The organism is Limosilactobacillus avistercoris, assembly GCF_014836425.1.
GTDB classification, from domain to species: Bacteria; Bacillota; Bacilli; order Lactobacillales; family Lactobacillaceae; genus Limosilactobacillus; species Limosilactobacillus agrestimuris.
This window is the reverse complement of the sequence record NZ_JACSQW010000001.1, coordinates 1-57671: the sequence shown is the minus strand read 5'-3', so window position 1 is coordinate 57671 and position 57671 is coordinate 1. Positions and strand designations below refer to the sequence as shown.

The window sequence follows — 57671 nt, the reverse complement described above, 5'->3', positions numbered from 1 at the left end:
CCGAATCTCTGAAATGTTATTATTATTAACTTCAGCTAGGATCTGTTTGATCTTCTGGTTAGCCTTTTTATGATTAGGATTTACTAACTGTTCACTTAATGAATTATCAACATAGGATGGTAATTCAATTGTTTGTTTAAATGTATTTAAGTTTTGATGTTCCAATTGACGCACAAAAACCGCCCCAACGCATTCCAGCGTTAACATGAGCATTAACGCGAAAACGAGAGCGATTTTAAAACGAATCGATTGGTAAAATTTTAATTTGCTGTTCACAACTGGCTAGCCTCTAATTTTGATCAGGATTTGCTAAGTAGTAACCAACACCACGGCGAGTAATTAACCATTGGGGGTGACTTGGATTATCTTCAATCTTTTCCCGTAACCGTCGAACCGTAACATCAACAGTTCGAACATCACCGAAATAGTCATAACCCCAAACTGTTTGTAATAAGTGTTCACGGTTAATTACTTGTCCAATATGTTCAGCCAAGTAATGGAGAAGCTCAAATTCACGATGAGTTAGATTGATGTTCTCCCCACGCTTAGAAACGGTATATGCTTCTGGATGAATTATTAAGTCACCAACTTGGATGTCTGTATTGTTGTCCTCTTCAGCAGGAGCTTTAACCGCTGCTTGTCGACGAAGGTTAGCCTTTACCCGGGCTACTAATTCACGATTAGAGAAGGGCTTCGTAACATAGTCATCAGCACCCAGTTCAAGACCAAGAACCTTATCTAGTTCTGAATCCTTGGCAGTAACCATAATAATTGGGGTGGTGTGTTTTGCTCGTACCCGTTTAGCAACTTCAAGGCCATCAATCTTAGGGAGCATTAAATCCAAAATAATTAAATCAGGATTTTCACTTTCAACTTTTTCTAAGGCTTCTTCACCATCAAAAGCGACAGCAACTTCATAGCCTTCTTTTTCAAGATTAAATTTGATGATATCAGAAATTGGTTTTTCATCATCAACAACTAAAACTTTCTTTGCCATATCAATACTTACCTCCACGTAGGTATAATTGATTCTTTAATCATTGGTTTACGATTCAAATTAATGCGCTATCAAAGACGGAAATCAGCTATAGAATCGCCTTTTTATTCTTTTAACATTATACCACATCAGTAATAGATCAATTTAATTTCAAATATTTGGTTGACAATGTAAATAAATGATGATATCTTTATATATGTTCTGACTGAACAGGTTATATGGGCAGTTAGCTCAGCTGGCAGAGCAACGGACTCTTAATCCGTGGGTCCAGGGTTCGATCCCCTGACTGCCCATCAGAGGTTTACAAGATCACCATTTTGGTGGTCTTTTTCTTTTTTTAAATTAAAAAAACTGGGAATAATGTTTTCCTAGTTTCAATCATTCACTACTCATCTAGCTCATTATCTTCCCATACCTTTCGAATCATTGGATACTTAAGATCACCAATCTGGCTAACTTGGTACTTCGCTTCCTTAAGTTCTTCAGCATCCCCAACGCCAATTGAAATTACTCCAGTTTCATTCATTAATTTAATTTCATTAGTCTGGGACCCAATTCCAACACAGGCAGCTGGTTGAACATCTAATTCTTGACTCGCTTTTAAATAGGGATTTTCCTCATCCAAAGGTGAAACAAAGGCATCCACAAAATCATCTACTTTTAGTTTCTGTAAGATCTTCTTTGCATGTCCATCAATATCATTAACTGCAATATCTACGTAATGGTCATAAAAGTTATTCAGCAATTGTTTGGCCCGTGGATAGAGCTTATCTTCACTAATTCCTGATATTACTTTACTGTACATCTCGTATTGTTCATTTAATAATTCATCCTCATTTACACCTGTTACATTAAAATGCTTTAAAATCAGGTCCAATGCTTGGTGTCGATCTACTCCTGCCAATTGATTTGCCATTTTTCCTGGTAATCCCATTCCAAATTCGTACATTGCTAAATCTCGCCAAGCTTGAAATTGAAGCTCATCAGTATCCAAAATAATATGGTTTAAACTGAGAATTGCGCCTTTCATTACCGTCATCCCTTCACTTTATTCTTTATCCTTACTTTACAGATCCTGGTAACGATATTCAATCATTTATTCACCTATTTTAACCAACTAATTTCAATTTATTTAAAAAAGGTCTTGCAAAATCAATTAAAGATTGATAATATAATACCTGTTGTCAATGACATGGGCAGTTAGCTCAGCTGGCAGAGCAACGGACTCTTAATCCGTGGGTCCAGGGTTCGATCCCCTGACTGCCCATCTTTTATAAAGTCACCTTTTTAGGTGGCTTTTTTATTTTTAAAAATTTAAAAGACAAGAAACAAGGAAGCGATTTCCTTCTTCTTGCCTTTTTGCATTAGCAAAGTTATTTTCTATTAAAGGCTAACCTCGCCAACAACATTGTGCTCAAAGAAATCTGCAACTTGATGGACGTTCATTTTCTGTCCCAAGGCCCACATGAGTTTAGTGATTGTGCTTTCTGAAGTCATATCATGAGCACTAATTGCTCCTTTTAGCAAGGCTTCACGACCAACCTCATACTTAGTTAAATCACTCCGTTCATACAGACACTGACTTGTCGCAATTACTGGAATGCCATTTTTTATTAGTTCACCGATTGTGCCGACCATATTTCGCCGAATGTAGTTCATTCCACCAAGTCCATATCCCTCAATCACAATCCCTTTACAGCCATTTTCAACCATCGCAAACAGCAGCTTCGGATCAAATCCTGGAAATAGCTTAACTAGAGATACGTGAGGATCAATTTCTGTATTTAATGTGCACTGGTTGGCATGAGGAAAATTAACCTGTTGCGAGTCAAATACTAAGCCATCTGAGGTGACTGTCGCTACGGGTGGAACATTAACACTTTCAAATGCATCGAAGTTTGTTGTCCGCACCTTGACGCTTCGACATCCTAACATAACCTTTTCACTAAAAGCCAAATAGATTCCCGGACGACAAGTAGCAGCAGCGGCAAATGCTAGACGTAAATTATCAGGTGCGTCACTAAGGATGACATTAATCGGCACCTGGCTTCCTGTAAGAACCACGGGTAAATCAATCCCTTGGAGCATAAAAGACAGTATCGAAGCTGTATACGCCATTGTATCGGTCCCGTGTGAAACAACAATCCCGTCATAGTCCTTTCGCAAATCATAGATCTGTTTAGCAATAAACTTCCACTCTTCTGGTTGTATATTTGATGAATCCAACTGGAGAATATCACGAACTTCAATTTCGTACGGAAGCTGACCAAGCATTTTAATTAATCCTTCTCCTGACTCCCGAGGTACTAATCCTGAATCTGAAGCAACTGAGGCGATTGTTCCACCAGTTGAAAGTAGTAATAATTTCTTCATTGCGATTACTCCCATAATTGTTAACCATGATTATACAACAAATAGAATATCCTTAAAAATAAATGGGGAATATGGCGGAAATCAGTTGCGATTTCTGTACACATTCCCCATTTATGTATTTCCCAGGTAATAATTTAATAACGGATTGTTCGTGATTGGTTAGCCTTAACTACAATGAAGACCACTACCAAAGTAGCAAAAACAGCTACCGCACAAACAACAAACAAAATCCGGTAACTAGAAAGCTCAATCAAAATTCCACCAAATAATGGTCCAATTGCCTTTCCAAGTGATGAAAAGGCATTAAGGATTCCCTGGTACTTTCCCTTAATATTAACCGGTGATAGCTCATTAACAATTGCCGGCATCGTCGGAAAGGCTGTTGCCTCCCCAATCGTTAGTACAGTCATTGCCAAAACAAACCAAATGTAAGACTTGGCAAATAGAAGCAAAACAAAGGAAAAACCAACGGTAAAAATTCCCAGGAATACTTGCAGGTAAAGGTTCGAGTGATAGCGGTTGATCCAGGTAATAATCAACTGAATAATGACAATCAACACTCCATTAAGTGTCCATAACAAACTATACTTGGTCATTGAAATTCCTTGATCAGTCATGAAAACTGAGAGGTTACTTGCCCATTGTTCGTACATTGTCCAAATGATCATCAATGCTGCAAAGAAGGTCCAACTAATTAATAAGTTACTAATTGGCATCTTAACCTTTTGACTATCATCAGCCGTTTCAACATCAACTTCACGATTACTCTTTCCGGTGTTCTTTTCGTCTTTAAAGAAGAAAAAGACAACTGCACTAAAAAGGACGTAGAGAATCGTAGTAATCGAGAACATTGGCGAAATATTACCATGTGCATATTGATAAAGTGGGCCAACAATCGTTGTTCCAATCACCATTCCCAAATTATTCGCAAAGTATAACATATTAAACACATACCGGCCATCATGTCCTGATTGTGTCCCATAAGAGTTAACCATGGTGATAATCCACCCATTCATAAAGCCAACTCCGGTTAGTAAAATCCCATAAACCGGCCAACCATTAAATACAATCAGCAAGGCCATAATTACGGTAGCCGTAACTGTTCCGCCAAGCATCAATTGTCGTGGATTTTTCTTATCAAACAATGTCCCGGCGATATAACTCCCCACAACATTAGCACCGGAATACAGCAGCAGGACAATCCCTGAAACAGTTAATGATTCGTGAAGTTGCTGGTGCATATAAATAGTAGTTAACGGCCAAACAAAACTGTTACCGATACTTCCTAAAAACATCCCTAGCAGCAACCACTTTAATTCAATTCCGTGACGGTTCATCTTACGCCTCCTCTTTTATCATCCGTTTTACTAAGCCTACCACTTTGACTATAACCTTTTTCCAGTTAAATAGGTGGATAGACGCTTCATTCTTTTATAAACACACAAAAGGGCCCCTACGATTTCTCTTAGTTGCCCTTGTTATTCGACTAATTATTATCTTCTGGAATATAAGAAACGGAAGCAAACTTATTATATGACTTGGCAAATAATAGCTTAACCGTTCCCCGCGGACCACTACGGTTCTTTTCAATAATGACTTCAACTTCACTTACATTTGAACCATCGTCGTCATTATTTTGCTGGCCACCATTTTGGTTATCCTCGTCTTCACCGTCTTCTTCGTGATCATAGTAATCATCACGGTACAAGAAACTAACAATATCAGCATCCTGCTCAATTGAGCCTGATTCACGAATATCAGAAAGGACCGGTCGTTTATCTTGTCGCTGTTCAACACCACGAGAAAGCTGGGATAAAGCAATCACCGGTACTTCTAGTTCCTTAGCAAGCTTTTTTAATTGACGAGAAATTTCGGAAACTTCTTGCTGTCGGTTATCAGGATTGGTACCTTCAATTAATTGAAGGTAGTCAATTACAATCAATCCAAGGTTACCCTTTTCTTTTGCTAAACGACGACACCGTGCACGGATTTCTGCAACCTTAATTCCAGCAGTATCATCAATATAAATATTAGCTTTAGAAAGAGAACCAGTAGCAATAAAGAGACTATTCCACTCATCCTGGGTTAATTGCCCAGTCCGTAAGTGGTTAGCATTAATATTTCCTTCAGCGCAAATCATCCGGTTAACGAGGGATTCCGCCCCCATTTCAAGACTAAAGATTGCCACCGCAGTGTCTGAGCTTGTTGCAACATTTTGCGCGATATTTAACGCAAAGGCCGTTTTCCCGACAGCAGGTCGCGCAGCAATAATCACTAATTCATCCTTATGCAACCCTGTCGTCATTTCATCCAATTGCTGGTAACCGGTCGATAATCCAGTAACTTCACTTTCATTTTTGGATAAATCATTAACGTGCTTTAACGACTCTTCAAGGACATCCTTAATGTTCTGGAAGCCATTCTGGGTATTATCTTGTGAAACCTGCATGATCTGCTGCTCAGCATTATCAAGCAAGTCAGAAATACTATCATTGTCAGCATAACTATTATTGATAATCTTGGTTGCAGTATTGATTAACCGCCGCCGCGTTGCCTTATCATGGACAATCTTTGCATAGTAAGCAACATTGGCTGCTGTCGGGACCGCTGTTGCAAGTTCAGCAATGTAGGCAACCCCGCCAATATTTTCAGTTTGATTGTCCTTGTCCAACGCACTTCGCATCGTTACCACATCAATTGGCTGATCTTCTTCATTAAGATCGACCATCTTCTGGAAAATTACTTGATGAGCCTTCCGATAAAAATCGCGTGGTTCCAAATATTCCATTGCATCAGCCAGGGCATCCTTACTTAAAAAGACAGCTCCAAGAACTGCCTTTTCCGCATCGATGTCACGTGGCTCTTCTTGCACTGGTGCATTATCCATGACGATACGCTCCTTTAATTAGTGAGCCTACTTTTCAGCAATGTGAACCCGAATTTCAGCTGTTACCTGTGGGTGCAATTTGATTGGCACGTTAACATAACCTAATGCTTTGATCGGTGCTGCAAGTTCAATCTTCCGCTTATCAATCTTAACGTTAAATTGCTTTTGGAGTGCAGTTGCAATTTGCTTAGTTGAAACTGAACCAAACATCCGGCCATCAGTTCCGGCCTTCCCAGTTAATTCAACAACAGTCTTGTCGTCTTCCAAAACCTTCTTTAATTCTTTAGCTTCAGCTAATTCTTCAGCAGCGTGCTTCTTTTCAGCACGTTGTTGACCAGCTAACTGGCTCATAGCGGCATTAGTTGCTTGTTTAGCTAAGCCCCGCTTAATCAGGTAGTTTTGTGCATAGCCATCGGGAACTTCTTTTACTTGTCCACGCTTTCCACGACCGCGAACATCTTGAACAAAAATAACTTTCATCCTAGTCACTCCTCAGTTGTTTCTTCACTACTATCATCCTCTGTTTTGTTCAATTGGTCAATTAGTGTTTGCTTAACCTCAGGAATTGTTGCTCCCTTAATTTGGGTTGCAGCATTGGCAAGGTGGCCACCACCACCCATTTTTTCCATAATCAATTGAACATTGACATCACCCATCGAACGTGCCGAGATGCAAACCATCCCGTCAGCTCGCTTTGTAATGACAAACGAGGCTTCTATTCCATTAACCTGTAAAAGCATATCAGCGGCTTGTGCGGCAGTAACCGGATCATAGATCTGATTGTCCTCTCCCGCACAGATCGCAATTGAATCATTTAACTCTGCCCGTGAGATCAGGTGATTTCGCTTCATAAAGCTATCAGCGTTTTCTTTCATGAACATTTGGATCATCATCCCGTCAGCACCTGCAGACCGCAAATAACTCGCTGCATCAAATGTCCGTGTCCCGGCACTCTTGGTAAAGGACTTAGTATCAATCTGAATTCCCGTCAGCATGGCAGTTGTTTCCAGTTTATTCAAGCCCTTCCCTTCTCGTGGCTGGTATTCAAACATTTCTGTAATCAGTTCACAAGTCGAAGAAGCATATGGCTCAATATAAACGAGTAACGGATTTTCGGGGAATTCTTCACCGCGGCGGTGGTGATCAATAATTACAAGCCGGTTCTGCAATCGCTCATAAAGTTCAGGAGCAATTGTAATTCCCTTCTTCGCATGATCAACCATCACTAAAAGACTATTTGGCGTAACTTTCTCGAGTGCTTCTTCAGGCGTAATGACGTGCTCTTTAATCTCTTGGTAATTATCCATCTGCTTCAACAGACGCTGAATATCTGAATGAGTCTGTTCATCATCAACGACAATCCAACATTCACGGTTATTCATTGCCGCAATCCGGCGAATACCTAAACAAGCACCCAAAGAGTCCATATCCGGGTTCTTGTGTCCCATTACAAAAAGTTGATCCGCTTGAGCCATTAATTCCTGCAGGGCCTGACTAATCATTCGTGCCCGAACACGGGTTCGCTTCTCCATTGGGTTAGTTTTTCCACCGTAGAACCGTGTTTCAGAACCATGACCACGAACAACAACCTGATCACCACCCCGTCCTAAAGCAAGGTCGAGGTTATTTTGAGCAGTATCCGCTAATTTTATTAGATCATTTTCACCATAGGCAATCCCTACGCTTAATGTTACTGGCGAGTTTTGCTTTGACGTATTTTCCCGAATAATATCAAGAATCTTAAACTTCTTTTCTTCCAGTCGTTTCAATGAAATTTGGTGACCGATAATCAAGTAGTTATCATCATCAATCACTTTCATCAGTAAGTGGTTTTCTACAGCCCATTTACTGATTTCCGACGTTACGTAATTATGAAGGTTAGAAACATCCGAATCACTCATCCCCTGGGTCAATTCAACATAATTGTCTAAGTAAATGTTTCCCAAGAAAATTTGCTGCTGTTTATAACGTTTACTAATTTCCTCATAATTTGTCACGTCCATCATATAGATAACGTGATTATCTTTTTGAACAAGAAATTCAAATTGGCGATCCTGCCAGGTAACGATCGCTGGTGCTTTATCATTCCGGTGCTCGTTCTCTAACTTAGCAAGTTCACTATCAACATCCTTGAGCTTTTTCCCAACAACAATCTTAAGATCGAAGTATTTTGCCATATAAGGATTTATCCACTGAATTTCACCCTGCTTATTCATTAAGATCATTCCCAGTGGCATTTCTAATAACGCTTCTTGTTGTCCTTGTTCAATCTGGTAAGTAAGATCTGCTAAATATTCATGGGCATCTACTACAATTGTTCGTAGACGATTTATACTAAGTTGGCTTCCCAGGAGTGTAACAAGCAAAATCATAGCTCCAAGAAGCCAATTAATATAAAACCCTAATACTAGACTAAGAATCGTCAAAATTAAAATGTAAATGAAATTCCATCGAACTGCTGGCTGTTTAAACAGCTCCCGCCAGTATTCTCGACTAAAAAAATCTCTCATACTGGTCCTCCCGATTTTAACATTTTCGTTAATTTATAATTTTGTTAAACAAATCAGTATCTATCATATCACATTGGCCCATTTGACTACATCTTGATAACTAGTAAACAGAAAATATTTTAAAATAAGTGGGAAATAACCATGAGTCAACCTCAAAAGGTACTGGTTATTTCCCATAATTGTTTTTTATTCAAAGTAAGAGGCTGGTGAAGAAGTAAAGCTTCTCCCCAGCCTCTTAATAATATTGGATTAGTCTTCAGCAACGAATGGCAAAAGACCCATAATCCGTGCTCGCTTGATAGCGATAGTTAACTTACGTTGGTTCTTGGCGCTAGTACCAGTAACCCGACGTGGTAAAATCTTACCCCGTTCAGAAATAAACCGACGTAATAAATCAGTGTCTTTGTAATCGATGTAGTCGATGTGGTTTGCGGCGATAAAGTCGACTTTACGACGACGACGGCCGCCACGACGTTGTTGTGCCATGAAATTACCCTCCTATCTGGTTAAAGAATTCTTTAGAATGGTAATTCGTCATCAGATAAGTCAATGGATTGACCATCGTCCCCACTACTTGGGAATTGGTTATCTGGTTGACTTGGTTGGTTATTGTTACCACCAAAGCCATTATTTGACGAATTAGCTTGAGGAGCATTATTTCCAGGTTGTGGCTGATTATTATTGTACTGTGGTTGACCACCAAATGGTTGCTGGTTACCGTATTGTTGTTGGTTACCACCATTTTGTCGTGGTTCAAGTAGTGCAAAATTATCGACAACAACTTCAGTTACGTAAACTCGGTTACCCTGTTGATTTTCGTAATTCCGGGTTTGAATCCGGCCTTCGATTCCAACTAGTGATCCCTTATGAGTAAAGTTACTAAAGTTTTCAGCGGATTTACGCCAAATAACGCAATTGATAAAATCGGCATCCCGATCACCATTTTGGTTTCGGAATTGACGATCAACAGCTAATGTAAAAGATACAACCGCTGTTCCACTGGTTGTGTACCGCAACTCAGGATCTCTTGTTAAGCGTCCAGTAAGTACTGCACGATTAATCATTAGATCTCGTCTCCTCTCTATTAATTGAAGATCAAATTAAGCTTCACGCTTGATGATCATGTGACGTAGGATATCATCGCTGAACTTAGCTAAACGATCGAATTCGTTTAAGGCTTCGTCAGTGTCGGTAGTAAGGTTTACCACGTGGTAAGTACCTTCAGTGTACTTGTCAATTGGGTAAGCAAACCGGCGTGTTGACCAATCCTTGGAATCAGCGACAGTTGCACCATTGTCTTCAAGAATCTTGTCAAAACGAGCTACAAGGTCGCTCTTTGCAGATTCTTCCATGTCAGGACGAATGATGTAAGTAATTTCATATTTACGTGTTTCCATGAATGTTACACCTCCTTATGGACTCTGGCTCTTCCCGTAAAGATTAAGAAGAACAAGGAGAGTAGACGTCTGTTACGTATACTCACAAGAATAAAATATACCACAGACATTGATTTAAAACAAGGAACAGGTAACAAGAAAATCCTGAATTTACGGTCTAATTAATTAAGACGGAATAAATCAGGATTTCTATTTTATTTATTCACTTTTTTCTTCGGTGGTTACTTCTGCGCTAGATTTCTCTTCGGTTGAATTTTCATCTGATGAAGAATCGGCTTCGTTATCTTCATCGTTTTCCTTTTCAACCTTAGCGATTGTAGCAACATGGGTTCCCTTATCCATCTTGATTAGGTGAACACCTAGTGCAGAGCGACCAGTTTGTGAGACAGATTCAACACCGAAACGAATGATAACACCATGGTCCGTAACGAGCATGATATCTTCATCACCCTTAACAGTCGTCAGACCTACCAATGGTCCGTTCTTCTCTGTTACATTGACGGTCTTAACACCTAAGCCACCACGACCCTTAATTGGGTATTCACTAGCAGGTGTTTGCTTACCGTAACCTAACTCACTAATAACCAAGACGTTACTATCGTCATCAAGTGGGGCAGTCCCAATAACATAATCTTCATCCCGGAGACGAATTCCTCGAACCCCAGCTGCAGAACGACCCATTGACCGAACAACAGAAGAGTTAAAGCTAAGTGCGTATCCACGGTGAGTACCGATAATCATATTTTGTTGATCCTTAACAATATCAACATGAATCAGTTCATCATTATCGTGAAGGTTAATCGCCTTCAACCCATTGCTCCGGATATTCTTAAATTCTGTAACCGGTGTCCGTTTTACAGTTCCGTGCTTGGTAGTGAAGAAGAGGAACTTGTCGTCATCATTGGTTTCGTGGGAAACGTTAATCACAGCACTAATCTTTTCTTCGTTATCAATTCCTAACAAATTAATGATCGGAATTCCTTGTGCAGAGCGACCATATTCTGGAATTTCGTACCCCTTCATCGAGTAAACTTTTCCAGAATTGGTAAAGAAGAGGAGCAGATCGTGAGTATCACTGGAAATCAATTGTTCAATGAAGTCATCCTTATGGACTCCCATCCCCTTAACACCACGACCACCACGGTGTTGAGACTTAAATTCATCAACTGGCAACCGCTTGATGTAGCCGTTATGAGTCAAGGTAACGATAATTGATTCTTCCTCAATCAAATCTTCGTCTTCAATGTTAGTAATGTCACCAACTTGAAGTTCAGTCCGCCGCTTATCACCAAACTTCTTTTGGATTTCCAATAATTCATCATAAATGATTTGGTTAATCCGTTCTTGGTGAGCAAGGATATCCTTGTAATCAGCAATGGCGGCCATTAACTTCTTATATTCAGCTTCAATCTTTTCGCGTTCCAAACCGGTCAACCGCACTAACCGCATGTCAAGGATTGCTTGAGCTTGACGATCAGATAACCCATAATTTTCCATTAACTGGTTCTTAGCGATTTCACTCGTTTGTGAATTACGAATGATCTTAATAATTCCATCAATATGATCCAAAGCAATCCGCAATCCAGCAACGATATGAGCACGGTTTTCGGCCTTCTTCAAGTCAAATTCAGTCCGCCGACGAACAACGTCTTCTTGGTGTTCCAAGTAGTACTGAAGGATTTCCTTCAAACTAAGAATCTTTGGAGCACCCTTTACAATCGCCAACATATTGAAGTTAAACGTGGTCTGCATCAAGGTCATCTTGTAAAGGTTGTTTAAGATGACTTCAGCACTAGCATCGCGCCGAACGTCAATTACGATCCGCATCCCTTCACGGTCAGTTTCATCATTAACGTCGGTAATCCCTTCGATTTCCTTATTCCGTGCTAAGTCTGCAATCCGTTCAATTAACTTAGCCTTGTTAACCATATATGGAATTTCATGAACAACAATTTGTTGTCGACCATTCTTCCGCTCTTCAATGTCAACTTTAGCCCGAACAATGATAGTTCCTCGGCCAGTTTCATAAGCTTTGCGAATGCCAGACTTTCCCATAACAACTCCCCCGGTTGGGAAATCTGGACCTGGGAGAACCTTCATCAGGTCTTCAGTCGTTGCATCAGGATTATCCATTAGCACATGAATTGCACTAATTACTTCCCCTAAGTTATGCGTTGGAATGTTAGTAGCCATCCCAACAGCAATCCCTGAAGCACCGTTAACCAGTAAGTTAGGGAAACGAGCTGGTAAAACAGTCGGTTCCTTTTCCGTTCCATCGTAATTATCTTGGAAATCAACAGTATTCTTGTTGATATCCCGTAACATTTCAACGGCAATCTTACTCATTTTAGCTTCGGTATACCGCATGGCGGCAGCACTATCACCATCGATTGAACCAAAGTTACCGTGACCATCAACTAGCATGTACCGGTAACTAAAGTCTTGTGCCATCCGGACTAAACCTTCGTAAATTGAAGAGTCACCATGAGGGTGGAACTTCCCCATAACATCCCCAACAATCCGGGCAGACTTCTTGTACGGCTTGTCAGGGGTAACCCCTAATTCGTTCATTCCATATAGGATTCGCCGCTGTACTGGTTTTAACCCGTCCCGCACATCAGGCAATGCCCGAGAGACGATAACACTCATAGCATAGTCCAAGAATGAGTTTTTCATTTGGCTAGTTAGGTTAACGTCAGTAATCCGGTTGTTTGATAGATCGTTCTCAGCCACTATCGTTGTTCCTCCTTTTATCTTTGAATGTGAGCCAGAGCTAATTCTCGTATGTCTCTACGCTTCAAGCTGTTCACATTACAAGTCAAGATTTTCTACAAATTTAGCGTTCTTCTCGATAAATTCTCGACGTGGAGTAACCTTGTTCCCCATAAGCATTGGGAAGATTTCTTCTGCTGCCTTAGCATCATCAAGATTTACCCGTAACAAATGCCGCTTTTCAGGAGCCATTGTTGTTTCCCAAAGCTGTTCGGCATCCATTTCACCAAGCCCCTTGTACCGTTGAATAACAGGCTTAGGACTTGGTTGCAGAGAGTTAACAACCCTATCGAGTTCTTCATCTGATTCAATGTATTTTACAAATTTTCCTTGCCGAACCTGATATAGAGGTGGCTGGGCAATGTAAACATAACCATGAGTAATCATTGGCTTCATGAAACGATAGAAGAGGGTCAATAATAGTGTCCGAATGTGAGCCCCATCGACATCCGCATCGGTCATGATGATTAATTTATGGTAATTAGCCTTGGTAATATCAAAGTCTTCACCAAAGCCAGTTCCCAAGGCAGTAAATAGTGAACGAATTTCATCGTTGGCTAGGATCCGGTCAAGGGTGGCCTTTTCAACGTTTAAAATCTTCCCCCGAATTGGCAGAATTGCTTGTGTCAGCCGTGAACGTCCTTGCTTTGCAGAACCACCGGCTGAGTCCCCTTCGACAATGAATAGTTCAGAAATATCGGGATCTTTACTGGTATTATCAGCCAACTTTCCTGGCAAATTACTAATTTCCAGGCCACTCTTCTTCCGCGTAACTTCACGTGCTCGCTTAGCAGCTACCCGTGCCTTAGAAGCCAATTGTCCCTTTTCGATAATCTGCCGTGCTTCATCAGGGTGTTCAAGTAAGAACCTGTTAAAAGCTGCAGCAAATACGTGATCAGTCGCAGTCCGTGCATCAGAGTTCCCAAGCTTAGTCTTGGTCTGTCCTTCAAATTGTGGATCAGGGTGCTTAATCGAAACAACAGCGGTTACCCCTTCACGCACATCATCCCCTGAAAGGGTCTCATTACTCTTCAAAGCTCCTGACTTGTGCCCATAGTCATTTATTACCCGGGTTAAGGCCATCTTAAATCCAGTTTCGTGAGTCCCACCTTCATAGGTATGGATGTTATTTGTAAAAGTTAATAGATCGCTTCTGTAGGAATCCGTATATTGAAGAGAAACTTCTACCGTAATCCCATTTTCTTTTCCTTCAACATAGATTGGTGGTTCAAATAGGGTCTTCTTCCCCTCATTCAAGAAGTCAACATAGTGGCGAATTCCACCCTCATAATGAAATTCTTGCTTTTCTGGATTCTCATCCCGCTTATCTTCAATCGTGATCTTTAGTCCCTTATTTAGGAATGCCAATTCACGAAGACGGTTAGTTAACGTTTTGATGTTATACGTAGTCGTTTCACGGAAAATTTCCGGATCTGGCTTAAAGTGAACCGTTGTCCCATGAACATCTTCTGGAACATTATCGTCGATCACTTTCATTGAAGTCTTAACATGACCGTGATCAAAGTCCATGTAGTAACGTTTACCTTGACGGGCAACTTTAACATCAAGTTCCGTAGAAAGGGCGTTTACAACGGATGCACCAACACCGTGTAGCCCACCAGAAACCTTGTATCCGCCGCCACCGAACTTACCACCGGCATGGAGAACAGTAAATACAGTTTCAAGGGCTGGCTTACCAGTCTCTTTTTGTGTATCAACTGGGATCCCCCGACCATTATCAGTAACTGAAATACTATTATCTGGTTCAACAACCACGTTAATTTCATCACAGAAACCAGCTAAAGCTTCATCAATCCCGTTATCAACGATTTCCCAAACTAGATGGTGGAGTCCTTGAGCCGAGGTCGAACCAATATACATCCCCGGCCGCTTACGTACCGCATCAAGTCCCTTAAGAACTTGAATTTGACTGGCATCATACTCGCTCGCTAACTCAGCTTTTCTTTCTTTTTGCTCGTCGCTCACTGTGTTTCCCCCTTGCTCAAAGTACCATGTTCAATTTCAAAGATTTTCGGTTGATGAATTAACTGTCGAGCAACATCATTAAGACTTGTTGTCGTCAGGAAGGTTTGCACCTTATCCTGAAAGGCAGTCAATAAGTGTGTCTGACGAATTGTATCTAATTCAGATAAGACATCATCAAGAAGCAGTAACGGATATTCCCCAGTCTGTTCTTTCATCAGATCAATTTCTGCTAATTTAACAGACAATGCCGTTGTTCGCTGCTGCCCCTGCGAACCAAACGACTGTACATTCTTCCCGTTGACCATAAAATGAATATCATCGCGTTGTGGCCCATACATTGTTGTCCCCTTATCAATCTCCCACTCTACATTGGACTGATAAAGGCTAAGCAATTCTTGATAAGCCTGTTCAACAGTCGCTTTTTCGTTTAGTTTCAATTGAGTAACGTAATCTAGCCTTAATTCTTCAGCATTTAGCGAAATCTTTTTATGAAGCTGTGAAGCCCATTTTTCCAAATGCTTCAGGAATTGGTAACGGGCAATAATAACCTCTGCGCCATAAGCAGCTAGTTGATCTGAAAGCACCCCAAGTAAAACCTTGTCATGCTGTTGACCATATTTTAACTGCTTTAAATACTTATTTCTCTGACGTAATAGGGTTCGATATTGACCGGCATTATAGAGATACTTACTACTCATCTGACTAAATTCCATATCCATAAAATGGCGCCGCAGTGCTGGTGCCCCCTTAACGAGGGATAAGTCCTCCGGCGCAAATAGAATGGCATTTAGTTGGCCAACATATGTTGATAGACGAGCTTGTTCAAGATGATTGACCTTGGCCCGCTTTCCCTTAGAAGTAAATTCCAGTTCTAACGGTACTCGGCCACTTATTTTTTGAACAATCCCGCTAATTGTTGCAGATTTATGCTGCCAATTAATTAGTTCCCGGTTGTTATTAGTCCGGTGACTTCGCGTTAATGACAAAGCATAAATTGCTTCTAACATGTTCGTTTTTCCTTGGGCATTATGACCAATTAGGACGTTAACTCCCGGTGCAAAATGAACTGTTAAATCCTCATAATTACGAAAATTATGTAAGTGCAATTCTGAAAGAATCATGTAATTTCCTACTTACTCTTAATCATAATTGGCTCATGTTCAGGGATGATAACAACATCTTCTGGATACAACTTCCGGCCCCGACGATCCTCAAGCTCATCATTAATCCGGACATCATGTTCCTTTAAAAACCACTTGGCCGCACCACCGGTCGGGATGATTCCTTCTTCCTTAAGCAATTGTCCCAAGGTAATGAAAGGCCGATCAATTTTTATGGTCTTTGTTTCCACACTTAATCACCTACTTTTCACAAATACTATTATACCACATTCTAAGATATAAAACGCGTTGATAGCCTTTTTTGGGCTTCTTAGAGGTAATTAGTCTTTTTTGTCAAAATTAAGTTAAAAACGCTTAATTTGCTTAAAAACCGATTTCAGCAAATTTTTAAAAATAAAAAGGGAGTGAGACAGGGAGCTGTGAATTAACCTTCTCGAGAGCCTGGTTACGACGCAAAGCTAGTCTCTAGGAACCCCCGCAAACACACAAAGGGGCTCTAGTATTCGAAAAATCCGAACGCTAGAGCCCCTTTGTGTACTGCGCTGCAGTCTTCTATGTAGGGGACATTGCATCCCCCTTACATACTATTAAAAAGTTCGAACTGGTGTAATCAAGTGAACAAAGTTTTCTGTATCTTCCGTTGGTACCAATGTGAATGGCCGAAGTGGTGAAGTAAACGAAACCTTAACGGTTGATTGTCCAAATGACCGTAATGCATCCTTCATGTAGTTTGGATTGAAGGAAATTTCCAAATCATTTCCTTCTACCGAAGAAGTAGCCACATTTTCTTCTACCATCCCAATATCTGGTGAATCCCCACTAATCCGAACAAGGTTTTCCCCAGGTTTGATTGTTAGTTTAACAACGTCATTACGACTCTCATGAGAAAGTAATGAGGCCCGATCAATTGATGATAAGAATGCTCCTGCATCTAACTCAATTGTTGTATCAGCACTATCAGGAATTAATTGACTTGTTTCAGGATAATTTCCTTCTAGCAATCTGGAATAAAAATGTGTGTTCCCGAAAATAAATAGTACTTGATTATCAGTGACCTGCATTTTTACGTCATCTTTGACATCACTAATCATCCCTGAAAGTTCATCTAGGCTTTTCCCTGGAATAATAACATCATAATTAACGTCGCCAATCCCTTCTAAGTTCACTTTCCGTTGTGCTAGTCGGTGACTATCAGTGGCAACGGCAGTTAATAATCCATCACGTAACGTTACGTGGATCCCAGCGAGGATTGGGCGACTTTCCTGTTTTGAAACAGCGATAACAGTTTGGCGAATAACTTCCTTGAGAATGTCATTGGCAAGTACAACTGGATTATCTGCTTCAACCTCTGGTAAGTGAGGGAAGTTTTCGGCATCTTGTCCATTAATTTGGAATTTGGCATTCCCAGACGTAATATCAGCTTGGAATCCGCTAGTAACTTCAATAGTTACATGCTTATCTGGCAGTTTTTTAACAATTTCACTAAAGAACCGGGCTGGTAAAACAATTGACCCAGGTTCATCAATTTTTAATTCATAGTTTTCATCATTAGCTGACATTACGCTTTCAATAGTAATATCAGAGTTGCTACCTGTTAACGTGATGCTATCATTAGCAACTACCATTTTTAATCCAGTTAAAATTGGAATAGTAGTCTTAGATGAAATAGCACGAAGAACATTATTTAATTGACTAATAAATGCTGAACGGTTGATGGTAAATTTCATTCTGTATACCCCTTTTGGTAGTTTATATATATTTATATTAATATTTTAAATAATAGTCGAAGTAGTAGATACTGTTAATATTGTGGATAACTTAGATCGATTAAGATAAATCAACTTATTCACTTGTGGACAACTTGTGGATAAGTTTGCGGATAACTTTAGACTTTTCCACAGCTATGATTTTAGTTTGGCCTTTAACGTATTTAGTTGATTTTGTAAATTACTATCAGTTTGTAGCTCTTCTTCAATTTTATCGATTGCGTGAAGAACTGTAGTGTGATCCTTACCACCGAATTCCTTACCAATTTTTGGTAAAGAAAAATCAGTTAATTCGCGGGAAAGGTACATTGCGATTTGACGCGGAACAACGATTTGCTTAACCCGCTTTTTTCCAATAATGTCGCTTTGGGTAATATTGTAGAAATCAGCAACATTTTTCTGAATCTCCGCGATGGTAATTGTGGTTTTAGTATTGCTTTGTAGACCGCGAAGTGCTTGGGACGCAAGGTGCGGAGTAATTGGCTCTTTACTTAGGTTAGAGAATGCTTGAACCTTCGTTAATGCTCCTTCAAGTTCCCGAATATTAGTATCAATTTGGCCCGCAATATAGTTTAAAGTATCATTTCCAATATTAATATGGTCTTCTTCGACCTTACTTCGTAAAATAGCAATTCGGGTTTCTAGATCAGGCGGTGTAATTTCAACCGTTAACCCCCATCTGAACCGTGAAACAAGACGATCCTGAAGTTCAGGAATTTCGTTTGGAATTCGGTCGGAAGTCATAACGATTTGCTTCTTATTATCGTGAAGAGCGTTAAAAGTATTAAAGAATTCTAGTTGGGTACCTTCCTTATTAGCAAGAAATTGAATATCGTCAATTAACAATAAGTCAAGGTTGCGGTATTCCTCCCGAAACTTTTCTGTAGAATTACTTTGAATAGAATGGATAAAGTCATTTGTAAATTCTTCACTAGTTACATATTTAACCTTTGCTGCAGGATTAAGTTGCAACATATGGTTACCAATTGCTTCCATTAGGTGGGTTTTCCCCAAACCAACACCACCATAAATGAAAAGTGGGTTATAAAGGCCACCTGGACTTTCAGCAACGGCAAAGGCTGCAGCATGAGCCATCTTATTTCCTTCACCAACAACGAACGTTTTGAAGTTGTAATGTGGATTAAGTGGCGTATCCATTTCAAAATTGGATGATTCAGCTGGTCGATCATTTTGATAAGGATCGAATTCTCCCTCAAGGACAAAATGCGGCTCAATGTCTTGATTGGTAACCGCTTGAGCGTACTTTTTAAGTTCGTCCTTTAAATTTTTTTCCCAGAAGTCACGATGTACTTTTGTGGGTACTTCAACTTCTAACTGGTTTTGAGAAAGAGAGAGTGGTTTTGCCGGAGCAATTAGTGTGTCAAAGGTAACTTGACTTTTACTTTGACGAAATGAATTTTGGATCGCTTCCCATAGAGAATCGAGCTCAGTCAAAATAGTTCCCCTCCTAAGCTTATTAAATTACAAACGACATTTTATCATTATGAAAAAAAGTTTTCCACAGGTAAGTAAGTATAAGTGGATAATTCAAAAAAATTTACACAACACTGTGTGTAAATCAAAAACCAGGATGGGGAAAAGGGGGATAAAATAGAAAAATAAAAAATTTCCACTATGCTTGTGGATAACTAAATACTGATATATTAGCGTTTATAAGAGTTATGAACAGTTTTTAACAGGGCTGTGGATAACTTTGATAACAAGTTGTGAATTGTTGAAAAGTCCTGTGAAATCACGGTTGATAACTTATCCACAGGAAAGAGAAATACACAACATTGTGGATTGTTTTAGCCATTCTGTGGATAAATAAAAAATTCTAAAAAAATTTCACGTTTAATATTTTGAAAAAGTATGGTATACTTCCAGAGTATGTTTGAAGAGATCGTCTTTTTAGACTATAAAAACCAAACCATTCAGATTGAATAGGAGGTGCAATCGTATGAAGCGCACGTTTCAACCAAAGAAGCGTCACCGTGCACGTGTCCATGGCTTCCGTAAGCGTATGAGCACCAGTAACGGCCGTAAGGTATTAGCACGTCGGCGTCAAAAGGGCAGAAAAGTATTATCTGCATAATTACGGCCACTTTTATAGTGGCTTTTTTTATTGTTAGGGCAGGGCAGTCAGCTTGACGAGCTATCGTTTCGTTGAAGTTGCGATGTCCGGCCCTTTTTATATTTATTAAGGCTGGAGATTTATATTATTATGAGAAAATCATACCGGGTAAAAAAGGAAAGTGAGTTTCAAAGAGTCTTTGAAACTCATAATTCCGTCGCCAACCATAAATTTGTCATTTACCAGATGGCAAAACCAGGTCAAAAGCATTTTCGGGTCGGTATTTCTGTAGGAAAGAAGATTGGAAATGCCGTTCACCGAAACTGGGTTAAACGCCGTATTCGGCAAACTCTCCTTGAAGTAAAGCCTTATCTACGGCAAGACGTGGATTTCTTAGTAATTGCTCGTCCAGCTGCGGATGGCCTGGAAATGGCGGAAACAAAAAAGAATCTTGTGCATGTTCTTAAACGGGCACATTTACTAGAAGAAAAAAGTGAGGATCGTTAATCAATGAAAAAGACAAAGCGGGTCCTAAGCCTTGCTGCGATAGGAAGTCTAACGCTCTTCCTGGCAGCCTGTTCAAATAAACCAGTTACGAGCCACAGTACTGGTTTATGGGATCACTACATAGTTTATAATTTCTCGCAGTTCATCATTTGGCTATCAAACAATTGTGGTGGCTATGGTATGGGGATTATTATCTTCACGATTATTATCCGTGTCCTTTTGTTGCCATTGATGTTCTACCAGACAAAGTCAATGTTAAAGACTCAGGAGTTAGCTCCTAAGCTAAAGGCAATTCAAAAGAAATACTCATCACGGGATCGCGAATCCATGGTGAAGATGCAGGAAGAAACCAGCAAGCTTTACAAGGAAGCGGGGGTTAATCCTTGGGCTTCAATGTTGCCATTGATTATTCAGTTGCCAATTATGTGGGCACTTTACCAGGCAATTTGGCGAACCCCACAATTACGGCATGGGACATTCTTGTGGCTTCAATTAGGACATACTGATCCTTACTATATTTTGCCAGTTCTGGCAGCCCTCTTTACTTTCTTGAGTTCATGGCTTTCAATGGCTTCAATGCCTGAACGAAATGCGATGACTTCTGCAATGACATGGTTTATGCCGATCATGGTATTTTTCATGGCATTAGGATTCTCCTCAGCAATTACCCTGTATTGGGTAGTTTCCAATGCATTCCAGGTAGTTCAAACACTCTTATTACAAAATCCATTTAAGATTCGTCGTGAACGGGAAGCTAAGCAAAAACAAGCGAAGGCAAGAAAGCGGAAACTTGAAAAAGCTAAACGGCGGGCATATAGTAGCCGGAGAAAATAATTTAAAAATAAAAGATCAGGGAAAACTGTTTGTTTTTCCTGATCTTTTATTTTTTAAAATTAGTTTGATAGCCAAAATAAATTTAGGGAGCTACTTCAAAAGAAAGGCAATCAAATTAATAAATGATCAATGTTGATATATCAACGATTAAAGACTATGTAGATGCATTGAGAATTGGGGAATTATTAAGTAGACACTAACTGATAATTTAAATTTAGTTTGACAATCAAAATAAATCTAAATATAATTTGAACATCGAATATTTTGATATTCGAAATACTTTCTTTAAGGAGGGTAACTGCTTTGGCTATAATGACCGCTCAGGAAATTATGGATTTGATTCCTAACCGGTACCCAATTTGCTATATCGACTATGTTGATGAATTGGATCCTGGAAAAGAGATTACGGCAACTAAAAATGTCACGATCAACGAATCATTTTTCCAGGGACACTTCCCTGGTAACCCAGTAATGCCTGGAGTATTGATTATTGAAACGTTGGCACAGGCTGCTTCAATCTTAATTCTTAAGTCTCCTGAGTTTTATAAAAAAACAGCTTATCTTGGAGCAATTCATAAAGGAAAATTCCGTCAGGTAGTTCGTCCTGGTGACGTTCTTAAATTGCACATCACCATCACTAAGAAGCGCAGTCGAATGGGAATTGTCGATGCGGTCGCAACGGTAGATGGGAAAAAAGCATGTAGTGCAGAATTGGTATTTATTGTTGCTGATCGAGATGAAAAAATTTAAAGGTAAGTTTCGACTATAATGTATTTTGATGAGTAAAATTAATTATTTTTAGCAACTACAACAATAAGGAGTCAATGCATTATGGCTGATGAATACCAAAAAATTAATGAGTCTTTAATTAGAATTTATAACGGAATTTTATGGATTGAAGAAAAAAAGTTACGAGAAAGTACTTTTAATGATTTAACAATTAAGGAAATGCATGCAATTGATGCGATTTCAATGTATGACCATCAAACTAGTTCTCAAGTAGCTAAGAAACTTCACCTTTCACCAGGAACAATGACCGCAACGGCTAACCGTTTGATTGCAAAGGGGTATGCTGAACGGTTCCATGATGAAGAGGATCGCCGAATAATCAGGTTAGGATTAACCCACAAAGGACGGGTCCTTTATCGTGCACACCGGGCCTTCCACAACATGATGGTAAAAAGTTTCCTAAAAGATATGGATGAAAATGAGCAAAAAGTAATTCATAAGGCTCTCCGGAATCTGGAGGACTTTGTGGAGGATCATTCTTAGTGAGTAGGGGAAAGAGAAGTAATGGATAATTGGAAAATTGTATCAACCGCAGGTTACGTACCGCCATTAGTAAAAACTAATGATCAGTTAAGTGAACTGATGGATACAAGCGATGAATGGATCAAAACGCGGACGGGAATTTCTGAACGACACATAAGTCTGAAGGAAAATACTTCAGACCTAGCCGTTAAGGTTGGGCAAAAGTTGCTTAAGCAAACTAACTGGGAACCAGAATCGGTTGACCTAGTTATTGTAGCAACGATGTCTCCCGATTCGTATACTCCTTCAACGGCTGCAATTGTCCAAGGAAAATTAGGAATGACCAAAGCGTTGGCATTTGACGTTTCGGCTGCTTGTTCGGGTTTTATTTACGCGTTAACTGTTGCTAATGGATTATTAGCTAGTACTAATAAGTCACGGGCAGTTGTAATCGGGAGTGAAGTTCTTTCGAAAATTATTGACTGGAATGACCGCAGAACGGCGGTACTCTTTGGTGACGGTGCTGGTGGAGTAGCAATTGAAAAAAGCTCCGAACATCATTTGATGGGGATGGATTTAGCAACATTTGGCAATTTAGGTGACAAATTAGTTGCTGGTCAGACAACAGTTGGCGGGAGTTTTCCTAAGCCAGTTACTTCATTAGCCCCATTTCAAATGAATGGTCGAGAGGTATATCGATTTGCAACTCATGAAGTGCCGCGATCTATTCAAGCAGCCATGGATAGTGCTCAAGTTACAGCAGATCAAGTGGATTTATTTTTACTCCACCAGGCAAATGCCAGAATAATCGCACAAGTAGCTAAGCGGTTGAACCAACCAATAACTAAGTTCCCGATCAATATCGATCGGTATGGAAATACATCTGCAGCTAGCGAGCCAATTTTACTGGATGAATGTGTTCGTAATGGGCAGGTTCATCGGGGATCGTTAGTTGTACTAGCCGGCTTTGGTGGTGGCCTCACTACTGGGGCAATGGTAATTAAATATTAGTAAATAGAAAGAGGAAAAGAAAAATGACTAAAGAAGAAATTTTTAACACTGTTAAGGACATTACCGCTGACGAATTGGACGTTTCTGCAGAAAAGATTACTTTGGAAACTCACATTCAAAACGACTTAAACGCTGATAGTTTAGATGTCTTTGAAATCATGAATGAATTAGAAGATAAGTTTGATATTGAATTAGATGACGACGATGCCAAGGTTGAAACTATTGGTGACGTTGTAGATTACGTTGCGAAGAAGTTACCTGCTGATAAGTAATAATGAAGCTCGGAATTCTTTTTAGTGGTCAGGGATCACAGAAGCCAGGAATGGGGCTTGATTTTTTAACTGACGACTTGTTTAAGCAGACAATTCAAGCAGCAAGCGAAGCAACGGAACTAGATATTATTCGGATACTAAAGAGTGAACAGGGAGAACTGGATGAAACCAAGAATGTTCAACCAGCATTAGTTGCTGTTAGTTGTGGAATCTATAGAATGCTCCAACGTGATTTACCAAAATTACCGGTTGCGGGAATGATTGGTTTATCGCTTGGCGAGTATGCCGCTTTAATTAGCGCTGGAGCATTGGCGCTTAAACCAGGATTGAGTTTATTAGCCGATCGTGGACGGTATATGCAAGCTGATGCTGATGCCGTAGCAAGTAGTTTGGCCGCGTTAATTAATCCTGATTTGGATAGTGTTAACCGGGTATTAAAGGACCATCCTAAAGTGACGGTCGCAAATTATAATTCACCACGACAACTAGTAATCGGTGGCCCAGAAAAAGAGGTACAGCTAGTTGCGGAGTTATTGAAACAACAGGAAGCTGCTAAGCGAGTAGTTGTATTAAACGTTAGTGGGGCCTTTCATACTGCATTGTTTAATCCAGCACGACAAAAAATGCATCAGCGGTTAAAGGACGTGGTATTCACTGAGCCAGAAGTTCCGGTAATTAGTAATACCACTATTCAGCCTTTTGCTGCTGATAACATTGCGGAAATCCTTGAACTCCAATTAGCACAGCCAACCCATTTTGGGGAGGATCTCCAGAAATTAGTTGAATATGAACAAATTAATGGAGTGCTTGAGATCGGACCAGGAAAGACTCTCAGTCGGTTTGCTCGTCAGGTAAACAGAAGTTTGAACTGTGAACATATTTCCTCAATTGAGGACTACCAAGCATTTATAAAGGAGCATCAGGAATGGAGTTAAAAGATAAGGTCGTTTTAATTACCGGAAGTACCCGCGGAATTGGGAATGCTACTGCATTAGCCTTTTTAAGAGCAGGGAGTAAGGTGATTCTTCATGGTCGCCATTCATTGAGCGCAGAAGAAGGGGAAAAATTAAAGTATTTTCAGGATAATTACACTTTTATCACTGCGGATCTGGCTAACCCTGATGATGTTCAGCAACTAGCTGATTCTGCTTGGCAGGCTTATGGTCATATAGACGTTGTTGTGAATAATGCTGGGATGAACAAGGATAAATTACTAGTTGCAATGAAGCAGAGTGATTTTGATGATGTTATTAACGTCAATTTAAGAGGAACTTTCCTACTAACGAAGGCGATCTTGAAGAAGATGTATAAGCAAAAGAGCGGCTGCTTTGTAAACATTACAAGTGTAGTTGGAATTCACGGGAACGTCGGTCAGGCTAATTATGCTGCCAGCAAGGCGGGGATAATTGGTTTGACAAAGACCGTTGCTCAAGAAGGAGCGTTACGTGGTATCCGGAGTAATGCTGTTGCTCCGGGAATGATTGCCAGTTACATGACGGCTGCTCTATCAGAACGTAATCAAAAAAGAATAGTTGACCAAATTCCGCTAAAACGACTAGGGAAACCAGAAGAAGTTGCCCAAGCGGTACTTTTTTTGGCCCAAAATGACTATATGACGGGACAAACCATCGTAATTGACGGCGGAATGACCATTTAGGAGTGGATAAAATGACAAGGGTAGTAGTTACTGGAATGGGTGCAATTGCGCCAAATGGTAACGGATTAGATGAATTTGTTAACAATAGCTTAGCGGGAAAAGTTGGGATTAAACCAATTACTAAGTTTGATGCAAGTGAAACTGGAATTACTGTTGCTGGTGAAGTTGATGACTTTGATCCAAAGGCAGTTGTTGGTAAAAAAGCTGCTCGCCGGATGGATTTATATTCTCAATATGCGATCCAGACAGCAGTTGAAGCAATTGAGCAAGCTGGAATCACTGAAGAAAATACGGATCCAGAAGGTTTGGGAGTTATTTACGGTTCAGGAATTGGTGGATTAACCACAATTCAAGAACAAGTAATTAAGATGCATGATAAGGGACCACGGCGGGTTTCACCAATGTTTGTTCCAATGGCAATCTCAAACATGGCTGCCGGAAACATCGCAATTCGTTTTAACGCCCAAAACATTTGTACATCAATCACAACTGCTTGTGCTACCGGTACGAATTCAATCGGTGAAGCTTACCGTCAAGTGAAGGAAGGCCGGGCTCAGGTAATGATTGCCGGTGGTGCAGAAGCATCCGTTAACGAAATCGGAATTGCGGGCTTTGCGTCCTTAAATGCACTTTCGACAAGTGAGGATCCAGAGAAGGCTTCGTTGCCATTTGATAGGGACCGGAATGGTTTTGTCCTTGGTGAAGGTGCCGGAACGCTTGTCCTCGAAAGTTTGGAACACGCTAAGAAGCGGAATGCCAAGATTCTTGGTGAAGTTGTCGGTTACGGTGCCACTTGTGATGCCTACCATATAACCGCTCCTGATCCGGAAGGTAAAGGCGCAACACGGGCAATGCAAAACGCAATTGATGAAGCTGGGATTCAAGCCAGTGACGTTGATTATATTAATGCTCACGGAACCGCAACCCATGCCAATGACAGTGGTGAGTCCCTAGCAATTAATAAGGTCTTCGGTGAGGATAGTCAGGTTCGTGTTAGTTCTATTAAGGGGATGACTGGTCACCTCCTAGGAGCTGCCGGAGCGATTGAAGCAGTTGTTACTATCGCTGCTCTAGAAAAAGGAAAACTACCACAAAATGTTGGGTGCTTTAACCAGGATCCAGAGTGTAGCGTTAACTTAGTGACTGCTGATAACCAAGACGATGCTGATGCAGAATACGCATTAAGCAACTCCTTTGGCTTTGGTGGTCATAATGCAGTATTAGCTTTCCGAAAGTGGGTGGATGATTAAGTGGATGTCGATAATGTTCAAAAAGTTATGACAGAGTTTGAAAAGTCATCTGTCCGGGAATTGAAGATCGAGGACGGTAGCTTTCATCTCTATCTGAGTAAAAATGATCGACCAGCTTCTCAAGAGCCAGTAACTAATACTCCTGAGGTGGCTGATCAACCAGTAAAGCACTCCTCTAAAAATGAACCACGGGGAGCCCAAATTAAAGCTCCCCTCGTAGGAACGGTTTACCTTCAATCAAAACCAGATCAACCACCATATGTTAAGGTGGGAATCCACGTTAACAAGGGTGACGTTGTTTGTGTGATTGAAGCAATGAAAATGATGACAGAAGTAAAAAGTGAAGTTGCTGGAACGGTTTCTGCCATTAACGTTGATAATGGTGAGCTGGTGGAATATCAGCAACCACTTTTTGAAATTAAAGAAGGAGAGTAGCAATGGCTAAAGTTGATTTAGACGTCACGGCAATCCAGAAGATCCTTCCTCACCGCTACCCAATGTTATTAATTGATCACGTTGATGAGTTAGTTCCTGGTGAAATGGCGGTTGCACGTCGTAATGTGACAATTAATGAGGAAGTCTTTAACGGACATTTTCCTAATAATCCTGTATTACCAGGAGCACTAATTGTTGAATCCCTAGCGCAGACTGGAGCGGTAGCATTGTTATCGTCTCCTAAATTTAAGGGAAAGACAGCTTACTTTGGCGGTATCAAGACCGCTGAGTTTCGTAAAGTCGTTCGTCCCGGAGATGTAATGCGGTTAGAAGTTCACCTAACTAAGATCCACCGCAACATCGGTGAAGGGAAGGCAGAAGCAACAGTTAATGGTCAACGAACTTGTTCAGCAGAATTAACATTTTTTATTGGATAAGGTGAGTGGTGAAATGTTTTCGAAAGTTTTAGTAGCAAATCGAGGCGAAATTGCTGTTCGGATTATTCGTTCCCTTCATGAGTTGGGAATAAAGTCAGTTGCCGTTTATTCTGCGGCTGACCGGGAAAGTCTCCACGTTCAATTAGCTGACGAAGCAGTTTGTGTCGGTGGAGCACGGCCTCAGGAATCATACCTAAATATGAAGAATATTTTAGCTGCTGCTATTGGTACGGGCGCCCAGGCAATTCACCCTGGATTTGGTTTTCTTTCGGAAAATAGTAAGTTTGCTGAAATGTGTCAGGCCTGTGGGATTACCTTTATTGGTCCGGATGCAAAGATTATTGATTTGATGGGGAACAAGGAACACGCTCGGCAGCAAATGAAGCGGCTTGGTGTTCCGGTGATTCCAGGAAGTGATGACTATATTCAGGACGTAAATGAGGCAAAACGGGTGGCAGCGAAAATTGGTTACCCGGTATTAATCAAGGCTGCCGCTGGTGGTGGCGGTAAGGGAATTCGACGAATTAATGATGAAGCAGCGATGACTGATTCATTTAATGAAGCCCAAAGTGAAGCCAAATTAGCCTTTGGTGACGATCACATGTATATCGAAAAGATCATGGAGAACGTCAAGCACATTGAAGTCCAGGTGTTTCGTGATCAAGCAGGTCATGCTGTTTACTTCCCGGAAAGAGACTGTTCACTTCAAATTAATAAGCAGAAGGTCCTAGAGGAAAGTCCGTGTCAGTTAGTAACTGAACAGGAACGAAAGCAACTAGGCCAGATTGCCTTAAGGGCTATTAACGGGATCGATTACCTAAATACAGGAACAATCGAATTCTTAATGGATCAGGATCACCATTTCTACTTCATGGAAATGAATACGCGGATTCAAGTCGAACATACCGTAACGGAAATGGTAACCGGGATCGACCTTGTAAAAGCACAGTTAAAAGTGGCTGCTGGTGAGGATTTACCATTTGACCAGTCAGATATCCAAATTAACGGTGCGGCAATTGAATGTCGAATAAATGCAGAGGATCCTAATAATAACTTCATGCCATCTACCGGGAATATTAAGTACTTATATCTACCGGTTGGTAACCTGGGAATGAGAATTGATACAGATCTTTACCAGGGGGCAAAGGTGACACCATTTTACGATTCAATGGTTGCTAAAGTGATTGCCCTTGGCCATGACCGAGCAGAAGCAATCGAGAAGATTAAACGGCTACTTAACGAGATGGTTATTGAGGGAATAAAGACTAACCAAGAAATTCAATTGGCAATTCTTCAGGATCCTACTTTTATTAAAGGTGATTTTACAACTAGTTACTTAGAAAAAGTATTTTTAAAGCGGTGGAAGGAGAACCATAGTCGCAATGAACTTGTACGATCATAACAACACTCTTACAGCCCATCATATTAAAGCCGATCGAGAAGCCGACGCTAAAGTACCGGATAATTTATGGACAAAATGCCCAAAATGTGAAACGACGGTTCTTACTGATGATTTAGATCAGTACCAGACATGTCCAAATTGCTTTTACGGTTTTCGAATAAGTGCTCGGCAACGTCTAAATTGGTTGGTTGATCAATTCACTGAATTTGATACTGATTTGCAGACAACGGATCTCCTTAATTTTCCGGGATATGATCAAAAACTTGCGAAGGCCCAACAACGAACGAAATTGAATGATTCCGTGTTAACGGGAACCGCCATGATTGGTCAGGAAAAATTTGGGTTAGGGATTATGGACCCAACATTTATTATAGGATCGCTCGGAACCGTAACTGGTGAAAAGATTACGCGGTTGTTTGAGCGGTCAACTGAGCAAGAATTGCCGGTAGTATTATTCACTGCTTCAGGTGGTGCCCGGATGCAAGAAGGAATTATGTCATTAATGCAGATGGCAAAAGTTAGTGCAGCGGTTAAGCGTCATTCACAGGCAGGCCTTTTGTACGTTGTCGTATTAACCGATCCAACTACCGGTGGGGTAACAGCAAGTTTTGCAATGCAGGGTGACATTACCCTTGCCGAGCCACATGCTTTAGTCGGCTTTGCAGGACGACGAGTTATTGAACAAATGATGCACCAAAAGATTCCTCGTGATTTGCAGGATGCAGAAACATTACTTAGTCATGGCTTCATTGATCGAATTGTTCGTCGTCAAGATGAAAAACAAACTCTGCAATGGCTATTAAAATATGGAGGGTGATAACTTGGCTAAGTCAGCAGGTCAAATTGTTGCAGCATCACGAGCTGAGCAAAAAATAACTGGTGAGCAAATTGTTCATTCGCTGTTAAGTGATTTTATGGAATTGCATGCCGGTGGAATTGGTAGCGATAACCCAGCTGTTATTGGTGGAATTGGTCTTTTTCATGGGCAACCAGTAACGGTGATCGCAATTGATAAGGGTGACACGATAGAAGATAAGGTAAACAAGCACTTTGGTTGCCCTACACCAGCTGGTTACCGAAAATCGTTGCACCTGATGAAACAGGCTGCAAAGTTTCACCGACCGGTCCTTTGCTTTGTTAATACTCCTGGGGCATATCCAGGACAAGAAGCAGAAGAAACAGGTCAGGGAGCAGCAATTGCCCAAAATATTTTAGAAATGAGTCAGCTACCAATACCAATCATTACCGTAATTTTTGGTGAAGGAGGCAGTGGGGGTGCCCTAGCCCTCGCCAGTGGTGATCAAGTCTGGATGCTAGAAAATAGTACATATTCTATTTTGTCACCAGAAGGATTTGCTTCAATTTTGTGGAAAGACAGTAGTCGGGCAGATGAAGCAGCTCAAATTATGCAATTGACCCCTCATGATTTGCAACAAAAACATATTATTGACGGCATTCTCGAAGAACCAAACGATCATCGGCAGGTTGTCCAGAATATTGATCGAGTTCTCCAACAGCAGCTTAGTCAACTGCAAAAAATGCCGGTAGAAGACTTATTAAAACAGCGGTATGAACGGTACCGCAAATTTTAGTGGAGGTTTGATGAGAGTGTCAGGAATTTTAGCAGATAAGAAGATTATTGTAATGGGAGTAGCTAATAAACGTTCAATTGCTTGGGGATGTGCGCAAGAAATGGAACGTCAAGGAGCTACCATTATCTATACATATCAAAATGATCGGATGAAGCGCAGCCTTCAACGGTTAGTAAGCGATGATGCTCAACTATTTGAATGTGACGTTGCAAATGATGAGAGCATCGAGAAGGCCTTTACCAGCATTAAAGAAGCTGTTGGCTCCGTAGATGGAATCGTTCATGCGATTGCCTACGCAAAAAAAGAAGAATTAGGCGGTTCAATCCTTGATGTTAGCAGGGATGGCTATGCACTTGCCCAAAATATTTCAGCATACTCATTAATTGCCGTGGCAAAGTATGCTCAAAGCCTAGAACTCCTTAACGATCCAAGTAGCATTGTCACCTTGACTTACTTTGGCTCTGAACGGGCAATTCCTAACTATAACGTGATGGGGATTGCTAAGGCAGCCTTAGAGGCAAGTGTTCGCTACTTGGCACGTGATATGGGTGATGCTAATGTTAGGGTTAATGCTATTTCTGCTGGGGCTGTGAAGACGCTAGCAGTTACGGGAATTAATGGTCACGCGGATCTATTAAAGATGTCTCAAGAACGGACCGTTGATGGTCAAAGTGTAAGTTTGAAAGAAATTGGTGGAACTTGCGCATTCTTAATGAGTGACCTATCAACTGGGGTTATCGGTGACGTGATTTATGTTGATAAAGGTGTGCATTTAATTTAATGAAGCAAGTAATGAAAAATGACTTATCTGAAGAGAAGATAAGTCATTTTTGTTCTAATTTTTCTGGAAAAATAGTTGTGAAATCGCGAGTCACATCAACCCAGGATTATGCTAAGCAGGTTTTGGAAAAAGGTTCGTTAGAGAAAGAATTGTTGGTAGTCGCTAACCAACAAAGTACGGGCTACGGGAAACTAGGTCGGGCATTTTATTCACCAGCCAATGCAGGAATTTATATGACGATTGTTTTACCCCATAAGACGCCACGAGAAATTCAACAGAGTGGCTTATTTACTACCGGTGTTGGTGTGGCCGTCCTAAATGCACTCCAAGAATTTTACCCAGCCCTTCCGTTTCAATTAAAGTGGGTAAATGATATCTATCTTTTTGGAAGGAAAATTGGGGGGATCCTTTGCGAATCGGTATATCAAATGCAGGAACATTCTTATTGTTACGTTACCGGGATCGGTCTTAATATTAACGTAAAACAATTTCCTTCTTCGTTAAAAAATATTGCAGAGACGATTACGGATCGAGGGGTAGACAGGAATAAGCTGACTGCAGAGATTGTAAAGCAGCTAATTGAGGTAAATGCAAATTACCAATCCGGCAAGTTCTTAGCTCAATATCGTCAGCATAATTACCTTGACCAACAAATGGTTAAAGTGATGCGGGAAAAAACTGAAATCGTTGGCCGGGTGTGTGGCATTGATAGTCAGGCAAGACTGGTGATTGAAGATAAACATGGTAAGAAAATGGCGCTTACTAGTGGTGAGGTTACAAAAGTCTACTGTGACTAAGTAAAGAACTCGTTTGGCGTAAACCATGGTTCCGTTGTAAAATAGCCTAGTTAAGTAATTAGGATGGAGATGAAAATTAATGGGACGTTATACAGGAGAAACTGTTGAACAAGCAGTTGCCTCTGCTAGTAAGAAACTTGGGGTAGCAAAAGAACAATTAAAAATTACAATTGTTCAGTCAGCACGTCATGGGTTCTTGGGAATCGGCCGCCGGGACGCAATAATTGAAGTGTCAGTTAAAGAAGCTCCCCAAAAGGCAAAGAAGCATGAACAAAGTCAGAAATCCCATAACAAAAAACGGCAAAGTAAGCGTCAACGGGATCCAAAACCTCGTCATGAACCGGTGAAGGAAAACGAGATTGACCCAGCTGAGATGAAGCGACGTCACGAACAAAATGTTAAACGGGTAAAGAAAGTAAGCCAGGATCTTGCTGAGTACCTGAAAGACGTGTTTAAAAACTTGGGGATTGAAGTTAATCCAGTTATTGAGGATGTTCGTTCTCATGAGGTAAAGATTGACTTACAAAGTGAGCAGTCTGGGCGGATTATCGGTCATCATGGGCGGCGAATTAATGCGATGGAGCAAATCAGCAATGCCTTTATGAATTACCACGGTGCAGAAAAGACGATGGTAGTCTTAGATACGGCAAACTACCGTCAACGTCGTGAAGAATCCTTACGGCAATTAGCAGAACGGTCTGTAATGGATGTCGTTTCTACTGGACAAGCTGTTTTCCTTGACCCAATGCCAGCTCGTGAACGGAAACAACTCCACCAGGAACTCCAGGATAATCCTCACGTTAAAACCTATTCCCATGGTCGTGAGCCATACCGGAGTGTTGTGATTGCACCTAAAAATTAGGGCTCATAAGAACAACCGGGTTTAATAGTTGACATTTTAGGATGATGAAACTAAAATAATTGCGGTTATAAAATTTAGAATACTTGTTAAAGTAGTGAAAGTGCTTTGACCATGTGATTGCTAAGCGATTGGCGGATGACGTGGAGGGCGCTTTTTTTATTAGAAAGGAGTCTGGACGGTGGCAAACACTGATAATGATACAATTGCAGCGATTTCGACCCCAGTTGGTGAAGGGGGAATTTCGATCATCCGGATCAGTGGGGATGACGCAATTCCAGTAGCGCAAAAAATTTATCGGGGAAAAGATCTCGCCAAAGTTCACACAAACACGATCAACTATGGTCATGTGATTGACCCTGATAATAATGAAGAAGTTGATGAAGTGATGGTTTCGGTAATGCGTGCACCACATACTTATACGTGTGAAGATGTTGTGGAAATCAACTGTCATGGTGGACTACTCGCAACTAACCGGATCCTCCAACTGGTACTAAGCTATGGTGCCCGAATGGCAGAACCAGGTGAATTTACCAAACGGGCCTTCTTAAATGGGCGTCTTGACCTATCTCAATCTGAAGCTGTAATGGACTTAATCCGGGCAAAGACAGATAAGTCTATGAAGGTCGCCTTAAACCAGCTTGACGGGAACTTATCCCACTTAATCCGTAAGCTTCGGAAGGATATCTTGGATGTCTTGGCCCAAGTAGAGGTTAATATTGATTATCCAGAATATGATGCGGTTGAAGAAATGACGACCAAGATGCTTAAGGAAAAGGCTACTGAAATTCGCCAACGGATTGAAGCACTATTAAAGACCGCAAAGCAGGGGAAAGTCCTCAGGGAAGGCTTAGCAACTGCCATTATTGGTCGGCCAAACGTCGGAAAATCCAGTTTGCTTAATTCCTTATTACATGAAGATAAAGCGATCGTTACTAACGTGGCTGGGACAACCCGGGACGTGATTGAAGAGTACGTTAACGTTAATGGGGTACCACTGAAGTTGATCGATACTGCGGGAATTCACGATACAAAAGATCAGGTTGAAAAAATTGGGGTTGAACGGAGTCGGAAGGCCTTGGATGCTGCTGACCTTATCTTATTGTTAATTGATAATTCAGAAGAATTAACTGCCGAAGATCGGGAACTCCTTGAAGCAACTAAGGATAAACAACGAATCGTGATTTTAAACAAGACTGATTTACCAAATAAGGTCGATCGGGATGAATTAAAGAAACTAGTGGGAGACGACAAGTTGATCGAAACTTCAATCGTAAAGAATGAGGGGATGAATCAGCTTGGTGAAACCATTAGTAAGATGTTCTTTGAAGAAGGAATTGAAAATAACCAGAATAGCGTAATGGTAACGAATGCGCGTCATATTGGGCTGCTCCACCAAGCAGATGATGCTTTAGGTGATGTCCTTAAGGGAATTGCTGCGGGGATGCCAGTTGACCTCGTGCAAATTGATATGACCCGTTGTTGGGATCTCTTAGGTGAAATTACCGGTGATAGTTATCAAGATGAATTGTTAGATCAACTCTTTAGTCAATTCTGTCTAGGAAAATAGGAGGAAGAAAATGCAAACAAGTGAAGCAGTACAATACGATAGCGATAATTATGATGTAATTGTCGTTGGTGCTGGTCATGCAGGAAGCGAGGCGGCACTTGCTGCTGCCCGTATGGGAAACAAGACCTTGTTAGTAACCATTAACCTCGATATGGTTGCTTTCATGCCATGTAACCCGTCTGTTGGTGGCCCTGCTAAAGGAATTGTGGTTCGTGAAATTGACGCCCTTGGTGGTGAGATGGGGCACAATATTGATAAGACTTATGTTCAAATGCGGATGCTCAATACCGGGAAGGGCCCTGCCGTCCGGGCATTGCGTGCTCAAGCCGATAAACATGCGTACCACCGTTCAATGAAGGAAACAATTGAAAAGCAACCAAACTTGGATCTTCGTCAGGCAACTGTCGACCAACTAATTGTTGAAGATGGTGTTTGCAAGGGGGTCATTACAAATACTGGTGCCCGTTACCATGCAAAAACAGTTGTTTTGACTGTCGGAACTGCTGCTCGGGGAAAGATTATTATTGGTGAACTCCAGTATGAGTCAGGTCCAAATAACTCCAAGTCTGCTGTAAAACTTTCGGAGAACCTTGAAGAACTTGGCTTTGATCTTGAACGGTTTAAGACCGGAACCCCACCACGAATTAATGGGAATACAATTCACTATAACGAAACTGAAGAACAACCTGGTGACAAGGAAGTCCACCACTTTAGTTTTGATACCCCTGATGATCATTACTTACCATTAAGTGAACAAATTTCATGTTGGTTAACCTATACTAATCCGGGAACCCATGAACTAATTCGGGATAACCTTGATCGAGCCCCAATGTTCTCCGGGGTAATTAAGGGAGTTGGCCCACGTTACTGCCCATCAATCGAAGATAAGGTTGTCCGGTTTGCGGATAAGAGTCGTCACCAAATCTTCTTGGAACCTGAAGGGCGAGACACAGACGAATGGTATGTCGATGGGTTATCCACTTCAATGCCTGAAGAAATCCAACAAAAGATTTTACATTCTGTTAAGGGACTAGAAGATGCCCAATTGATGCGCCCCGGATACGCGATTGAATATGATGTGGTTGCACCATACCAACTTCACCCAACACTTGAAACTAAATTAGTTAAAAATCTTTATACTGCTGGCCAAACTAACGGAACTTCAGGTTATGAAGAGGCCGCTGGTCAAGGATTGATTGCAGGAATTAACGCAGGATTGCGGGCCCTTGGAAAAAAGCCGTTTGTTCTTAAGCGGTCAGATGCTTATATTGGGGTAATGATTGATGACTTAGTAACGAAGGGAACTAAGGAACCATACCGTCTATTGACTAGCCGGGCTGAATACCGGTTAATCCTTCGCCATGACAATGCTGACTTCCGTTTAATGGGGAAGGGGCATGAAATTGGCCTTGTCAGCGATGAACGTTATGCCAAGATGGAAAAGAAGGAAAAGCAAGTTCAAGACGAAATTGCCCGCTTAAAGAGTGAAAAGCTTAAGCCAAACAACGATGAAGTTAACCAATTCATCGAGGCCCATGGTGATAATCGCTTGAAGGATGCAATCACCGCAGCTGACTTCATTAAGCGTCCATACGTTAATTATGAGACGCTAATGAAATTCATTCCGGCACCGGCTGAAGAGGTGGATCGTCACGTAATTGAACAGGTAGAAATTCAATTAAAGTATGCAGGTTACATTAAGAAGGAAGAAGAAAAGGTTGCTCGATTAAAGCGGATGGAAGCAAAGAGGATCCCAGCTAACATTGATTACGAAAAGGTTGATGGCTTGGCAACAGAAGGTCGACAAAAGCTTGAAAAAATCCGTCCTGAAACCCTTGCACAAGCTTCTCGGATTAGTGGGGTAAATCCTGCTGACTTAGCAATTTTGAGTGTCTACATTCGAAAGTAAATTCGGTAATTTAAAATGAGGCGTAGTTTGAAGTTAAGTTTGATTTACGCCTCATTTTATTCTATTTACAAACATTTTGAGAATCGCTATACTGAAGATTGATTTAAAAAGCAAACGAGGCAAGTAGAGATGAGTGAAAAGATTAGTCAACCCCGCGAGGATTTTCAACCAATCCTGTTAGGGACAGACTTTAATTGTTACGGAATGGCACGGTCTTTTTATCAAGAATATGGTATTAAGAGTATTGCCTATGGAGTAATGCACATGGCACCAACTCGTTATACTAAGCTGGTCGATGTCCATGTTGTTGAAGGATTCAATGAGGATCCAGTTTTTATTGAAACAATGCGTAAGATTGCTGCGAACCTTGATCCAAAGAAGAAGTACTTACTGCTTTCTTGTGGGGATGGTTATACAGAATTGATCGCTAACCACTTGGATGAATTAAAAGAACACTTCATTTGTCCATATGTGGATGCAGATCTCTTTAATAAGCTGGGAACGAAAGAAACGTTCTACGAAGCAGCGGAAAAATATGGTCTTCCTTACCCAAAGACAAAGATTATCACTAAAGAAGAAGTTGAATCTGGTGAACCAATTGAATTGCCATTTGATTTTCCGATTGCGTTAAAGCCTTCTGATAGTGTTGAATGGCTTAATATTCACTTTGAAGGACGGAAGAAAGCTTATGTTTTAGATAAGCGTGAACAATTTGATGATTTAATGCCAAAGATCTACAAGGCTGGTTATACCGGGAAAATGATTGCCCAGGACTTTATTCCGGGTGATGACTCCAATATGCGGACTGTTAACGCCTACGTGGATTCTGACCACAATGTGCGGATGATTAGTCTAGCTCATCCATTGCTAGAAGATCCGTCACCAGTAGCGGTCGGCAACTACATGGTGATCTTGCCAGAAAAGGATATGGCAATTTACAAGACAATTCAAAAGTTCTTGGAAGAAGTAAAGTACGTTGGTTTTGCGGACTTTGATATGAAGTATGACCGGCGTGATAAGCAGTTCAAGATTTTTGAAATTAACCTTCGTCAGGGGCGGAGTAGTTTCTACTGTACCCTTAATGGCTATAACTTAGCTAAGTACGTGGTTGATGATGTGATTGATCACAAGCCATTTAAAGAAACTGATTATGCTGAGGGAAACATGCTCTGGCTTAATGCGCCAAAGAAGGTTTTCTACAAGTATGCTAAAGAAAATAAATATAAGGAAAAGGCCAAGAAGCTCTTGGAAGCAGGGCAGTGGGGAACGACTGCCTTTGATAAGAACGATAGCTTCAAGCAACGGCTATTAATGCATTACTCATTCTGGTTGATTAATAAGAACTACCAAAAGTACTTTGTACAACGTTAAGAAAAGGAGAATTCAAGATGTGTGGAATTGTAGCCTTCGTTGATAACGAAGATCCAAAGCTTAAAGATAGCTTGATTCGGAAAATGAAGAACCGGATCATCCACCGGGGACCAGACTCAGAAGGTCAATACGTAGACGAAAATGTTGCTCTTGGTTTCCGACGGTTAAGTTTCATCGACGTTAAGAGTGGTAACCAACCAATCTTTAACGAAGATAACAGTATGGCAATTGAATTTAACGGTGAAATTTACAACTTTAAAGAATTACGGGAAGAATTAATTGATTTAGGGCACACTTTCAAGACTCATGCTGATACTGAAGTTATCCTTCACGGGTATGAACAATGGGGTGACGATGTCTTAAAGCGTCTCCGGGGAATGTTTGCCTTTATTATTTGGGACTTCAAAAATAAGGATATGTTTGGTGCCCGGGATCACTTTGGAATTAAGCCACTTTACTACGGGAAGATGAATGGCACCTTCTTTGTTGGTTCTGAAATTAAGGCCTTCCTTGATCACCCGAACTTTAATAAGGAATTAAATAAGAATGCGTTAAAGCCGTACATGACTTTCCAATATTCAGCAACTCAAGAGACCTTCTTTAAGGATATTTACAAGTTGCCAGAAGGTCACTATTTCCACTATAAAGACGGTCAATTTGACATGAAGGAATACTGGGACGCAGACTTTGATCCCCAAGATGAAGGGTTCGATAAGGCCGTTGATAACATTGAAGATATCGTAAGTGACTCCGTTAAAGCCCACTCATTTGCTGATAAGGGAATTAAGGTTGGGTCCTTCCTTTCAGCTGGGGTTGACTCAAGTTACGTTACAGCAATGATGCGGCCAGACAATACCTTCTCAATTGGTTTCGATAGTACCTATGATGAAACTAAGCAGGCACGTGAACTTGCTGCCAAGCTTGATCTGAAGAACACTGATGCAAAGTTAACTAATGAGGAAGCGTTCCATACTTTCCCATTGATTCAATACTACTTGGATGAACCAGACTCAAACCCATCAGTTATTCCGTTATACTTCTTGACCCGTCTTGCTAAGGAAAATGGCTACAAGGCCATGCTTTCTGGTGAAGGGGCCGACGAATTATTTGCTGGTTACATTGACTATGGTTTCAACTCCAACTCAATGTTAATCCGCTGGTTTACTGATAAGTTACGTGAATTGCCACAAGAAAAGCGTTACAAGATTGCTAAATGGTTAGACGGCAAGCACTTCCATGGTCAATTACATATGTTCCGTGCATTGGCACCAGTTCGTGAATCGAAGTTTATTGGACAAGCATACATCTTCTCACCAGATGAAGCAGCTGATATTCTTCAAGAAAAGTACAACTGTGGTCCAACAATTGATGATATTATTGACCCAATTTTGAAGAATGTTGAAGATAAGGACATTGATGAAGTTGCCAAGAAGCAATACCTTGATATTCACAAGTTCATGCCTGGTGATATCTGCTTGAAGGCCGATAAGATGAGTATGGCTAACTCACTTGAATTACGGGTACCATTATTGGACCGTGAAGTGATGCGGGTTGCTGGTCATACCCCAACGAAGTACCTCTTTAACCGTCACGGAACTAAGTGGGCTTTCCGGATGGCAGCTAACCGTCACCTTCCTGAAGAATGGGCAACTCGGCCAAAGATGGGCTTCCCAGTTCCAGTTCGGGCATGGTTGCGTGAAAAGAAGTACTACGAAGAAGTTCGAGATCTCTTTGAACAAGACTTTGTTAAGGAATTCTTTGACCAAGATAAGATCTTGAAGTTACTTGATGATAACTTTAACGGTAAGATTGATGGTCGACGGAAGATCTGGACAATCTATACTTTCTTGGTATGGTACAAGCAATACTTTATTGATGACTTTATTCCTGAAGAAGTTAAAAAACTTGATGAGGTGGTTGAATAAATGCTCACATTAAAAGAAATCACTGATTTACTAAAAGAAAATGGTCTTTATAAGGAAATTATTATTAACGGTGACTGGTACTACACTGTCCCAGAAAATACGGCAAACGCCGAAATTACCGATCTATCCTATGACTCCCGTAAGATCAGTGATGGCACCCTGTTTTTCTGTAAGGGTTTGAAGTTTAACCCTGAATATTTGGCAAGTGCCATTGAAAAAGGAGCAACTGCTGCGATCTCTGAACTTGTTTACACTGACAAGTTAGATCAGCAAGCTCAATCAACGCCACAAATCATTGTTACTGATGTGCAAAAGTCAATGGCAGTGATTGCTCGTCACTTTTATGGATGTCCCGATGAAAAGCTTGAATTAATTGGCTTTACGGGAACAAAGGGGAAGACTACTTCTGTTTACTTTACCCGCCATATCTTAGCGCATGAATTTGGCCCAGTAGTTGGTCAATTCTCATCAATTGATGAGTGTGTTGATGGTAAGAACTTTATTGAAGCTCATCTGACAACCCCAGAATCCCTAGATCTTTTCCGGATGATGAGAGAGGCTGTCGATAACGGAATGAAGTACTTGGCAATGGAAGTTTCTAGTCAAGCTTATAAGAAGTCACGGGTTTATGATCTCCACTTTAACATCGGTGTTTTCTTGAACATTTCACCGGATCATATCAGTCCAGTTGAACACCCAACCTTTGATGATTATCTTTGGTGCAAGAGTCAGATTATCGTAAATAGTGACACCGTTATCCTTAATCGGGATATGGACTACTATGAGTTACTTGCACAAAAGGCTCATGAATTGGGAAAGAAGTTAATTACGTTCGGTAGTGACGAAAGCGATGCTGATTACCGTTACCATGGTAAGGAACACGGTTACTTTGATGTTTCGTCACATAACGACAACTTGTCAGCAGTTAACGGCGAATTTCGGGTAATGATTCCGGGACACTTTAACTACAGCAATGCCTTAGCGGCAATTACTGTTAGTGCCCAACTCAAGGATGATCCATCTGATTTTGCCCAAGGGTTGAAGGAAACCCGGGTTCCTGGCCGGATGGAATTCCTGAAAAATAAAGCTGGCCTCGTTGCCTGTGTTGATTATGCTCACAACTACCTAAGCTTATCCGAGAGTTTTAAGTTTATGAAACATGAATATCCTGATGGCCGGTTAATTGTGGTCATCGGAGCTGCTGGTGGGAAGGCTGAGTCCCGCCGAAAGGATGTTGGTCGGGCACTCTCTGAGTATGCTGATGTTGCAATCTTAACGAGTGAAGATAACTTCTTTGAAGATCCACACCACATTGACGAAGCCATTAAGGAGCACATTACTAATCCAAACGTCAAAGTAATTATTAATGTTGACCGGGTAGCCGCAATCAAGCAGGCATTCGAAATGGCTAAGCCTGGAGATGCAATGTTTATGGCTGCTAAGGGTCGTGAACAATTTATGCACGAAAAGGGCCAAGATATCCCGTACGTTGGTGATTACCAATTGTCACAGAAGCTAATGGAAGAGTATGATAAATAATAGTGGAGTAGAATTACGCCATTTACCGTTTTTATGGTAAACTTTTCTTAGTCTTAATGATTTTGAAATCGAGGGATAAAAGGTAATGAAAGCATTTCGTCAAACGATGAGCTGGGTAATCCCGATTGTAATTGGATTATTGATTGCCCTGTTAATTAAGCAGTTCTTATTCCAAATCGTGCGGGTTGATGGTCCGTCAATGTTACCTAACTTGCAGAATAATGAACGGGTCTTTTGCCTGAAAACTGTAAAGATCCACCGCGGAAGTGTAATTGTCTTTGATGCCAACGGGGTTGATCCTCAAGTGGCTACTAAGACTGATTACGTTAAGCGGGTTATTGGTGTTCCTGGTGATACTGTCCGATCAGATAACGGCAATATCTACGTTAATGGGCGGAAGATTAACCAGAACTACATTAACAAGACCCAACGAACTTCTGGAACCGGTGATTGGACTTTGAGAAGCGTCTCAGTTCAAAATAATTGGTTGCGAAATAGTGGTGCAACAAAGGTTCCAAAGGGAGAGTACTTTGTCCTTGGGGATCACCGGAGCGTTTCTAATGATGGTCGTTACTGGGGCTTTGTACCAAAGAGCAAAATTGATGGGGTTGTTAAGGTTCCTTCTTGGACCGGAACAGCCACGACACGGTACAATGTTAACCAAGAGTGGAAGCACTACTGGGCAAATTAGTGTGTAAGTTCAAGTAAATACCGCATTTCAAAATTTATAAACTGTTCTAAAGATTCTGGCAAAGAGCTAGTATTTTTAGAGCAGTTTTTTTATTCTTATTAAATAATACGATGGATAGTAATCCGTCTTTGATAGGAGAATAAATAATGCGTTCAAAGAAATTATTAGTAATCTTATTAACATCTACCTTAGCGATGGCGCTAGTAACAACCCCCGTTTCACAGGTTGTTGTTCATGCGGATGATCAGGTGACGGCAAGTTCGAACTCTGCTTCAACCACCCAGACACACACGTTGAATAAGTCATATGTTGTCTATGGTGCTGGAGCAGCGGAGAAAAGTGAATTAAGCAATATCTTGGGAGTGAATAGCGACTTTACGACTCTTACGGCGACTGCTAGTGATTATCAAAAGTACATTAACCCCAATGATTCAACAACCAATGCGGCCATGGTAAGTTCTGTCTCCATCGTTCCGACTGATCCAGGATCTGGTGTTAAGGTAAACGTGAAGAAGTTTAATGGTCAGAGTAATATCACCAAGGTAACTGCCCAGCAATATGCGATGGTTGCTCAAATGGCCGGGGTAACAGATGTGACAATTACAGTTTCCGCTAACCGTCCAGTATCGGGCGAATCAGCGCTTACTGGGGTTTATAAGGCATTAAATGCGGATGGAATTGATTTAAACCACCAAAACACTCAATCGGCTAACCAAATGTTGAGTGCAACGAATGATGCAATTGAAGCCAATAAGGATGATAGTAGTTATCCTGGGAAATTAATGGCAGCAGTTGGTAATACGACTAAAGAGATTAATAAGCAAAAACGGAGTGGAGAACAGCCAACGCAGGTTCAAATCGAGAATACTTTGAACCAAAACTTGAAGAAACAGAATATTTATAATGAGACCAAGAACCATACAACCACGATTGTAAATGCACTTGTTCAGTTCAATAACGCTCCGATTAGTTCAAGTAAGGACTACAGTTCCCATGTTAGCGACACGATCAATAACGTTAAGAACTCAACCGGTGACTTGATGAATAGGGCCAAGCAGTTCTTGAATTCAAAGGATGGAAAAGCTACCCAACAACAAGCCCAGTCCTGGTGGGATCGCTTTGTGAACTGGATTCAAGGGTTCTTTAATTAAAGTCAATTTGACGAATTGAGTAACTTTTTGTATATTAATAAACAATAGTTAACGATTAAATACAGCGATTAGGAGAGTAATCTAATACTGGTTTAAGTTAGCGACCCTGGGCAGGTGAAAGTCAGGGAAACCAGCTCGAGAAGAAAGTAACCTATGAGTAGTTAGGGCGACGGAGAGAAGTCCTAACCGGGAGTGCCCGTTATCGCGTCATCGTATTTTGACTTAGTTCAATGTACGAGATGAGGCATTATTAGTGATAATAATGTAAAAAAAGGTGGTAACACGCTCTGGCGCCCTTTAAGCAGTTTGCTTAAGGGGCGCTTTTTTAATTGTTGACGTTAAGAGAGATTTATTTGGGGGAAATTTAAAAATGGAAGAGAAGAAGATTACGGGACGGCAAACGTTAGTAATTGCGTCCTTAATTTTTGGTGTGTTATTCGGTGCGGGAAACCTTATTTTCCCGGTCCACTTAGGACAATTAGCGGGTGCCCATTGGCTAAGCGCGAGTAGTGGATTTCTGATTTCCGGTGTCCTTCTACCATTAATGGCACTACTGGCAATTAGTATTACGCGTTCAGACGGGATTTATGACCTGGCACGGCCAATTGGTCACTACTATGCATTGATCTTTTTAGTCCTTGTTCAGGCAACTCTAGGACCACTATTTGCGATGCCGCGAACAGCGACGGTTCCATACACGATTGGTTTTGCTCCGCATATTTCCGTAAGTGCTAATTCAATTGGCTTATTAATTTATACAGGGATCTTCTTTGCGATTGTTTATGGTTTGACCGTTACTGAAGCAAAAATTACAGATCTCATTGGCAAAATTCTTAACCCGATCTTCCTGGTCATGCTGTTCATTATTTTTTTCTTGGCGTTTATTAAGCCAATGGGGAATACCCACACAACGCCAGTTACGATGGAATATACGAACCACGCATTTGCGAGTGGGTTCCTTCAAGGGTATAACACGATGGATATTCTGGGATGCTTGGCGTTTGGTGTCGCGGTAATTAGTGCGATTAAGGATTTAGGAATTAAGGACACAAGAAAGATTTCGTGGACCACAGCTAAAAGTGGGACAGTGGGGATCTTGGGAATCGCTGTTATTTACATTTGTCTGATTTGGATGGGGGCAACGAGTCTTCACCAATTTAAGATTGCGGATAATGGTGGGATAACGCTAGCCCAGATTGCTTACCATTACATGGGCGTTGCGGGAAATGCATTATTAGCGACCTTAACCTCCGTTACGTGTTTGACAACTGCGATGGGGCTTGCGGCTGCTTTTTCAGAGGATTTTCACCACCTGTTTCCTCGGATTTCTTATAAAGTATTTTTATTGTTCAACTGTCTTTTTTCACTTTTAGTAGCTAATTTGGGCTTGGATAAAATTATTACCTGGTCGACCCCGGTCTTAATGTTCCTTTATCCGTTGGCAATTACCTTAACGCTCTTGGGGATTACATCACCACTTTTTAAGACTGACCCGATTGTATATCGAGTGACGACCGGTTTGACGCTTATCCCAGCAATCTTTGACTTGGTAAATCATTTACCAGCAGTATTGCAAAAGACAGCGGTTACTCAGGCAATGGTTGGGATTGCCCACCAATATTTCCCACTCTTTTCCTTAGGATTTTCGTGGATTCCCTTTGCGGTTGTTGGCTTTATTATTGGGAATTGCATTTGTTTGTTCCAAAATAAGAAACGGGTGGAATAAACAAAATTAAGAAATTAAATGAGTGATTTTTATGCTGATTTTGGTTATACTTGATTCAATCAAAATTAGTAAAGGAGCGATTAATGATGGAGATCATGATCAATGGTGAAAAACGGCAACTAGTTGGTAATCCGCCAGTAGTTGGTGACGAATTTCCGCACTTTAAGGTATTGGATAAGAATGACGATAAAATAAAAACTCGTCAGTTACTTGGAAAGGTAACGTTATTAAGTGTTGTTCCAGATATTAATACTCCAGTATGTAGTATTCAAACAAAGAAGTTTAACTCAACGATGGATCAGTTCCCAGAGGTTAACTTCTTAACGATCTCAACTAATACGATTGAAGATCAACAAAAATGGTGTGCAGCTGAAGGTGTTAAGAACATGCAGTTGGTATCTGACAAGGAAGAATCCTTTGGTTACGCCTCCAAGTTACTAATTCCAGACGAAGGAATTCTTGCGCGGTCAGTTTGGATCCTTGATAAGGAAGGAAAAGTTGTTTATCGCCAAATTGTTGAAGAATTAACGGATGAACCTGATTACGATCAGGCATTGGCAGAATTGAAGAAGTTAATTTAATACTGATTATTAAATAAAGTATAAAGACCTCAAGTTCGATAGAATTGAACTTGGGGTCTTTATCAATGTTAGCGGTAATTAAATTGGTTTATCTAATATTGAAGAAAATTCCGATAACGGTAAAGGTGATTTCACTAATTAAAATTAGCTGTAAACTAATCAGAATATTAAAGAAAGTGGTCATTTTATCTGGCTGATTGATGAATACTTTAATTCGTTGGTAAACAAGTGGGATGGTAAGTAAGCTAAAAAGAGTAAATATAGGCAAAAGCCGAAGAATTACCGCTGCAATAATTGCAATATAGCTAAGAACGTAGCAACTAACCAGCACCTTCATGGCAGCAGGACGACCAATATAATAGACGAGAGTTCGCTTGCCAATCTGAACGTCCTCTTTGCGGTCACAAATATTATTTCCAAGCATGACGTTACTGATTACTAGGATCGCTGGCAGAGAAACAAGGAGGCCCGTTAACCAAAAGAAAGGATCAAATTGGGGAGAATTGTAAATATTAATATAAATAGCCAATAGTGTAATATTGTATCCCATTGTGATTCCAGAAGCGGGTTCCCCTAAAGGTGTTTTAAGGATTGGATGATGGCCACCAGAATAAGCATAGCCGATTATGAAACTTAAAATTCCAATTAAAAGAAGGGGCCAACCAGCCTTAATTGTAAGATAAATTCCGATGATTGCTGAGATTAGAACTAAACTGCCGATAATCAGCCGGGCCCAAGGCAAAGCAATTTTGAACTTAGCGATTATATTATTTTCAGAAACAGAACCACTGGTAGTGAATCGTTGGTAGTCGGTGTATTGGTTATGACCATTAACGGCAAGGTGAAAACTAATAACAGCAATAAAAAGAAGAATTGTGTCACCTAAATTAAAGTGGCGATAGTAAAAGTAGGTAAATGCGCAACCTAGCAAGTAGGGTAAAGCAGAAATAACTGTTGTTTGAGCTTGAACAAGTGCAGCAAATTGTTGCCGATGATTAGGAATATCCATAAACAAAAGTCCTTTCAATGAATGATTAAACCTGCTCTATCTTACTATAAGAGGCAGATAGTTTTTAGTGTAGTAATAAAATAAGGCCAGAAAAATTCTGACCTTTTTGTAAGCTTTGGAGAGTTTAATTTATTTTTTATTAATCATCTTGTTCTACGTTGAGAACTTCTTTACTTTGGGCGTTAATCTTAACGTCAGTTGACTTATGACCATTTACGACTTCAATTTCCCAAACTGGAGTGCCATTTTCGTTTTCAAGAGTCCAAGATTGACCCTTACCATTTTTGGCTGCTTTTTCGGCAATTTGGTTTGCCTTTTTGCGACTAATGAGTTTATCTAAGTCTAGGTGAGTCTTTTGATCACCATTATCAATCGGCTCAGAATGTGCGTTAGTTACTTTACCCGATTTAGCATTTACATGAGCACTATATTCTTTTTGGTTATCGCTTCCGGAGATTTCATAAACAAACTTGTTGCCCTTAGTTTCTAATTGGATTTCGTCAACTTTAACATTCTTAAATTGTTTGTTGAATTTCTTTACAGCGGTCTTTTCATTAATTTTAATCTTACTTTGTGAAACAGTAGTGGCAGAAGCAACGGGAGTGGTTGCAAGAACTGCGCCGCCTAAAGAACTAGTGGTTAAAACCGTAACGGCAAGCAAATGGATTACTTGTTTTTTGAATGATTTTTCTGTCATAATAACCTCCTGATTAGTTTAAGCATTATAGTAATTATACTTGATTATGGTGGTAATTAAAATATAAGGGAAATTATTAATGTACTAAGATGATTAAGAGGAGACAAAATTTTAAATTTAATTACGAAAAATGCTTGTAATTTTGGAGAAGACTTGATATTATTATTTGTGCTGTGTTATAGTATGACCCGTTAGTCAAGTGGTTAAGACACCAGCCTTTCACGCTGGTATCGTGGGTTCAAATCCCGCACGGGTCACTTTATTGGGCTATAGCCAAGCGGTAAGGCAACGGTTTTTGGTACCGTCATGCGCTGGTTCGAATCCAGCTAGCCCAATATGATAAAAGAGTCTGCTAAATCGTTACGATTTAGCAGACTCTTTGTTTTACGTAATTGTTTCCTATGAAACATCCCTTAGAAGTGGCCCTTAACATCCTTATCAGAAAAGGAATGGGGATCAGGAATAAATGAAATATCAGTATCGACGATTCCAAATTTTTCCCGGAGCGTTCGTTCAATCTTTTCGGATAATTGGTAACTTTCAAGAATTGTCATTTTGGCGTCTACTAAGACGGTCGCATCAAGCGAAACAACATTACCGTTATAGTGGGCTTTTAATTCTGCAACGTTCTTAACTTTTTTTACCTTGAGAATTGCCTTTCGATATTCTTTTTCAGCCTTGGGATCAAAGTAATCGACAAGGTTCAAACTGGTTTGGAAGAAGATCTTTAATCCAGAATAAAGGATAAAGAAACCAACGATAATACTTGTAACACCATCAAGCCAGGAAAGGTTAAATAGGAGAGCCCCCGCGATGGCAATCATTGTTCCAATACTAGTAAAGGCATCAGCTAAACTATCTTGAGCCGATGCAAGCAAGGCAGCGTTTTGCAGTCGCTGGCCAGCTTTTCTGTTCATATACCAAACAACTAACATAATTACCGAAGCAATTCCTGCCCCAATAATGGCTACTGGTTGGGGAACTACCCGGCTCGCGGGATTCATCAGAGCCTTAATCCCGTCAATGACAACATCAAAGGCAATTACTAGCATGATAACGGCAGTTACTAATGAGAAGACCGTTTCATACCGCCATCGGATAAATTGCATTCGTTGATCACCACCGAGGACATTTTCGTTCTCATCAGGCATTTCTACCCCGGCAATGTCATCGTCATCAATATCTTGAGCAATATGAAGGCCCATCATCAGGAGAAAAGTTGAAATAATCCCTGATAAGTTGTTAAATGCATCGGCCCGCAAAGTCTGTGACTTACTAATTTCGGCTAACCAATATTCAATTACAGAAATAGAAACGTAGGCAACCAAGTTAAAAATTAAGTGTCGCTGTGACGCCCGAATCTTTGCTAACTCGTTCGCTTGGTTATGTTCCCACAGGTTCATTTCACGATTAATATGCTTTTTTAGTTTACTCAATTTAAGTTACTCCCTAAAACGCAATTAACTTCTATCATAACGCTTATTTACGTTCATAAAAGGAATTTAAACAAGGAGAGTGGGATAAAACTAGCTTGTCTAGTTCGTAATCCCACTTCGCAAGGATGGCTAACAGTTCTATCATTAAAAATAGCAAAGAGGTTGAGAAAAAAACGTTTTGTTTTCCTCAACCTTTTTTGTCACTAATAGTCTCTGAACTTATAGAGTCTAATCGCAGGAATTAATTAGTCTTTAATTGCCTTAGCCAACCGGTTCAAACCATCCTTAACTTGTGCCAGTGGGTAGGCAATATTAATCCGAATAAAGTTGTTTCCGTTACCATGGTAGTAAGTTCCTGGGTTAATAATTAATCCAGTTTTTTCTCTAATCTTTTGTGCAAGTGCTGCGCTATCATCAGTAACTTCACTAACATCAATCCAAACAAGGTAGGTAGCAGTTCCCGGAACGACATGAAGCTGTGGCAGGTTTGACTTAATAAAGTCTTCCAAGTATTCACGGTTGCCTAATAGGTATTGCTTGAGTTGGTGGAGCCAGTCAGCACCATGATTATAAGCAGCAATTGTACCAGGGATTGCTAGTAGGTTAGGTTCAGCAACTTCGTACTTATTGATTGCTCGGGTAAACCGTTCCCGCAAGATTGGGTTAGCGACAATCCCGGTAGCGGCATGGAGTGCAGCCACGTTAAAGGTCTTACTAGTTGAAACTAAAGTAACAACGTTTTGGCGGCAATCTTCTGGCAAGGAGAAGGTGGGGGTATAATCAGGGCCTTTAAGTACCAAGTCTCCATGGATTTCGTCACTAATAACGATTACACCATATTTTTGGGCTAATTTAATAATCCGGATCAATTCATCCCGTGTCCAAACGTAGCCGGTTGGATTATGAGGATTGCAGAGGATCATCAGGGTCGTTAGTGGGTTACTCAATTTTTCCTCAAGATCTTCCCAATCCACAGAGTAGGTATAAGAATTTTGGTCATACTTCATCTGGCTTGCCAGAGCATGACGACCACTATTCAAAATGGAATTGTAAAAGGTATTATAGACAGGTTCCATTAAGAGAACATTGTCTCCTGTGTGACTAAGGTGGTTAACACTAGCGGTAATTGAAGGAATTACCCCCGTTGCGAACCGCATCCAAGAAGTCTGTGATTCCGCATTGTGTTCAGTTTTGTACCAGTGAGCAACAGCGTTAAAGTATTCTTGACTAGGATATTCATAACCAAAAGCGCCAGAATTAATTTTATCTTTCATTGCTTGCATAATCTCTGGGGCTGTCTTGAAGTCCATATCAGCAGTCGTCATTGGCAATTCGTTAGGCTTAACGTCCCATTTTTCCGAATTAGTGTGACGACGATCAAGAATTGTATCAAAATCGTATTTCATTTTTATCATCCTTTGAGTGTGCTTAAATTGTCTATTTATATTCGATTGTACATCATTTTTAATGAAAAGATGTTATTTAGGTAAGCAGGGTGAGTATACATAAATTGAATATTAGACAATTAATGATAGGTGTTTTCACTTTTAACCGCTTAGTGTTATGTTAATCTTAGCGTAGTAAGTATATTAATTGCACAATGTGATTGATTAGGACTATTCTTAAATTAATAGGTATTTGGAAGAGTAAGAGGTCCAGTAAAGGGGAACAATAAACATGCAAGAAATAAAGGATGACTATTACGATGGCGAACGCCCACTTTATGGTATCCACGATACAAAATTGATTAATACAACGTTCGGTAAGGGTGAATCACCATTAAAAGAAACGGCTAACTTAGACTTAAACGGGGTCCTTTTCACGTGGAAGTACCCATTATGGTATTCCGATCACATTAAGGTTACGGATACCATTTTTGAAGAGATGTCACGCTCGGGAATTTGGTACACCAATGATATTGAAATTACTAACAGTACCATTCAAGCACCAAAGGAATTTCGGCGGTGTGATGGAATTACCCTAGATAATGTTCATTTTTCTGACGCTGAAGAAACGATGTGGAGTTGTAAGAATATCAAGATGCACAACGTTTACGCTAATGGTGATTACTTGGGGATAAATAGTGAAAACATCTATGTTGATCACCTTGATTTAGTTGGAAACTATGTCTTTGATGGTGCTAAAAACGTGGAAGTCCATAATTCACGGTTAGTATCGAAAGATGCCTTTTGGAACTGTGAAAATGTCACCATTTACGATTCTAAAATTAGTGGTGAATATCTGGCGTGGAACACGAAGAATATTACCTTTATTAACTGCACGATCGAAAGTGACCAGGGACTATGCTATATCGATCATTTAACGATGAAGAACTGCCGAACACTACGAACTGATTTAGCCTTTGAACTATGCAAAAACATTGATGCTGAAATTAAAGGCTCGATCATGAGTATTAAGAACCCAATCAGTGGTCAAATTAAGGTTGATCACGTTGACGAGATCATCATGACTGACCAGAAGATTGATCAAAGCAAGGTTAAAATTATCCAAAAGGAACAATAGTGATTGCGTGAAGAATTAAGAGTGGTATCATTAACTATAATTTAATTCTAATCTTATTTTAATAATAGGAGGCGCTCAAATGTCACGAAAAGTTGCTGTTATTGGGATGGGTCACGTTGGTTCAACGGTTGCCCATTATATTGTTGCAAACGGCTTTGCCGATGACTTGGTATTGATCGATTCAAATGCGGATAAGGTCAATGCCGATGCCCTTGATTTTAAGGATGCAATGCCGAACCTGCCTTATCACACAAACATCATTGTTAATGATTATTCGGCATTAAAGGATGCTGAAGTAATTGTTTCTGTTGTTGGTAACATTAAGCTACAAGATCAACCACAAGCGGACCGGTTTGTTGAACTGCCATATACTTGGAAGGCAGTTAATGATGTTGCGCCAAAGATTAAGGAAAGTGGTTTTTCCGGGAAAATTGTGGTTATTTCTAACCCGGTTGATGTGATCACTTCTTTATACCAAAAGCTAACTGGTCTACCAAAGAACCAGGTAATCGGGACAGGAACGCTGCTTGATTCTGCCCGAATGAAGCGGGTAGTTGCGGATAAGTTTGATGTTGATCCGCGCTCCGTTAGTGGATATAACCTTGGTGAGCACGGTAATTCACAATTTACTGCCTGGTCAACGGTCAGGGTTCTTGATCAACCAATTACGAAGCTTGCCGCAGAACAGAATATTGATCTCCAAGAATTGGATAAGGATTCTAAGCTTGGTGGTTGGTATGTCTTCAAAGGAAAGAAATACACTAGTTACGGTGTCGCAACTGCAGCTGTACGTTTAGTTAACGTTATTTTGAGCGATTCCCGAACTGAACTTCCGGTATCTAATTTCCGTGAAGAATACGGTGTTTACCTTTCTTATCCTGCAATCGTGGGACGGCAAGGGATTATCAAGCAAAGCCAGCTTAACTTAACCGATGAAGAACTGGCAAAACTCCAAAACTCCGCTAACTTCATTAAGCAGAAATATAGTGAGAGTTTGAATAAGTAATTAAAGATTTGATGATGGACAAATCTAATAGTTGAAAATAATCTATCCATGTCCATGATATAATATAGCCATGATGATTAAGATGCTGGCGTGCAAATTGGAATCAGTTGGTTACTTGTTCCGAGCCGAGCCGGCGGGGTACCTGAAAAGGTGCTCTTTTTTATACTTGAAAAAGGTATAGAGAATAATTTAACACTATGAGGCCGGGAGAAATTCTGGCCTTTTTGTATTCTCAAATTTACCGTCTATGTTATCAACTCAACCGTTCATGATTAATTTTAAGACAAGCCTTAGTTATTCCCCTATCATAACAAGCATATTAAGCAAAGTGATAGGAGAAAGCAGATGTTAATTCAAGCAGACAATTTAATAAAAAAATACGGTAAAAAGACCGCTCTAAAAGGAATAAATTTAAGAATTAATCAAGGACAACTAGTAGCCTATCTAGGGACAAATGGAGCTGGAAAGTCAACTACTATTAATATTCTTACTGGACTAATTAAGCCCACTACCGGAACGATTACTTATGATCGTAATTTAAGAATAGGAGTTGTATTCCAGAATAGCATTCTTGATGAAACACTTACCGTTAAAGATAACCTATATCTTCGTGCAGCAATGTATAAGGACACTTCAACAACTTGGTTAGAACAATTAATTGATTTAATTGGAATTCGCAAAATTCTTAATCAGAAGTATGGAACATTATCAGGTGGACAAAAAAGACGTGCTGATATTGCCCGCGGATTAATTGGCAAGCCAAACTTATTATTTCTCGATGAACCAATAACTGGTTTAGACTTACAAACTCGATTAGCTATTTGGCAGTTGTTACAGAAAATGCAAAAAGAACAGAATTTAACTATTTTCTTAACTACTCACTACTTAGAGGAAGCAGAAAATGCTGATCAAATGTATATTTTGGAAAATGGTGAAATTTTAGCTGAGGGTTCAGCCAACACAATTAAGCAGCAATATGCTCCTACAAAATTGACGGTAAAGTCTAATAATCCTAAATCGTTAACTACTAAATATCCAAGTCATCAATTAAGTAGTACTGAACTTCAAATTGAAGCAATCCCTAAGCAAGACTCGATTGAATTTTTGCATCAATATCATGATTTAATTGTTGACTTTGAATATATCAAAGGAACAATTAACGATGCTTTCATTAATATCACTGGAAAGGAGCTCCAATAAATGTTTGCCTTACTAAAAAGAAATATCAAAATCTACTTTAATAACGTTCCAGGTGTCTTCATGTCATTATTAGGGGCATTAATTTCCTTCTTCATTTATATTGGCTTCTTACAGCAAAACTTAGAGGATTCATGGCATTACTTTCCCGATATTGCCAAACTACTTGATCTATGGATGATTGCTGGTATTGTGTCAGTTGCGGGAATTACAACGTCTTTCCAAGCTCTGGGCCAGATGATAAAGGATAAAGAAAGTAGGAAGGCTGATGACCTTCGTTTAACAGAACTTTCTCAATTCAAAATTAATTTAATTTACGTGTTATCTGCTGCATTAATTAGTTTTCTAATGCAAATTATTACGCTAATCGTAATGGTTACTTACTTTAAAATTGTGGATAAGATTGAACTTCCTAATAATGGTTACTTATTACTGTTGATGTTTAGCTTATTAGGATCGATTGCTGCAACTTTATTAAATGCATTAATTGTTGTTTTTATTCATTCTTCAACTACTTTCAGTCGGCTGTCTGCGATTATTGGTACATTATCTGGTTTTGCTGTAGCAATGTACTTACCATATGGTGCCTTATCCAAACATATACAGACCCTTGTAAAATGTGTACCAAGTAGTTATGAAGCTACTAGTTTAAGAAGCTTATTACTAAATCAGATTAGTCATCAGAAACTATCTGCATCATTAAGAACTGAAATGGCTAATTACTTAGGAATTCACTTTAAAATTGCTGGTTATTTATTAAGTCGCGCAGACAATGCATGGGTCTTAGTAGAAATGATTATTGCATTAGTACTTATTATTGTTATAATCTCCTTTATTAGTGAAAGAAAGAGGACTAATTAAAGTGAAAATTAGTTTTGAAAAAGACCCTTCGTTAGACCAAAAGGAGATTCAAGTTGAGGTCCATGCAGTTGAAAAGAACATCACTGTCAGAAAATTACTTGATTATCTCAATAGCTTTAAACAAAGAAACCGCGACCTCTTACCCATTAAAACACCGGATCGAATCATCACGGTGAAATATGATGACATTATCAAATTAGAAGTACAAGGAACACAGGTTAGTATTTATACTGCAAAAGAAACCATTCAAACTACCGGCCGTTTATACAAGATGTTAGATCAACTAAGTAGTGATTTTATTCAGGTTTCGCGACATGCTGCACTTAATGTTAACTATTTGGAGTCAATTGAAAGCGGCTTTGCAGGAAATATGGTTGCAATTTTATCAAATAATTTAAAGACTGATGTTTCACGGCGGTTCCTACCAGATTTAGAAAGAGAGCTTGGATTATAAAATGAGTAGAATAAACAGGTGGTTACGTTATTTTGTTACTGGCGTCGGTTATGGAGCCATTACTTATCTTGTTGTCACTACGTTTTTATATGTTGGAATGGTACCTACTAAAAAGGAAGTTATTTCAGTCTTTATCGTTTCCGGTTTAATTGGCTTATTAACGATTATTTTTGAATCAGACTTAGCGATGCTTCCATCATTAGTTCTTCATTTATTCGGAACATTCCTGTTGTTCTTATTAATGGTCTGGATTAACCATTGGACTATTACATGGTTAACATTCATAATCTTTTTAGTTGTTTATTTGATAATTTGGTTAATCTGTATCATAGAGCAACGAAAATCAATCAATAAAATTAACTCACAATTGAAAAAGTTAAAACGCTAAATTCGAAAAGCGAGGCCGGGAAAAACATTTTGTTTTTCCCGGCCTCGCTTTTTTTAATCATCTTTTAGTACAAAATCAACTTTATCGATATTAGGATACTTATCCTTGATTTTGACAATCAATGCTTCTTTTTGATCATGGCTTAATGACTTGTTAAGTTCAATAATGATGGAATTCTTTTTAGTGTCCGAACTGCTGACAGCGGTGACGGAATTAATGTCACGAGACATCTTAGCAATCTTTTTGTTTTGCTTACTTTGTTTTTGTAGTTGTTGCTCACGCTTCTTTTTCTCGGCCTGCTGCTGTTGAGTGATGATACTAGTAATCCGATTATCGATTTGGGCCTCGGTAGATGCATTTAGTTGGGCAACCTGGATAACGTTTAAGGAGTATCCGGATAAATGATAATCTTGTAGTCGCTGCTTTACTCTTTTAATCTTTTTCATGTTGGCTTTAGAGCCTGAGATCGTGAGGTTGATTGTTTTTGTTTGTTCGTTAATATCTTCCTTAATGATTGACGTATCCTTGAATTCCTTAGTAATTAAATGGTGAACATTATTTTGAGCAATTGATTTCTGCACCATTTGCTTAGCAGAAAGGACGCTAGGGATGAGAAGTAATAAGAGTCCAGCAATGAAAAGGACTTCTTTATACGTGGGAAGGTGAAGGATCCCGGGATGCTTTTGTCCTGGTTTGTTCAACCAATTCATTATTTTTGCGCCAAAAAAGGCCGTCAAGATAATGAAAATCACGTTAATTAAGAAGAGATAACCAGACCCCAAGAAATAGTTAAGGTTGCCGGATGCAATGGAATAACCAACCGTACAGAGTGGTGGCATTAAGGCTGTTGCGATTGCGACACCGGGAACGATGTTTGTTGCTTTCATTTTACTGGCACCAATAATTCCAGCGGTTCCCCCGAAAAAGGCAATCATCACGTCCCAAATTGTCGGGGAAGTTCGCACCAGAATTTCTTGGCTGGCATAGGAAAGCGGTGAAAAATAGAAGTAAGTTGTGGAAGCGATTAGGCTAATAACCACTTCCGTAATAATTGTTGAAACACCATTCCTGATTAAGTGAGTATCATAGATCGCGAGACCAGTTCCGATTGCAAGAAGTGGTGACATTAAAGGTGAAATTAACATTGCCCCAATGATTGCTGCCGTGGAATTCATGTTGAGACCAATACTGGCAATAAAGATCGCGCAGGTTAAAATAATCAGATTCTCAAGATTAAGTTTACTATCGGCTGTCAATTGGTTGATAAATTCTGGGGTAAGGTATTGCTTTTGTTTCACGGGAAACACTCCTATAAAGTCAAAATCACTAATAAGTATACGAATTACTAACTAATAGGCAAGTGGAAATTTGCTGAACCTCAAGTAATTTGAAATTGATTAAGGTTAACTAATATAATAAAGAAAACATTAATCGGGAAAGAAGTGGAAGAATAGTGAATCAGGTAATAGTCCTTGGAAGTATCAACGTTGATTCGATTTATCAAGTTGCTCGTTTTCCGCAACCGGGAGAAACAATTTCTGTGAAACAGAAGAGTTATGCTCCAGGTGGTAAGGGTGCAAACCAAGCAGTTGCGGCAGCTCGCTCCGGTGCTAGGGTATCTTTTATCGGTGCAGTTGGTGCGGATAATGACGGTCAAGAAATGATTAAAACGTTGGCAGAAAATGATATTGATACAAGTGGAATTGCTGTTGATCCGGATAATGGAACTGGGAGTGCGGTGATTACGGTCGATGAAAGTGGCCAAAACGATATCATGGTATACGGTGGTGCTAACCAGGCCATGACGAGAGATAACTTAAAAGATTTGCGGCAACGACTAAAGGGAGCCAAATTTATTGTTGCTCAATTAGAAACGCCACAAGATGTAACGTTAGCTGCCTTTAAATTAGCAAAGCAACAGGGCGTTATAACAATCCTTAACCCAGCACCAGCTAGTGAATTAATTCCAGAACTGCTAGACTATACTGACATTATTGTTCCAAACGAAACTGAAAGTGAGCTGCTAAGTGGGATCGCAGTGAATGATGAAAATTCTCTCCTGCAAAACGCCGAATTCTTTAAGAATAATGGTGTAGAAAATACGATCATTACATTAGGTGATCGGGGAGCGTTTTATGCTACAGGAAATGAGCATGGGTTGATTCCTGCATTTAAGGTCAAAGTGGTGGATACCACAGCAGCTGGTGATACCTTTATCGGGGCGTTGGTTTCACAATTGGATATAGACATTAAAAATCTCAAAGCAGCATTAACATATGCGCAACGGGCTTCGAGTTTGACAGTCCAGGGAATGGGTGCAATGCCATCAATTCCCCTTGCTGATGAAGTTAAGACGGCATTGGAAGAATAGAAAAAATCGGTGGTGAAATGTGAAATTTTCACCATCGATTTTTGAGATCGGCAGATTGCAAGAAATAACTTGAACGAATTTAATGACGTAAATTAAGCAGGAAGATCTCGATTAGTGTGCGCCAGTTAAGACATTTAAGTGGCCGGGAATTCAGATACCAATTGATTTGAACCAGCTGGCGATCGCTCAGCTCTTCAATAGCTTGTCCCTTGGAAATAAATCGTCGCAAAACTCGGTTACGGTTCTCATTACTACCGCGTTCATGTGGTGAATAAGCATGGGCAAAATAAACCGGAGT

Annotated in this window: 57 protein-coding genes and 4 tRNA genes (1 of these 61 running past the window's edge); 38 read left to right on the top strand and 23 right to left on the bottom strand. The window is 40.2% G+C overall.

Translation table 11 applies throughout. The features are described from left to right. Both walK and yycF read right to left on the bottom strand, forming a co-directional pair. On the bottom strand, nt 1–276 hold the beginning of the coding sequence (walK, locus tag H9564_RS00305) for a cell wall metabolism sensor histidine kinase WalK (RefSeq protein ID WP_191683598.1). 1593 nt of this gene lie to the left of the window's left edge; 276 of the gene's 1869 nt are visible here — the first part of the coding sequence; its start codon is at nt 274–276; the stop codon falls past the left edge of the window. Between the two features lie 13 nt (nt 277–289). Then, the gene (gene yycF, locus H9564_RS00300; RefSeq protein ID WP_191683597.1) at nt 290–997 is read right to left on the bottom strand and encodes a response regulator YycF; all 708 of its coding nucleotides are present in this window, start codon (nt 995–997) and stop codon (nt 290–292) included. A 220-nt stretch (nt 998–1217) separates the two neighbouring features. Here yycF and H9564_RS00295 point away from each other — a divergent pair. Then, nucleotides 1218–1290: transfer RNA gene (locus H9564_RS00295), tRNA-Lys, on the top strand. A gap of 92 nt (nt 1291–1382) precedes the next feature. Here the strand turns inward: H9564_RS00295 and H9564_RS00290 are convergent. Beyond that, nucleotides 1383–2027, bottom strand: coding sequence for an HAD hydrolase-like protein (locus tag H9564_RS00290; protein ID WP_191683596.1), 645 nt, complete (start codon nt 2025–2027; stop codon nt 1383–1385). 164 nt (nt 2028–2191) lie between these two features. Here H9564_RS00290 and H9564_RS00285 point away from each other — a divergent pair. Then, nucleotides 2192–2264 (top strand) — tRNA-Lys (locus H9564_RS00285). 116 nt (nt 2265–2380) lie between these two features. Here H9564_RS00285 and H9564_RS00280 read toward each other — a convergent pair. From H9564_RS00280 to dnaA, 14 genes are all read right to left on the bottom strand, one after another. Then, nucleotides 2381–3370 (bottom strand): asparaginase, encoded by a 990-nt coding sequence (locus H9564_RS00280; RefSeq protein ID WP_191683595.1) that lies wholly within the window; start codon nt 3368–3370, stop codon nt 2381–2383. Nucleotides 3371–3504: 134 nt separating this feature from the next. Next, nucleotides 3505–4707, bottom strand: coding sequence for an MDR family MFS transporter (locus H9564_RS00275; protein ID WP_191683594.1), 1203 nt, complete (start codon nt 4705–4707; stop codon nt 3505–3507). Between the two features lie 149 nt (nt 4708–4856). Further along, the gene (dnaB, locus tag H9564_RS00270; protein ID WP_191683593.1) at nt 4857–6257 is read right to left on the bottom strand and encodes a replicative DNA helicase; all 1401 of its coding nucleotides are present in this window, start codon (nt 6255–6257) and stop codon (nt 4857–4859) included. Between the two features lie 27 nt (nt 6258–6284). Further along, complete coding sequence (rplI, locus tag H9564_RS00265) at nt 6285–6737, bottom strand: 50S ribosomal protein L9 (RefSeq protein WP_191683592.1); 453 nt, start codon at nt 6735–6737, stop codon at nt 6285–6287. Nucleotides 6738–6742: 5 nt separating this feature from the next. Further along, nucleotides 6743–8767 (bottom strand): DHH family phosphoesterase, encoded by a 2025-nt coding sequence (locus tag H9564_RS00260; protein WP_191683591.1) that lies wholly within the window; start codon nt 8765–8767, stop codon nt 6743–6745. Nucleotides 8768–9016: 249 nt separating this feature from the next. Continuing rightward, nucleotides 9017–9253: a 30S ribosomal protein S18 gene (rpsR, locus tag H9564_RS00255; RefSeq protein ID WP_003716302.1), complete on the bottom strand. Its 237-nt coding sequence runs from the start codon at nt 9251–9253 to the stop codon at nt 9017–9019. Nucleotides 9254–9285: 32 nt separating this feature from the next. Further along, nucleotides 9286–9831: a single-stranded DNA-binding protein gene (gene ssb / locus H9564_RS00250; RefSeq protein WP_191683590.1), complete on the bottom strand. Its 546-nt coding sequence runs from the start codon at nt 9829–9831 to the stop codon at nt 9286–9288. 36 nt (nt 9832–9867) lie between these two features. Then, a complete protein-coding gene (gene rpsF, locus H9564_RS00245) occupies nt 9868–10164 on the bottom strand; it encodes a 30S ribosomal protein S6 (RefSeq protein ID WP_191683589.1) in 297 nt (98 codons plus the stop codon). A 198-nt stretch (nt 10165–10362) separates the two neighbouring features. Further along, nucleotides 10363–12897, bottom strand: a complete 2535-nt coding sequence (gene gyrA / locus H9564_RS00240) for a DNA gyrase subunit A (protein WP_191683588.1) — start codon at nt 12895–12897, stop codon at nt 10363–10365. Between the two features lie 78 nt (nt 12898–12975). Continuing rightward, nucleotides 12976–14922: a DNA topoisomerase (ATP-hydrolyzing) subunit B gene (gene gyrB / locus H9564_RS00235; RefSeq protein ID WP_191683587.1), complete on the bottom strand. Its 1947-nt coding sequence runs from the start codon at nt 14920–14922 to the stop codon at nt 12976–12978. After that, entirely contained in the window at nt 14919–16043 is a 1125-nt protein-coding gene (gene recF / locus H9564_RS00230) for a DNA replication/repair protein RecF (RefSeq protein WP_191683586.1), read from the bottom strand. Before recF ends, gyrB begins: the two co-directional genes overlap by 4 nt. 8 nt (nt 16044–16051) lie before the next feature. Continuing rightward, complete coding sequence (gene yaaA / locus H9564_RS00225; protein WP_182580465.1) at nt 16052–16273, bottom strand: S4 domain-containing protein YaaA; 222 nt, start codon at nt 16271–16273, stop codon at nt 16052–16054. 357 nt (nt 16274–16630) lie between these two features. Next, a complete protein-coding gene (gene dnaN, locus H9564_RS00220; RefSeq protein WP_191683585.1) occupies nt 16631–17770 on the bottom strand; it encodes a DNA polymerase III subunit beta in 1140 nt (379 codons plus the stop codon). 174 nt (nt 17771–17944) lie between these two features. Then, nucleotides 17945–19264, bottom strand: coding sequence for a chromosomal replication initiator protein DnaA (dnaA, locus tag H9564_RS00215; RefSeq protein ID WP_191683584.1), 1320 nt, complete (start codon nt 19262–19264; stop codon nt 17945–17947). Between the two features lie 505 nt (nt 19265–19769). Between dnaA and rpmH the strand changes: the two genes are divergently transcribed. The 27 genes from rpmH to tpx all read left to right on the top strand — a co-directional run bounded on the left by rpmH (nt 19770) and on the right by tpx (nt 45431). Beyond that, the gene (gene rpmH / locus H9564_RS00210) at nt 19770–19904 is read left to right on the top strand and encodes a 50S ribosomal protein L34 (RefSeq protein ID WP_003665227.1); all 135 of its coding nucleotides are present in this window, start codon (nt 19770–19772) and stop codon (nt 19902–19904) included. Nucleotides 19905–20033: 129 nt separating this feature from the next. Beyond that, the gene (rnpA, locus tag H9564_RS00205) at nt 20034–20390 is read left to right on the top strand and encodes a ribonuclease P protein component (protein ID WP_191683583.1); all 357 of its coding nucleotides are present in this window, start codon (nt 20034–20036) and stop codon (nt 20388–20390) included. A gap of 3 nt (nt 20391–20393) precedes the next feature. Further along, complete coding sequence (locus H9564_RS00200) at nt 20394–21224, top strand: YidC/Oxa1 family membrane protein insertase (protein WP_191683582.1); 831 nt, start codon at nt 20394–20396, stop codon at nt 21222–21224. A 303-nt stretch (nt 21225–21527) separates the two neighbouring features. Further along, a complete protein-coding gene (fabZ, locus tag H9564_RS00195; protein WP_040530605.1) occupies nt 21528–21974 on the top strand; it encodes a 3-hydroxyacyl-ACP dehydratase FabZ in 447 nt (148 codons plus the stop codon). A gap of 81 nt (nt 21975–22055) precedes the next feature. Further along, entirely contained in the window at nt 22056–22496 is a 441-nt protein-coding gene (locus H9564_RS00190; RefSeq protein ID WP_003716314.1) for a MarR family winged helix-turn-helix transcriptional regulator, read from the top strand. A 21-nt stretch (nt 22497–22517) separates the two neighbouring features. Continuing rightward, a complete protein-coding gene (locus tag H9564_RS00185; RefSeq protein ID WP_191683581.1) occupies nt 22518–23486 on the top strand; it encodes a beta-ketoacyl-ACP synthase III in 969 nt (322 codons plus the stop codon). A gap of 23 nt (nt 23487–23509) precedes the next feature. Beyond that, complete coding sequence (gene acpP, locus H9564_RS00180; protein WP_003716316.1) at nt 23510–23758, top strand: acyl carrier protein; 249 nt, start codon at nt 23510–23512, stop codon at nt 23756–23758. Between the two features lie 2 nt (nt 23759–23760). Further along, complete coding sequence (locus H9564_RS00175; RefSeq protein ID WP_191683580.1) at nt 23761–24693, top strand: ACP S-malonyltransferase; 933 nt, start codon at nt 23761–23763, stop codon at nt 24691–24693. Continuing rightward, entirely contained in the window at nt 24684–25415 is a 732-nt protein-coding gene (gene fabG, locus H9564_RS00170; RefSeq protein WP_191683579.1) for a 3-oxoacyl-ACP reductase FabG, read from the top strand. The genes H9564_RS00175 and fabG overlap by 10 nt, the downstream gene beginning before the upstream one ends. 11 nt (nt 25416–25426) lie before the next feature. Then, nucleotides 25427–26665, top strand: a complete 1239-nt coding sequence (gene fabF / locus H9564_RS00165) for a beta-ketoacyl-ACP synthase II (protein ID WP_191683578.1) — start codon at nt 25427–25429, stop codon at nt 26663–26665. Next, the gene (gene accB / locus H9564_RS00160) at nt 26666–27100 is read left to right on the top strand and encodes an acetyl-CoA carboxylase biotin carboxyl carrier protein (RefSeq protein WP_191683577.1); all 435 of its coding nucleotides are present in this window, start codon (nt 26666–26668) and stop codon (nt 27098–27100) included. Between the two features lie 2 nt (nt 27101–27102). Continuing rightward, nucleotides 27103–27537, top strand: a complete 435-nt coding sequence (gene fabZ, locus H9564_RS00155; protein ID WP_191683576.1) for a 3-hydroxyacyl-ACP dehydratase FabZ — start codon at nt 27103–27105, stop codon at nt 27535–27537. Between the two features lie 13 nt (nt 27538–27550). Then, entirely contained in the window at nt 27551–28939 is a 1389-nt protein-coding gene (gene accC, locus H9564_RS00150; RefSeq protein ID WP_040530608.1) for an acetyl-CoA carboxylase biotin carboxylase subunit, read from the top strand. Continuing rightward, on the top strand, nt 28920–29756 hold the full coding sequence (accD, locus tag H9564_RS00145; RefSeq protein WP_191683575.1) for an acetyl-CoA carboxylase, carboxyltransferase subunit beta: 837 nt from the start codon (nt 28920–28922) through the stop codon (nt 29754–29756). The genes accC and accD overlap by 20 nt, the downstream gene beginning before the upstream one ends. Then, a complete protein-coding gene (gene accA / locus H9564_RS00140) occupies nt 29746–30531 on the top strand; it encodes an acetyl-CoA carboxylase carboxyltransferase subunit alpha (protein ID WP_191683574.1) in 786 nt (261 codons plus the stop codon). The genes accD and accA overlap by 11 nt, the downstream gene beginning before the upstream one ends. A 10-nt stretch (nt 30532–30541) precedes the next feature. Then, nucleotides 30542–31312: an enoyl-ACP reductase FabI gene (gene fabI, locus H9564_RS00135; RefSeq protein WP_225209483.1), complete on the top strand. Its 771-nt coding sequence runs from the start codon at nt 30542–30544 to the stop codon at nt 31310–31312. A 77-nt stretch (nt 31313–31389) separates the two neighbouring features. Next, a complete protein-coding gene (locus tag H9564_RS00130; protein WP_162256087.1) occupies nt 31390–32109 on the top strand; it encodes a biotin--[acetyl-CoA-carboxylase] ligase in 720 nt (239 codons plus the stop codon). 79 nt (nt 32110–32188) lie between these two features. After that, entirely contained in the window at nt 32189–32971 is a 783-nt protein-coding gene (jag, locus tag H9564_RS00125) for an RNA-binding cell elongation regulator Jag/EloR (protein ID WP_191683572.1), read from the top strand. Nucleotides 32972–33149: 178 nt separating this feature from the next. After that, complete coding sequence (gene mnmE / locus H9564_RS00120) at nt 33150–34538, top strand: tRNA uridine-5-carboxymethylaminomethyl(34) synthesis GTPase MnmE (RefSeq protein ID WP_003716329.1); 1389 nt, start codon at nt 33150–33152, stop codon at nt 34536–34538. Nucleotides 34539–34548: 10 nt separating this feature from the next. After that, entirely contained in the window at nt 34549–36447 is a 1899-nt protein-coding gene (gene mnmG / locus H9564_RS00115) for a tRNA uridine-5-carboxymethylaminomethyl(34) synthesis enzyme MnmG (RefSeq protein ID WP_191683571.1), read from the top strand. A gap of 129 nt (nt 36448–36576) precedes the next feature. Next, entirely contained in the window at nt 36577–37818 is a 1242-nt protein-coding gene (locus H9564_RS00110; RefSeq protein ID WP_191683570.1) for a carboxylate--amine ligase, read from the top strand. Between the two features lie 17 nt (nt 37819–37835). Continuing rightward, nucleotides 37836–39743, top strand: coding sequence for an asparagine synthase (glutamine-hydrolyzing) (gene asnB / locus H9564_RS00105; protein WP_191683569.1), 1908 nt, complete (start codon nt 37836–37838; stop codon nt 39741–39743). After that, nucleotides 39744–41282 carry a UDP-N-acetylmuramyl-tripeptide synthetase gene (gene murE, locus H9564_RS00100; RefSeq protein ID WP_191683568.1) on the top strand — a complete coding sequence of 513 codons (1539 nt, stop codon included), beginning with the start codon at nt 39744–39746 and terminating at the stop codon, nt 41280–41282. An 85-nt stretch (nt 41283–41367) separates the two neighbouring features. After that, a complete protein-coding gene (gene lepB, locus H9564_RS00095; protein WP_191683567.1) occupies nt 41368–41973 on the top strand; it encodes a signal peptidase I in 606 nt (201 codons plus the stop codon). 146 nt (nt 41974–42119) lie between these two features. Further along, on the top strand, nt 42120–43124 hold the full coding sequence (locus H9564_RS00090) for a DUF1002 domain-containing protein (protein ID WP_191683566.1): 1005 nt from the start codon (nt 42120–42122) through the stop codon (nt 43122–43124). Nucleotides 43125–43494: 370 nt separating this feature from the next. Continuing rightward, nucleotides 43495–44850, top strand: coding sequence for a branched-chain amino acid transport system II carrier protein (brnQ, locus tag H9564_RS00085; protein ID WP_191683565.1), 1356 nt, complete (start codon nt 43495–43497; stop codon nt 44848–44850). Between the two features lie 86 nt (nt 44851–44936). Then, entirely contained in the window at nt 44937–45431 is a 495-nt protein-coding gene (gene tpx / locus H9564_RS00080; protein ID WP_191683668.1) for a thiol peroxidase, read from the top strand. An 88-nt stretch (nt 45432–45519) separates the two neighbouring features. Here the strand turns inward: tpx and H9564_RS00075 are convergent, their stop codons facing one another. Next, a complete protein-coding gene (locus tag H9564_RS00075) occupies nt 45520–46440 on the bottom strand; it encodes a prenyltransferase (protein WP_191683564.1) in 921 nt (306 codons plus the stop codon). A gap of 139 nt (nt 46441–46579) precedes the next feature. Further along, the gene (locus H9564_RS00070; RefSeq protein ID WP_191683563.1) at nt 46580–47137 is read right to left on the bottom strand and encodes a PepSY domain-containing protein; all 558 of its coding nucleotides are present in this window, start codon (nt 47135–47137) and stop codon (nt 46580–46582) included. 185 nt (nt 47138–47322) lie between these two features. Between H9564_RS00070 and H9564_RS00065 the strand changes: the two genes are divergently transcribed. Both H9564_RS00065 and H9564_RS00060 read left to right on the top strand, forming a co-directional pair. Continuing rightward, a tRNA-Glu gene (locus tag H9564_RS00065) sits at nt 47323–47394 on the top strand. A 6-nt stretch (nt 47395–47400) separates the two neighbouring features. Further along, a tRNA-Gln gene (locus tag H9564_RS00060) sits at nt 47401–47472 on the top strand. Between the two features lie 78 nt (nt 47473–47550). Here H9564_RS00060 and H9564_RS00055 read toward each other — a convergent pair. Beyond that, nucleotides 47551–48573: a cation diffusion facilitator family transporter gene (locus tag H9564_RS00055; RefSeq protein WP_191683562.1), complete on the bottom strand. Its 1023-nt coding sequence runs from the start codon at nt 48571–48573 to the stop codon at nt 47551–47553. Nucleotides 48574–48818: 245 nt separating this feature from the next. Further along, entirely contained in the window at nt 48819–49979 is a 1161-nt protein-coding gene (locus H9564_RS00050) for a MalY/PatB family protein (protein WP_191683561.1), read from the bottom strand. A gap of 271 nt (nt 49980–50250) precedes the next feature. Here H9564_RS00050 and H9564_RS00045 point away from each other — a divergent pair, with 271 nt between their 5' ends. The 6 genes from H9564_RS00045 (at nt 50251) to H9564_RS00020 (ending at nt 55002) form a co-directional block, all read left to right on the top strand. Next, nucleotides 50251–51096, top strand: coding sequence for a DUF3737 family protein (locus H9564_RS00045; RefSeq protein ID WP_191683560.1), 846 nt, complete (start codon nt 50251–50253; stop codon nt 51094–51096). A 79-nt stretch (nt 51097–51175) separates the two neighbouring features. Next, nucleotides 51176–52102, top strand: coding sequence for an L-lactate dehydrogenase (locus tag H9564_RS00040; protein ID WP_191683559.1), 927 nt, complete (start codon nt 51176–51178; stop codon nt 52100–52102). A gap of 345 nt (nt 52103–52447) precedes the next feature. Next, nucleotides 52448–53302 carry an ABC transporter ATP-binding protein gene (locus tag H9564_RS00035; RefSeq protein ID WP_191683558.1) on the top strand — a complete coding sequence of 285 codons (855 nt, stop codon included), beginning with the start codon at nt 52448–52450 and terminating at the stop codon, nt 53300–53302. Further along, a complete protein-coding gene (locus H9564_RS00030) occupies nt 53303–54160 on the top strand; it encodes an ABC transporter permease (RefSeq protein WP_191683557.1) in 858 nt (285 codons plus the stop codon). A gap of 1 nt (nt 54161) precedes the next feature. Continuing rightward, on the top strand, nt 54162–54614 hold the full coding sequence (locus H9564_RS09305; protein ID WP_191683556.1) for a LytTR family DNA-binding domain-containing protein: 453 nt from the start codon (nt 54162–54164) through the stop codon (nt 54612–54614). A gap of 1 nt (nt 54615) precedes the next feature. Continuing rightward, on the top strand, nt 54616–55002 hold the full coding sequence (locus tag H9564_RS00020; protein ID WP_191683555.1) for a DUF3021 family protein: 387 nt from the start codon (nt 54616–54618) through the stop codon (nt 55000–55002). Between the two features lie 53 nt (nt 55003–55055). On the opposite strand, the gene H9564_RS00015 is transcribed toward H9564_RS00020, so the two are convergent. Next, nucleotides 55056–56300, bottom strand: a complete 1245-nt coding sequence (locus H9564_RS00015; RefSeq protein WP_191683554.1) for a DUF389 domain-containing protein — start codon at nt 56298–56300, stop codon at nt 55056–55058. A 152-nt stretch (nt 56301–56452) separates the two neighbouring features. Between H9564_RS00015 and rbsK the strand changes: the two genes are divergently transcribed. Further along, the gene (gene rbsK / locus H9564_RS00010) at nt 56453–57373 is read left to right on the top strand and encodes a ribokinase (RefSeq protein ID WP_191683667.1); all 921 of its coding nucleotides are present in this window, start codon (nt 56453–56455) and stop codon (nt 57371–57373) included. Between the two features lie 79 nt (nt 57374–57452). Here rbsK and H9564_RS00005 read toward each other — a convergent pair. Beyond that, nucleotides 57453–57671 (bottom strand): transposase (locus tag H9564_RS00005; protein ID WP_404804663.1); only part of this gene is annotated, 219 nt, incomplete at its 5' end.

Bases quoted from the DNA above. Each gene is read 5' to 3' on its own strand.
- yycF (WP_191683597.1), bottom strand. From the start codon at position 997: ATGGCAAAGAAAGTTTTAGTTGTTGATGATGAAAAACCAATTTCTGAT.
- H9564_RS00290 (WP_191683596.1), bottom strand. From the start codon at position 2,027: ATGAAAGGCGCAATTCTCAGTTTAAACCATATTATTTTGGATACTGAT.
- H9564_RS00280 (WP_191683595.1), bottom strand. From the start codon at position 3,370: ATGAAGAAATTATTACTACTTTCAACTGGTGGAACAATCGCCTCAGTT.
- H9564_RS00275 (WP_191683594.1), bottom strand. From the start codon at position 4,707: ATGAACCGTCACGGAATTGAATTAAAGTGGTTGCTGCTAGGGATGTTT.
- dnaB (WP_191683593.1), bottom strand. From the start codon at position 6,257: ATGGATAATGCACCAGTGCAAGAAGAGCCACGTGACATCGATGCGGAA.
- rplI (WP_191683592.1), bottom strand. From the start codon at position 6,737: ATGAAAGTTATTTTTGTTCAAGATGTTCGCGGTCGTGGAAAGCGTGGA.
- H9564_RS00260 (WP_191683591.1), bottom strand. From the start codon at position 8,767: ATGAGAGATTTTTTTAGTCGAGAATACTGGCGGGAGCTGTTTAAACAG.
- rpsR (WP_003716302.1), bottom strand. From the start codon at position 9,253: ATGGCACAACAACGTCGTGGCGGCCGTCGTCGTCGTAAAGTCGACTTT.
- ssb (WP_191683590.1), bottom strand. From the start codon at position 9,831: ATGATTAATCGTGCAGTACTTACTGGACGCTTAACAAGAGATCCTGAG.
- rpsF (WP_191683589.1), bottom strand. From the start codon at position 10,164: ATGGAAACACGTAAATATGAAATTACTTACATCATTCGTCCTGACATG.
- recF (WP_191683586.1), bottom strand. From the start codon at position 16,043: ATGATTCTTTCAGAATTGCACTTACATAATTTTCGTAATTATGAGGAT.
- dnaN (WP_191683585.1), bottom strand. From the start codon at position 17,770: ATGAAATTTACCATCAACCGTTCAGCATTTATTAGTCAATTAAATAAT.
- rpmH (WP_003665227.1), top strand. From the start codon at position 19,770: ATGAAGCGCACGTTTCAACCAAAGAAGCGTCACCGTGCACGTGTCCAT.
- rnpA (WP_191683583.1), top strand. From the start codon at position 20,034: ATGAGAAAATCATACCGGGTAAAAAAGGAAAGTGAGTTTCAAAGAGTC.
- H9564_RS00200 (WP_191683582.1), top strand. From the start codon at position 20,394: ATGAAAAAGACAAAGCGGGTCCTAAGCCTTGCTGCGATAGGAAGTCTA.
- H9564_RS00190 (WP_003716314.1), top strand. From the start codon at position 22,056: ATGGCTGATGAATACCAAAAAATTAATGAGTCTTTAATTAGAATTTAT.
- H9564_RS00185 (WP_191683581.1), top strand. From the start codon at position 22,518: ATGGATAATTGGAAAATTGTATCAACCGCAGGTTACGTACCGCCATTA.
- acpP (WP_003716316.1), top strand. From the start codon at position 23,510: ATGACTAAAGAAGAAATTTTTAACACTGTTAAGGACATTACCGCTGAC.
- H9564_RS00175 (WP_191683580.1), top strand. From the start codon at position 23,761: ATGAAGCTCGGAATTCTTTTTAGTGGTCAGGGATCACAGAAGCCAGGA.
- fabG (WP_191683579.1), top strand. From the start codon at position 24,684: ATGGAGTTAAAAGATAAGGTCGTTTTAATTACCGGAAGTACCCGCGGA.
- fabF (WP_191683578.1), top strand. From the start codon at position 25,427: ATGACAAGGGTAGTAGTTACTGGAATGGGTGCAATTGCGCCAAATGGT.
- fabZ (WP_191683576.1), top strand. From the start codon at position 27,103: ATGGCTAAAGTTGATTTAGACGTCACGGCAATCCAGAAGATCCTTCCT.
- accC (WP_040530608.1), top strand. From the start codon at position 27,551: ATGTTTTCGAAAGTTTTAGTAGCAAATCGAGGCGAAATTGCTGTTCGG.
- accD (WP_191683575.1), top strand. From the start codon at position 28,920: ATGAACTTGTACGATCATAACAACACTCTTACAGCCCATCATATTAAA.
- accA (WP_191683574.1), top strand. From the start codon at position 29,746: ATGGAGGGTGATAACTTGGCTAAGTCAGCAGGTCAAATTGTTGCAGCA.
- fabI (WP_225209483.1), top strand. From the start codon at position 30,542: ATGAGAGTGTCAGGAATTTTAGCAGATAAGAAGATTATTGTAATGGGA.
- jag (WP_191683572.1), top strand. From the start codon at position 32,189: ATGGGACGTTATACAGGAGAAACTGTTGAACAAGCAGTTGCCTCTGCT.
- mnmG (WP_191683571.1), top strand. From the start codon at position 34,549: ATGCAAACAAGTGAAGCAGTACAATACGATAGCGATAATTATGATGTA.
- H9564_RS00110 (WP_191683570.1), top strand. From the start codon at position 36,577: ATGAGTGAAAAGATTAGTCAACCCCGCGAGGATTTTCAACCAATCCTG.
- asnB (WP_191683569.1), top strand. From the start codon at position 37,836: ATGTGTGGAATTGTAGCCTTCGTTGATAACGAAGATCCAAAGCTTAAA.
- murE (WP_191683568.1), top strand. From the start codon at position 39,744: ATGCTCACATTAAAAGAAATCACTGATTTACTAAAAGAAAATGGTCTT.
- lepB (WP_191683567.1), top strand. From the start codon at position 41,368: ATGAAAGCATTTCGTCAAACGATGAGCTGGGTAATCCCGATTGTAATT.
- H9564_RS00090 (WP_191683566.1), top strand. From the start codon at position 42,120: ATGCGTTCAAAGAAATTATTAGTAATCTTATTAACATCTACCTTAGCG.
- brnQ (WP_191683565.1), top strand. From the start codon at position 43,495: ATGGAAGAGAAGAAGATTACGGGACGGCAAACGTTAGTAATTGCGTCC.
- tpx (WP_191683668.1), top strand. From the start codon at position 44,937: ATGGAGATCATGATCAATGGTGAAAAACGGCAACTAGTTGGTAATCCG.
- H9564_RS00075 (WP_191683564.1), bottom strand. From the start codon at position 46,440: ATGGATATTCCTAATCATCGGCAACAATTTGCTGCACTTGTTCAAGCT.
- H9564_RS00070 (WP_191683563.1), bottom strand. From the start codon at position 47,137: ATGACAGAAAAATCATTCAAAAAACAAGTAATCCATTTGCTTGCCGTT.
- H9564_RS00050 (WP_191683561.1), bottom strand. From the start codon at position 49,979: ATGAAATACGATTTTGATACAATTCTTGATCGTCGTCACACTAATTCG.
- H9564_RS00045 (WP_191683560.1), top strand. From the start codon at position 50,251: ATGCAAGAAATAAAGGATGACTATTACGATGGCGAACGCCCACTTTAT.
- H9564_RS00040 (WP_191683559.1), top strand. From the start codon at position 51,176: ATGTCACGAAAAGTTGCTGTTATTGGGATGGGTCACGTTGGTTCAACG.
- H9564_RS00035 (WP_191683558.1), top strand. From the start codon at position 52,448: ATGTTAATTCAAGCAGACAATTTAATAAAAAAATACGGTAAAAAGACC.
- H9564_RS00030 (WP_191683557.1), top strand. From the start codon at position 53,303: ATGTTTGCCTTACTAAAAAGAAATATCAAAATCTACTTTAATAACGTT.
- H9564_RS00020 (WP_191683555.1), top strand. From the start codon at position 54,616: ATGAGTAGAATAAACAGGTGGTTACGTTATTTTGTTACTGGCGTCGGT.